Genomic DNA, 57,671 nt, shown 5'->3' on the forward strand with positions numbered 1-57,671 from the left:
TGTTTGGACTAGGGGCCCTCATCGGGTTACCGAATTCAGACAAACTCCGAATGCCAAAGACTTATCCATGGGAGTCAGACTGCGAGTGATAAGATCCGTAGTCGAAAGGGAAACAGCCCAGACCACCAGCTAAGGTCCCAAAGTATACGTTAAGTGGAAAAGGATGTGGAGTTGCTTAGACAACCAGGATGTTGGCTTAGAAGCAGCCACCATTTAAAGAGTGCGTAATAGCTCACTGGTCGAGTGACTCTGCGCCGAAAATGTACCGGGGCTAAACGTATCACCGAAGCTGTGGATTGACACCATTTGGTGTCAGTGGTAGGAGAGCGTTCTAAGGGCTGAGAAGCTGGACCGTAAGGACTGGTGGAGCGCTTAGAAGTGAGAATGCCGGTATGAGTAGCGAAAGACAGGTGAGAATCCTGTCCACCGAATGCCTAAGGTTTCCTGAGGAAGGCTCGTCCGCTCAGGGTTAGTCGGGACCTAAGCCGAGGCCGAAAGGCGTAGGCGATGGATAACAGGTTGATATTCCTGTACCACCTCTTTTCCGTTTGAGTGATGGGGGGACGCAGGAGGATAGGGTAAGCGCGCTGTTGGATATGCGCGTCTAAGCAGTTAGGCTGGTGATGAGGCAAATCCCGTCACCATAAAGGCTGAGCTGTGACAGCGAGGGAAATATAGTACCGAAGTTCCTGATTCCACACTGCCAAGAAAAGCCTCTAGCGAGGAAAAAGGTGCCCGTACCGCAAACCGACACAGGTAGGCGAGGAGAGAATCCTAAGGTGAGCGAGAGAACTCTCGTTAAGGAACTCGGCAAAATGACCCCGTAACTTCGGGAGAAGGGGTGCTCTGGTAGGGTGCAAGCCCGAGAGAGCCGCAGTGAATAGGCCCAGGCGACTGTTTAGCAAAAACACAGGTCTCTGCGAAGCCGTAAGGCGAAGTATAGGGGCTGACGCCTGCCCGGTGCTGGAAGGTTAAGGGGAGTGCTTAGCGCAAGCGAAGGTGCGAACCGAAGCCCCAGTAAACGGCGGCCGTAACTATAACGGTCCTAAGGTAGCGAAATTCCTTGTCGGGTAAGTTCCGACCCGCACGAAAGGCGCAACGATCTGGGCACTGTCTCAACGAGAGACTCGGTGAAATTATAGTACCTGTGAAGATGCAGGTTACCCGCGACAGGACGGAAAGACCCCGTGGAGCTTTACTGTAGCCTGATATTGAATTTTGGCACAGCTTGTACAGGATAGGTAGGAGCCTTGGAAACCGGAGCGCCAGCTTCGGTGGAGGCGCTGGTGGGATACTACCCTGGCTGTGTTGAACTTCTAACCCGCGCCCCTGATCGGGGTGGGAGACAGTGTCAGGTGGGCAGTTTGACTGGGGCGGTCGCCTCCTAAAGAGTAACGGAGGCGCCCAAAGGTTCCCTCAGAATGGTTGGAAATCATTCGCAGAGTGTAAAGGCACAAGGGAGCTTGACTGCGAGACCTACAAGTCGAGCAGGGACGAAAGTCGGGCTTAGTGATCCGGTGGTTCCGCATGGAAGGGCCATCGCTCAACGGATAAAAGCTACCCCGGGGATAACAGGCTTATCTCCCCCAAGAGTCCACATCGACGGGGAGGTTTGGCACCTCGATGTCGGCTCATCGCATCCTGGGGCTGTAGTCGGTCCCAAGGGTTGGGCTGTTCGCCCATTAAAGCGGTACGCGAGCTGGGTTCAGAACGTCGTGAGACAGTTCGGTCCCTATCCGTCGTGGGCGCAGGAAATTTGAGAGGAGCTGTCCTTAGTACGAGAGGACCGGGATGGACGCACCGCTGGTGTACCAGTTGTCTTGCCAAAGGCATCGCTGGGTAGCTATGTGCGGAAGGGATAAGTGCTGAAAGCATCTAAGCATGAAGCCCCCCTCGAGATGAGATTTCCCATCACTTTATGTGAGTAAGATCCCTGAAAGATGATCAGGTAGATAGGTCTGAGGTGGAAGCGTGGCGACACGTGCAGCTGACAGATACTAATCGATCGAGGACTTAACCACGTTAAAAAGCGCAGGCGGCTTGACCAGAAGCGACAGGCATTAGACAGCAAGCAGATGAGGGTGTTCTTCGCCCTCGGCTGATTGATGGCTAATGACCCCGAGCTTCTAGCCGCCGGAGCTCGATTGCAAAATAGCGAAACTCGGAACCCTTTCAGATTCTTCATGACCTTTATCTAGTTTTGAGAGAACGATGTTCTGTCAACTTCATACAGTCTGGTGACTAAGGCGAAGAGGTCACACCCGTTCCCATGCCGAACACGGAAGTTAAGCTCTTCAGCGCCGATGGTAGTTGGGGGATCTCCCCCTGTGAGAGTAGGACGTCGCCAGGCATTCAAAAGAGTACCCGAAGGGTGCTCTTTTCTTATGGAGAAAAAGGAGGATAAACCAGGCTCTATTATATTTGTTGGGGTAGGTTTTAAGGCAAAAAAATACACGCAAGCTCCTTAATCTTTTACACTTGAGTTGACTAGAAACAAGACAAAGATAGGAGTTGCGTGTACATGCATTTTAACATGGTTTTACCTGGATTAGAAGAGGTTAGGATTTTGAAAGCTGAGGAAATAGGGGAGGCATACCACCTGCATATTGAATTGCCCAAAAGGAAACATATGTGTCCTGCTTGTGGTGATCAAACGACCAAGGTACATGATTATCGTCTTCAAAAGATTCAACACCTTAAGCTCTTCGAAAGGACTACTTACTTGTTCTATCGAAGACGGAGGTACAGCTGCCACTGCGGCAAACGCTTTGCCGAAGATAATCGTTTTGTCCAACGGTATCAACGACATACCATTGAATGGAACCAAGCCTTAGGCCTCCGGGTGATTCAAGGGAAGAACTTCAAAGATACAGCCTGCCAGTTCCGCACATCTCAGGCCACAGTAATCAGGCGTTTTGATCATATTTCTGCCTCTCAGTTAAAAGAGGTTGAAAAGCTCCCACCTGTGATTGCGATCGATGAGTACAAAGGAGATACCAATGCAGGAAAGTACCAGTTAATTATAGCTAACGGGGAGACTAGAGAGCCATTGGATATACTTCCAAACCGCTCAGTAAGCACCATTAAGAAATACCTTCGGGAAAAGGGTTCAGAAGTTCAATTGGTCGTGATGGATATGAGCCATGCCTTTAAATCTGCGGTTCAAAAAGCATTGGGTTCGCCTATTATTGTGGCGGACAGATTTCACTTTTCCCGCTATATCCATTGGGCTTTAGAACGCGTGAGAAGGCGTGTCCAAAAAGATTTTCATCCATATGACCGCAAGAAATGTAAAAGAATGAAGCACATTTTTCATAAGCCATATAGCCAATTAAATGATCGGCAACACTGGTATTTAGAAAGGTATCTTGGTTTGTCTGAAGAGCTGCGCACAGCTTTTGCGTTAAAAGAAGCCTACAGGTTATGGTTTGAAGAGGCGAAGGAAATTGGTACGTCAGCTCCCAATAAGGTTAAAGAGGGATTGTACAACTTTTACCGACAGGTTGAAAATTCAAGCTTAAAGGAGTTTCACCAGGCTATTCAGACCTTAAAGAACTGGCAGACTGAAGTATTAAATAGCTTTGCCTTCAACTATAATAACGGTTTCGTCGAGGGATTAAACAATCAAACGAAGGTCATTAAAAGAAATGCCTTTGGGTTTAGACGATACGACCGTTTTAGACTTAGAGTACTATTGCATCACCAATTTAAATCAAAAGGAATTAATGTGGGATAAGGAGCGAGTGCTCCTACCCCAACATTTGACGTAGAACCATAAACCAAGAGTGTGTAGTTCCGGCCTTTAATCAAGAGCACTGCTCGGGCGGAGAGGAACAAGAAGGTCAAGGACGCGAGGGAGAGAACACCGGAGTGGGCTCTGCCCATGAGGATGTGAACGAGCGAAGCGGACGAAGAGATTCGCCGCTCATCGCCGTCCGAGCCTTCAGCGCCGATGGTAGTTGGGGATCCCCCTGTGAGAGTAGGACGTCGCCAGGCGACCAAAAGAGTACCCGAGGGGTGCTCTTTTTTTGTGTAAAAAAGAATCAGAAGAACGAACAGGTTGTGTAGTTCCGGCCTTTAATCAAGAGCACTGCTCGGGCGGAGAGGAGCAAGAAGGTCAAGGACGCGAGGGAGAGAACACCGGAGTGGGCTCTGCCCATGAGGATGTGAACGAGCGAAGCGGACGAAGAGATTCGCCGCTCATCGCCGTCCGAGCCTTCAGAGGCGATGGTAGTTGGGGATCCCCCTGTGAGAGTAGGACGTCGCCAGGCGACCAAAAGAGTACCCGAAGGGGTGCTCGTTTTTGTGAGGAGGATAGTAATGACTTGATTGTTTAGTTCTGATATTCATTCATAGGCACAGCCCGGATGGAGAGAAGCTAGAAGGTGGAGGATGTTGAATGAGAAAGCAAAAAGGCAAGCAGACCAATTTTAGGATTCTGATCCTTAAGGCGGCCATGACGCATAACTTCATTTTAGACGCAAATAGCACCCTGTTTGATCATAACTGTTATTTTAGATGCAAAACGATCAGAATACGGTGCATAAGCACTGAAGTTAAGAGCATATAACTTGAAATTAGTTAAAAAATGAAGCCTCCTGCCTGCTATCAGCCCCTCCTATACACTCAAACTATCACCTCACCAAAGAGAAATCCATAAAAGGTTCTAAAATTAAACTAAAGACTACGTTAAGATGAAAACTTCATGGACCTCCAACTTGTCAATTGAACTGAACCCGTTGCATAGTAAGCAGCCCCTATAAATGACCTCCCCACGCCTGTTCCTTTTTAAAGAATTTCCTCCTAGACATACACAGACATCATTTTCCATACATAGTATAGCAACATGAGACAATTCATTTAGTTCAAATTTTGTGAAAATGCGTATATTTGATCGGCTTCGGGGCAGAATAGGTGTATGGAGGTGGGGAGACTGGTGTTGAATACAGAGAAAAAGGTAAGGGAAACGTGTATCATTTGCAGCCAGCAGAAGGTGACAGGCATACATCTGTACACATCATTTGTCTGCATAGATTGTGAGAAAGATATGGTTGGCACGGAAACGAACAGCCCTCAGTATAAGTACTTTGTGGAGAGATTAAAAAAAGTCAATACACCGCAAATATATTCATAGACGAAGCCGGGAGAAAGCCCCCGGTTTTTTTGTTTTTTAAAAGGGTCTTGTCTTCCATTTTGGGGCTATTTATACGAATCCAACAAATAGGGCCATAATTCATTGAAAATCCTTGGTAAGCAAAAAAGAAATGAACTGCTCCTCTTATTACGAGAGAAAATCTCTGATTCTTAGATTCTCCTGAAAGTAGCAATTCATGGGAAAACAAAAACAGGACCAGGCAGTTGCACTCGAATCAAGCAGCATTGTGGTACGATAGAAGGGAAATTTTCATATACAGGAAGGGTTGCTTGCATGAACAATCAAAACCGGATGCCTTTAGTGGAGGCACTACAAAATCATATAAAAAAGGATACGGTTTCTTTTCATGTGCCAGGACATAAGAATGGGAAACTTACAGGGGGACAAGCCGCAAAGTTCCTTCAATATGACGTTACAGAACTGACAGGCTTGGATGACCTGCATGATCCTGAAAAGGCCATTTTAGAAGCACAGAAATTATTAGCTGATCATTACCAAACAAAGAAGAGTTATTTTCTTGTGAATGGCAGTACGGTTGGAAATTTAGCTATGATCATGGGAGTATGCGAGGAAGGGGACACTGTTTTTGTACAGCGAAATTGCCACAAATCGATTCTAAATGGATTGAAGCTGGCAAATGTCCATCCTGTATTTCTTCATCCTGATTACGATGAAAAGACTGGTACGTCGACGGGTATCTCAAAGGGAACGTTTGAAGAAGCTCTGGAACAGTATCCGGCAGTAAAGGCAGTCATCCTTACCTATCCAACCTACTATGGACTGGTTTATGACCTTCATTCGATCATTGAAAGAGCTAAGAAGCAACAGATAAAGGTTTTAATTGATGAAGCTCATGGCGCACATTTATCCTGCGGCGAACCGTTTCCTTCCTCATCATTGAAATGGGGTGCCGATATTGTTGTCCATTCGGCTCATAAATCACTGCCGGCAATGACGATGGGGTCATACTTGCATATTCAAAATGGCAAAATAGATAGTAATAGGGTTGAACAATACCTTGGGATGCTGCAATCGAGCAGCCCCTCCTATCCCATTATGGGGTCGCTCGATTATGCAAGGCATTACATAGCCTCTTATTCAAAGGATGATTATCATTATTTTTCAAAGGAAAGGGATGAATTTATCATTGGATTGAGGAAAACAGGATATGAAGTGATTGAAGGGCATGACCCTTTGAAACTAATGGTAAGATGTAAGGGGTTATCTGGCTTCCAGCTCCAGGGACAATTGGAGAAAATAGGGGTATATGTGGAATTGGCTGATCCTCATCAAGTCTTATTCATCCTTCCGCTGTTAAAGAAAGGGTCTCCTTTTCCTTTCAAAAAGACGTTAGAGAAGATGGAACACATAAGACCGGGTAAACATTCAGGTCATCCTGTTCATTTCAAAAAAGCAAAAAAAATCACAGCTCCCAAGTTTTCTTATAGAGAAATAGATAAAAAAAAGAGGAAGTGGATTACAATAGAGGAAGCAGCAGGCAAGACTGCAGGTGAGATGCTGATACCCTACCCGCCTGGCATTCCGCTATTCTATCCTGGTGAAGAAATCACAAAGGAAGCAATTTTGGAACTTAGATGGCTGATGGAGCATGGAGCAAAGTTCCAAGGTGTACACTTATTGGATGAAGGGAAAATCAGCATACTTGTGTAATTCTGCAGTGCTTCCTGAAATACGTTATAATGAAACATGCATCACTGAATCGCGGAGGTTAGAGGATGGAACAAGGATTATTCATAACAGTTGAAGGCCCTGAAGGAGCAGGAAAATCAACGATTATTAAAAAAATGGCCGATGAGCTGATAGGAAAGGGCCATGAAGTTGTGTTGACAAGGGAGCCTGGCGGCATTTCGATAGCTGAGGAAATACGTGAAGTCATTCTAAATCCCGACCATACGGAGATGGATGAAAGAACGGAAGCCTTATTATACGCTGCGGCAAGAAGACAGCATTTGGCTGAGAAAGTCATTCCTGCCTTGGAGAATGGCCGGATTGTCCTCTGTGACCGTTTCCTGGACAGTTCGCTGGCTTACCAGGGGTATGCCAGAGGAATTGGTATGGATGAAGTATATAGTATCAATAAGTTTGCCATAGAGGATACCATGCCTGATATCACACTTTATTTTGATGTCGAACCGGAAGTAGGATTACAGCGTATCAGTAAGCATAAGGGCAGGGAAGTGAACAGGCTTGACCTTGAAGCCCTGGACTTCCATGAACGTGTACGCGAGGGCTATTTGATGCTGCTCGAACAATTTCCTGATCGCATCAAGAAAATAGATGCAGGCTTGGCTTTCGATGAAGTTTATAAAACGGCTTTTAATTTAGTTGAGGAATATATAGAAGGGAGACCAGTCAAATAAAGGCTGGTCTTCTCGCGGCTTTTGAGGGAGTTGCCCGGCATTTGTTGCGATTTTCCAATATTTATTTAAAAGATTGGCCATGAACAGATATTATGTAAGGAATATTCTTGCTATAATAGTATATAAACAGATTTTCGGAAAAGAGTCATTCGAAAGGAAGTGGAAGAGATGAAAATGATAATGGCAGTTGTACAGGATCAGGATAGCAATCGTCTTTCCAATGCTTTGATGGAGTATAATTTCAGATCGACGAAATTGGCCAGCACCGGAGGGTTTCTTAAATCAGGAAATACCACTTTTTTAATCGGGGTGGATGATATCAGGGTGGAAAAGGCTCTGCAGGTCATCAGAGAGAATTGTAAGTCAAGGGATCAGATGGTCGCTCCTGTTTCTCCAATGGGTGGAAATGCCGATTCTTATGTTCCTTATCCGGTGGAAGTCGAAGTTGGCGGTGCGACCGTGTTTGTCCTGCCGGTTGAACAGTTTCATCATTTTTAGAAGTGAGGGAATCATGAAATGAAAATCAACCAAGATCTCCGCGTCGGTGTCGATAAGATCCGTACTGATCAAAAGCCGAACGCTGGAGGTTCTGTTAAATTTAGTTCGCTGGTCGGCAAGCAAGATCAGAAACTGCAGATGGAACAGCTCGGAAAACTGATGGGTGATATCACCAGTGCAGGAGAAAGGCTGGCCCGTTCCAGAACCTTCAAGGATCTCGCTAAATATAAGACATTGGTCAAAAGGTTTGTGAAAGAGGCAGTCGATTACGGCATGAATCTTAAGCAGTCACATACCTGGAATCAGCATGGGGAAGGCAGGAAACTGAATATTGTCGAGAATGTTGACCACAAACTGATGGAACTGACAGATGATATCTTAAATGAAGAAAGAGAATCAATTGATATTTTAGGAAAAATAGGCGAAGTACGAGGCTTATTAATTAATTTATATACGTAAGTGAGTGATCGCGTTGTCCATGACCTGGGAAGAACTCAATGAAATACAGCCTGTTGTCCTGCAGATGCTGGCCAACAGTATTACAAGAGATCGGGTCGCACATGCTTATCTCTTTGAGGGAGAAAGAGGAACTAGGAAGAAAGAACTGGCTGTCCTCTTTGCAAAATCCCTTCTATGTGAACAGCCAGTGAATGGGATAGCTTGCGGCCAGTGCAATAACTGCAAAAGAATCGATAGCCATAATCATCCCGATGTGCATGTGATTGAGCCGGATGGCCTTTCAATTAAGAAAGACCAGATCAAAACATTGCAGAGTGAGTTCAGCAAAACAGGAGTTGAATCCAAGCAGAAAATCTATATTGTTTCACATGCAGACAAAATGACGCCTAATGCTGCAAACAGCTTGTTGAAATTTTTGGAAGAACCATCTTCAGAAACTACAGCTATTCTAATGACGGAGCAGGTTCACCGTATCCTGCCAACCATCATTTCACGCTGCCAGGTTGTTTCCTTTCAGCCCCTGCCCAAGGAATTAATAAAAGATAGACTCATATCCGAGGGGGTTAATCCCAATATGGCCGCCCTGACGGCAAGTTTAACCAATAATTACCATGAGGCATTTGAATTAAGCAGCGAAGACTGGTTTGCACAAGCAAGAATAATAGTGTTAAAATTGTATGAAGTCCTCCGCAAAAGTCCATTTCAGGCAATGATCAGTCTGCAGGAGGATTTCAACGAGCATTTTAAAGAGAAGCATCAAATAGATCGAGCATTGGATCTTTTACTTCTTATATATAAAGATCTCCTGTATATACAGATAGATAAAGGAGATAAGCTGGTTTACCCGGATAAGAGGCAGGATTGGGAGTCAGACGCGCTTCAGGTTTCCACAAACAGTCTGTCTGATAAGATGACGGCCGTACTTGAAGCAAAACGGAAGCTTAACGCAAATATGAATACTCAGCTGTTATTGGAACAGCTTGTGCTAAAATTACAGGGGTGATTTCCTTTGTACGATGTTGTAGGAGTACGCTTTAAAAAAGCGGGAAAAATATATTATTTCGATCCAGGAGAACTGGTAATTGAAAAAAATGATTATGTCATTGTAGAAACAGTCAGGGGAGTGGAATATGGCAAGGTGGTCGTTGACCGTAAACAGGTTGGCGAAAACGACGTAGTCCTTCCACTGAAGAAAGTAATAAGGATGGCTGACCATAAAGATCAGATGGCCGTCCAGGAAAATAAAGAAGCAGCAGAAGAAGCTTATGACGTCTGCTGCAGTAAGATTACCGAACATCAGCTTGATATGAAGCTGGTTGATGTAGAATATACATTTGATAGAAATAAAGTGATCTTTTATTTCACGGCAGACGGCAGAGTGGACTTCCGTGAACTTGTGAAGGATCTGGCATCCATTTTCCGCACACGCATTGAACTTCGTCAGATCGGTGTCAGGGATGAAGCAAAAATGCTTGGCGGAATCGGCCCTTGCGGCAGGATGCTTTGCTGTTCAACTTATTTGGGAGATTTTGAACCAGTTTCCATCAAAATGGCGAAAGATCAAAACCTTTCCTTGAATCCGACAAAGATCTCCGGTTTATGCGGCCGTCTCATGTGCTGCCTGAAGTATGAAAATGACGAATATGAAACGGCCAAAGAAGAGCTTCCGGATGTGGGAGAAATCATCAGCACACCGCATGGTGAAGGTAGAGTAGTCGGTCTCAACCTTTTGGAACGCGTCATCAAAGTCGATGTTAAAGAGGCTGAACGTGTTCTTGAATTTACTTTGGACGAAATCTCAAACGAAAGTGCCGTCTCAATTCAAGCCACAGAGTAACGGGGTGGAGTTTAGTGGATAAAAAAGAGTTCTTTGATTCAGTCAGTAACATGGAGCAACAGATAGGACAGCTTTACCAGCAGCTGGGTGAATTAAAACAGGTTTTAGCAGAAATCTTAGAAGAGAATAATTCCCTTCAGCTGGAAAACGAACATTTGCGCAGAAGACTGGAGCAAACAGGGAACTCATCGAAAGGCGCTGCCCGTAAAGGTAAAAAGGGATCCAAGCAGTCTCAATCTGAAGATAAATCGTTGGATGTCGGTGAAGGCTATGACAATCTTGCCCGGCTGTATCAGGAAGGTTTTCATATCTGTAATATCCACTTTGGCAGTCCCCGTAAAGATGAAGATTGTTTGTTCTGCTTATCTTTTCTTAATAAGAAATAGCTATCACTTTAAGCCTTCCTGGACATCAGGAAGGCTTCGTTTTTACATAACGCTCTTTTCGCAAAGGTTGTTTACGCATTAATTGTTGCTTTCGTAAAAATCCCAAGAGCTGGATTTTCCCCTGTCTTCCTTGGGATTTCCGCTCCAGCAGTACGACTCTGCGGGGCAGGCGTTGAACTAAAAATCGCAAGAGCCGCTCAGCGAAATCCGCCAGGTGCTGGCCGCTGCAGCAGGATTGAGCATCCTCTGCTTCGCCTCCGTGTCTCACCTGTCCCGCTAGTCCTGCAGGAGACCGCAAGCCTTCCAATCCAATCGCTCTTGGGTATAAGAAAAGGAAGGTAAATTAGCATTCAAAAACGACAATCTTTAGGAAAGGCTGTTTTCACATATATTGTTGCTTTCGGAAAAATCCCAAAAGCCGGATTTTTCCCCTGCATACTACGTTTTTCGTTCTGAACGAAGAGAGAAGCTCTTTTCTCTCTTATTAAACAGGGTTTTTTCTGGTCATTACTCCATTATCTTTCGGAATGAATATCAGATAGCAACAAAGTTTACGATAAGAGCCTTAGGAAAAGAGCCTTGCATAAAATTGATTCTGCTGACACCTAAGCAAGTAAGAGGATCATTACTTTATGGTAAATGGGTAATAAATGAACCAACCCATGAGTAAATACAGCAAGAAACCAAACAATAGAACCAGGATATATTTACAGAAGTGTTTGGAGGAGAAGGTATGGTGGAGTTGAAGGAAGATGAAAGGCTGGATTATTTACTGGCGGAAGAGTTAAGGATCATTCAGAGTCCTTCGGTGTTTTCGTTTTCACTCGATGCAGTATTGCTGGCAAACTTTGCAAGCATTCCAAAGCGGAAAGGGAAGATTATCGACTTGTGCTCGGGGAATGGAGTGATTCCTTTGATGCTGAGTAATAGGACTGATGTGCCTATTACAGGAGTGGAGATCCAGGAGCGTTTATTTGAAATGGCTAATCGCAGCATTGAATATAATCAGCTGGGGAGCAGGATTTCCATGATCCATGGTGATATCAAAGACATGCCGGCACGCTTTGGTAATGATAAGTTTGAGGCAGTTATATGCAACCCCCCTTATTTTTCAAAAACTGAAAAACAGAAGATCAACAGCAATGAACACTATGCAATAGCCCGTCATGAAATCCTGTGTACGCTGGAGGATGTCGTGAAGACAGTGAGCTTCCTCCTTAAGCAGGGAGGGAAGGCTTCGTTTGTCCACCGTCCAGGGAGAGGGGTGGACCTGATTACCCTTATGAGGGAGTATCGGATAGAGCCTAAGCGGATCCGGTTTGTTTACCCCAATAAACATAAGGAAGCAAATACCGTCCTGATTGAAGGAATCAAAGATGGCAGTCCTGACTTGAAAGTCTTGCAGCCGCTGATTGTTTATAATGAAGATGGCAGTTACAGAAGTGAGGTCCATCAAATGCTGTATGGACAAGAGTAAGTTTCACTAATGAGAAGAAGGTGAAGAGGATGAAAACACAGAAAAGCTTTCAAGATACGGGAAAAGGGTCTTTGTATCTTGTCCCGACCCCCATCGGCAATCTGGAGGATATGTCCTTCAGGGCAGTCAGGATTTTAAAAGAGTGCAATGTCATCGCAGCAGAAGATACACGAAATACAAAGAAGCTATGCAATTATTTTGAGATTGATACCTTTGTCGTCAGTTATCATGAGCATAATAAAGAGACAAGCGGAGAGAAGCTGCTTGAACGCATCGAGAATGGTGAAACAGTTGCCTTGGTGAGTGATGCCGGTATGCCTTGTATTTCGGATCCAGGATATGAAATTGTGAGGGAAGCTATAGACAGGGAAATAGCGGTCATTCCTCTTCCAGGAGCCAATGCAGCCTTGACGGCTTTAATTGCCTCTGGGTTGGTGCCGCAGCCCTTTTACTTTTATGGTTTTCTTTCACGGAACAAGAAAGAAAAACGAAAAGAACTCGAAATACTTTCTAAACAGAACAGCACAATCGTTTTTTATGAGTCGCCTCACAGGCTGAAAGAGACACTTAAAGAGATGGCAGAAATCCTTGGCAGCCGTTCTATCGTTTTATCAAGGGAGCTTACCAAGAAATTTGAGGAATTTATTAGATGTTCTCTTGAAGAGGCAATAGAATGGAGCAATGAAGGAGAGATAAGAGGAGAGTTTTGTCTTATTGTTGAAGGAAATCCTGATAAGCAAACTTTTGAAGAAGAAAGCTTATGGTGGAATGAGATCACACTTTCCGAGCACGTACAGCATTATATTGATGAGAAAGAAATGTCTTCAAAAGAGGCAATTAAAATGGTATCTAGAGAAAGAGGGCTTCCGAAAAGGGATGTTTACCAGGCATTTCACGTTGAATGAATTTAAATGTTCTACAGGCAAGTTTGTTTAGTTTTCATTTAAAAAGCAGAATGCTAAACTGAAATGGAAATGACTTTCCAAAGGAGTTAGTTATGACACAATCAATGAATGAAAAATTATATAACGCACTGGTGGAGAACAAAACAGTTTTAGCTGAACAATGGTTACAGATGAGAGGAAAAAAAACAAATTCCATCTACTCCATTGATGCAGATGAAAAGTATGAAATGCTGTTAAGGGAACAAAATGCATTGACGACACAAACGATTGCCAGCGCCCTTTTGGACGATAAAGAGGAATATCATCAGAATCGGGAACAATGGGCATCCATGGTGGCAGGAAGCCGGGCGGATTTGGGGACTCCTATATATGAGGTACTTGAATCCGTGCACCAATTCAGATCTGTCATTATGGACTTTCTGAATATATATGTAGAAGACATGGAGAAGGAAATTACTAATAAACAGGTGTTGGGATGGAGCCAATCGATTCACACTGCGTTCGATCTTTTGATCCAGGAATTTTCAAAAATGTACTATGATATCACAAGGGATCGGATGAAGGCCCAACATGAATTAATAGCAGAATTAGGCTCCCCTGTTATTCCGGTTGGCGAAGCTATTGCCGTTCTGCCGTTAATAGGGGACATTGATACGGAGCGGGCAGCAAGGATAATGGAGTCCGTACCAGCCAGATGCATGGAGGAGCAGATTGGCACCCTCTGCATCGATTTATCGGGTGTCCCTGTCGTCGACACGATGGTTGCCCAACAGATTTATTCCATTATACAGGCTCTCTCTCTTTTGGGGATTAAAACGGCACTCTCTGGTATCAGGCCGGAAGTAGCCATGACATCTGTCCAGCTTGGCATCAATTTAAAGGATATCAACTCTTTTCATTCGCTAAAGCAAGCATTGCAAAAAATGGGCATGGCAATTTAAAGTATTGGCAAAGAGCAAAAAAAGTACCCTGAGAACCAGCCTTTTTAAAGGACTGTTCCTCAGGGTACTTTTTCACTCAATTATTTTTCAATTTGAAATGATTCTTGAATTTCTTTAATGATCTTTTCGGCACCTTCACGGCTTAAAATCAGCTTTCCATCCGCTAACTTAATGTTATCTTCAGATACTTCACCTGTCACATGGCAAGTCATGCTAGGCTTATATTTCTTAAGGATGATTCTCTCGTCATCCACATAGATTTCCAAAGAGTCTTTTTCAGCAATTCCCAAAGTACGACGCAGTTCAATCGGAATTACTACACGGCCAAGTTCGTCCACTTTACGTACAATACCAGTTGATTTCATTATAAATAACTCCCCTCAAAAAAATAATGTATTTTAATTCGTCATTTTTCGACATATTTTTAAGTATGAATCTATAATAACAGCGATTCCAAAATTCGTCAATAATAAAAATTGTAAATTTTTTTATTTTCTTTTTTGAAACAATCCCGTTTTTACAAGGTTTACTCAATGTTAGTTCAATTAAAATTTCCAATTTATTATTATTATCTGAAAACAAACTTGTGTTAACTATTGTCGAATAAACAGTTAACAAAATCTCCATTTTCGACAAAAAACGACAAATAGCCGAATTTCATGTCGAAAGGAAAGGAAGAGCGTCCCCACTTAGTTGCAGAAACAGCTTATTTTAGGTATATTTTGAGGATACAAGAGGTTATGATGTATTTATTGCACTAGTTAAAATACCGGGTTTTTCACCTGTCCAACCAATAAAATACACATGGAAAAACAATTAAGGGAGGAACAGCACTATGAAGGAGAAATTGAAGACCTTCTATCTAACAACGCCAATTTACTACCCTAGTGGAAACTTACATATCGGACATGCTTATACAACAGTAGCAGGAGATGCGATGGCCCGTTATAAAAGAATGCGCGGCTTCGATGTTATGTATCTAACAGGTACAGATGAACATGGACAGAAAATTCAGAGAAAGGCTGAAGAAGATGGAATTACTCCTCAGCAATATGTGGATGACATTGTCTCAGGGATCCAGGACTTATGGGAAAAGCTTGATATTTCTTATGATGATTTCATCCGTACTACGGAAAAGCGCCATAAAGATATTGTCGAGAAAATCTTCAGCCGCTTGCTTGAACAAGGAGATATCTATCTTGACCAATATGAAGGATGGTATTGCACACCTTGTGAATCCTTTTTCACAGAGCGCCAGCTTGAAAATGGAAATTGTCCTGACTGCGGCCGTCCCGTTGAAAAAGTAAAAGAAGAATCCTACTTTTTTAAGATGAGCAAATATGCAGACCGCCTGATTGAATACTATAATGAAAATCCTAAGTTCATCCAGCCGGAATCACGAAAAAATGAAATGATTAATAACTTCATCAAGCCGGGACTGGAAGATCTGGCTGTCTCCAGGACAACATTCGATTGGGGCGTAAAGGTGCCCGGAGATCCGAAGCATGTCATTTATGTATGGATTGACGCGCTTTCAAATTATATCACTGCCCTCGGATATGGAACAGAGAACGATACAAGGTATCTGAAGTACTGGCCGGCGGATGTCCATCTGGTTGGAAAAGAAATTGTCCGCTTTCATACGATCTACTGGCCTATCATGCTGATGGCACTGGACCTTCCGCTTCCAAAGAAAGTCTTTGCTCATGGCTGGCTGTTAATGAAAGATGGAAAAATGTCGAAGTCGAAAGGGAATGTTGTCGATCCAGTCACACTGATTGACCGTTACGGATTAGATTCCCTTCGTTATTATTTATTGCGTGAAGTTCCGTTCGGATCTGATGGAGTATTTACGCCGGAAGGTTTTGTCGAGAGAATCAATTTTGACCTGGCCAATGACTTGGGGAACCTGCTGAACCGTACTGTAGCCATGGTCAATAAGTACTTTGATGGGGAGATCCCTCAATATAAGGGTTCAGAAGGTCAGTTTGATAAAGAACTCCTCACAGTCAATAAAGAAACGGTTGCTCAATATGAAGAAGCGATGGAAAAGATGGAGTTCTCAGTTGCCTTATCGAGCTTGTGGCAGCTGATCAGCCGTACGAATAAGTACATCGATGAGACTCAGCCTTGGGTGCTGGCAAAACAGGAAGAACAAAAAGGTGAATTAGGAAATGTTATGGTCCATCTAGCGGAAACTTTACGCCGTGCAGCAGTAATGCTTCAGCCGTTCCTGACAAGAGCACCGAAGAAAATCTTTGAACAATTAAATGCAGATCAGGTGGAATTGACAACATGGGAAAGCTTGGAAGAGTTTGGTATGATTCCGGCTGGCACCAAGGTTGTGAAAAAAGGAGAGCCGATCTTCCCTAGATTGGATATCACAGAAGAGGTTGAATACATTAAAGAAAAAATGCGCGGAACTGCACCTCAGCCAATAGAAGAAGAGACAAAAGAAGAAGAGGTACCGGAAGCAGATGAAATCACCATTGATGATTTCATGAAAGTGGATTTCAGGGTGGCGACAGTCACACATGCTGAGCCCGTCAAAAAAGCCGATAAACTTCTGAAAATCCAGTTGGATCTTGGGTACGAAAAACGCCAGGTGGTTTCCGGGATTGCAAAATTCTATAAGCCTGAAGAGCTGGTTGGCAGAAAAGTCATTTGTGTCACCAACCTAAAACCGGTAAAATTGCGAGGAGAATTGTCTCAGGGAATGATTCTTGCAGGTGAAAAAGACGGAGTGCTTTCGTTAGCCAGTGTAGATGAATCTCTTGCCAATGGAGCAAAAGTTAAATAAACCCTTAATAAAGAGAGTGTTCCACGTGAAACACTCTCTTTATCTTTCCAAAAAAATGTTTACTGGTGATAGTAGAGGGTAACAATAATCTTGCATTATGGTTTAAATCCTCAAGGAACCCTTATAAAAATAGAGGATCACATTGAAAACTGCACCTCTCATGTGTAAGCGGAAGGAGGGAGCTTGGGGGAATTGAGCACAAGGGAGACCCCGAAAAGTGAATCGATCTCCAGCAAGCTGGAGCTTCCGTATTCCGCTATGCGATGAATCAACAACAGCATCTACTTTCATTGTGCTTCCTCCATCCCGGTCGTAAACCTTTGATCTGTATGCAGCTGAACGATCTCTTCTTTCTAATCCATCACCTGTTGCGCGGAATTCTTGAATTTGCAGCGGCAATGAAGTTGCCAGTGGAATTCCATTTGTTATGAAAACGTTACATAAGTGAGAAGCTTGTCATGGAAGAATATTATAAAATAATAGTATTAAAAGGAGTCTTATTATGTTGTTTGATACACATGTCCATTTGAACGCTGAGCAATTCAATGAAGATTTAGAGCAAGTCATTGAGCGGGCACAAAATGAGGGAGTCCAAAACATGGTTGTTGTCGGCTTCGATCGCCCAACCATCAAAAAGGCGATGCAGCTTGTTGAGGAATATGACTTTCTCTACGCAGCTATTGGATGGCACCCGGTCGATGCCGTTGATATGACGGATGAAGATTTAAAGTGGATTGAAGAATTGTCCGCTCATCATAAAGTTGTCGCTATAGGGGAAACAGGATTGGATTATCATTGGGATAAGTCCCCGAAAGACATACAGCAGGAAGTTTTCCGCAAACAGATCAGGCTGGCGAAGAAAGTCAAGCTCCCGATTGTTATACATAACCGAGAAGCTACACAGGACATAGTAGATATATTACAAGAAGAAGATGCGAAAGAAGTAGGCGGCATCATGCACTGTTTCAGCGGCAGTCCGGAAACGGCCCGTGTATGCCTTGATATGAATTTTCTCATTTCATTGGGAGGTCCGGTTACCTTCAAAAATGCCAAGAAGCCGAAAGAAGTGGCGGAGGAAGTACCCTTGGAAAAGCTTCTGATCGAGACCGACTGCCCGTATCTTGCACCCCATCCTTACAGGGGAAAGCGTAATGAACCTTCTTATGTGAAATTGGTTGCTGAACAAATCGCTGAATTAAAAGGCATCTCATTTGAAGAAGTGGCGGATATCACAACCCGGAATGCAAAGAAATTATTCGGCATAGATTGATAAGTGAATTTGTCGAGGTTTGGGAAAGCTTGTCCATCTTCCAATCAAAAATCTAAAGTTCTACATTTCTCATCTCTTTCATAGGATAACCATGTCGATAAGTTATCCTTCCCTTTTGGTTTGAGTTTTTGCATAATGGCGATATGTTCCCAAAATTACTAGACTCATAAACTAAGGGGGTTAGGCTTGACAAGTGTGTTGCTAGTCTAATATAATCACTCCGAGAAAAGGAGGCGTTTTTCATGAGTGAAGAAAACATGAAAAACCTGTTTTCCAAGTCGATGAAAAAAAGGAAATGGGCCATTCTGTCCGTAAGTATACTGGCGTTTGCGGCAGTTTTCGGTTACCTTCTGTTCGAGGGGACAAAGAAGTCGGTCGCACTGACACTGAATGGCGAAGAAAAGGAAATTAGAACACACGCAAATACGATACATGATATTTTGCAAGATATGAAAATTCCTTTGCAATCTGAAGACTATTTGTATCCTACAGGATCGACCGAGGTTACAAATAACATGAAAGTGGTTTGGGAACCGGCAAAACAGGTAGAAATAAAGGTTGGAAGTGAAAACAAGAAGGTCTGGACGACAGCGGAAACAGTCAAGGAACTGCTTGCTGATGAAAAGATCGAGATTGGTGAACATGACAAGGTCAATATAAACCTCGATGAAAGAGTAACAGAGAAAACAAAAGTTGAGATTGTACCTGCATTTCCTGTGAAGCTTGTAGATGGAGGGAATGAAAAGGCTGCATGGTCAACTTCGACTACGGTCGCTGACTTTTTAAAGCAACAAGGAATCACACTAGCGGAAGAAGACCGAGTGGAACCCAATTTAGACAGCACTGTTAAAGTGAATGGTGTTGTAAATGTCGTTCGAGTTAAAAAAGTCACCGATGTAGTGGAAGAACCAAAAGAATTTACTGTTGTAACCAGAAAGGATTCCGACCTCAGCAAAGGGAAGGAAGAAGTCATTCAGGATGGACAGCAGGGCTTGATCGAGAAAAAGTATGAGGTTGTTAAAGAAAATGGCAAAGAAGTATCACGAAAACTTGTCAGTGAAAAAACTGTAAAAGAGAGCCAGGATAAAATCGTCAGTGTCGGTACAAAGGTACTGGTTGCCCAGGTGTCACGCGGCAGTTCTTCCAGCTCTGCTTCAAGCAGTTCCTCATCCAGTTCAAGCAGCGGCAAGGAATTCTACGTGAGCTCTACAGCATACACGGGCAGCTGCAACGGATGTTCCGGTGTCACAGCTACGGGAATTAACCTAAAAGCCAATCCGGGAGTCAAAGTGATCGCTGTCGACCCTTCAGTTATTCCATTGGGAACAAAAGTGTATGTTGAAGGATATGGATATGCAGTGGCTGCCGACACAGGCGGAGCGATTAGAGGGAATAAGATTGACGTATTCTTCTCTTCTAAATCTGATGCATACCACTGGGGACGTAAACAAGTCAAAATCAAAATCTTAAACTAAGTTACAGGGCAGGGGGGATTTCCCCCTGCTTTTTTGAATTTCTTTTCTCTTTAACCTATAAAACGATATAATAATCCTTGCAAGCAAAATTACTTGTTACTTATTAGACGCATTAGATTACAAAAATGTTTCAATTTTTTCGGAGGAATTATGAAAATAAAAGAAATTATTGTGGTAGAGGGCAGAGACGACACAACCGCGTTACGCCGTGCGGTCGATGCGGATACTATTGAAACAAATGGTTCGGCTGTTTCAAAAGAAACTTTATTGAAAATAAAACACGCTCAGGAAAAAAGGGGGGTCATTATTTTTACTGATCCTGATTATCCTGGTGAACGAATAAGAAAAATAGTAAGTGACCATGTCCCGGGATGTAAGCACGCCTTCATCACTAAACGTGACGCTCTTCCCAGGAATGGAAGAGGGCTAGGGGTGGAGCATGCCTCACCTGCTGCGATACAAGAGGCTCTAAAGGAAGCTCATATCATGAATGAATCCCTCCAGGAAGAAATCAGTGTGGATGATTTGATTGATGCTGGCCTGATAGGCGGACCTAAAGCCAAGGCGAGAAGGGAGCGGCTTGGAGAGATGTTGAGAATTGGATACACGAATGGAAAACAGCTTCATAAAAGATTAAAGATGTTTGAGATCAAACAAGAGGAGTTTGCAGAAGCCATCAAAACGATATTACAGGAGGAAACAGATGCATAAAGATATTGCTACCCCTATACGAACGAAGGAGATATTGAAGAAGTATGGCTTTTCATTTAAAAAGAGCCTTGGGCAGAACTTCTTGATTGACCCTAATATATTAAGAAATATCACTGAATATGCCGGCCTCACGGAAAAAACAGCGGCCATTGAAATTGGTCCCGGAATTGGGGCACTGACCGAGCATCTGGCACGATCTGCAGGAAAGGTCCTTGCATTTGAAATTGACCAGCGGCTACTGCCAATCCTTGCAGATACACTTTCTCCTTATAAAAATGTAACGGTTGTGAATGAAGACATCCTGAAAGCAAATGTGGAGGAAATGATTGAAAAAGAATTGGCGGAGTACGAAGATATCATGGTCGTGGCAAACTTGCCATACTATGTGACAACGCCAATCATCTTAAAGCTTCTAACAGAAGGGCTGCCGGTCAAGGGGATCTGTGTGATGCTTCAGAAGGAAGTAGGGGACAGGATTGCGGCGAAGCCAGGGACCAAGGAGTATGGCTCCCTTTCAATTGCTATTCAGTACTATACGGAAGCAGAGACGGTCATGACGGTGCCGAAGACCGTCTTCATGCCTCAACCGAATGTGGAGTCGGCTGTCATCAGGCTGATGAAAAGAGAAAAGCCTGCAGCGGAAGTGGATGATGAAGAGTTTTTCTTCCAGGTGACGAGGGCGTCGTTTGCGCAAAGGCGTAAAACAATCCTAAATAATTTAACCAGCCAGCTGCCGGACGGAAAACAGAAAAAGGATGGAATTTTGGCCTCTTTGGAAAAAGCGGCTATCGACCCGGGGAGAAGGGGAGAAACCCTCAGTATTCAAGAGTTTGCCAGTTTGAGCAACTCTCTTCTTCCATTATTTAAATAGGCTGTTTTCGCATATATTGTTACTTCCGGAAAAATCCCAAAAGCCGAATTTTCCCCTGCATACTACGTTTTTCGCTCTGAAAGGAGAGAGAAGCTCTTTTCTCTCTTGCTAAACAGGGGTTTTTCCGTTTCATTACTCCACTTTCTTTCGGAATTATTATCAAATAGCAACAAAGCTTACGGAAAGAGCCCTCTAAATAGAGCAAATAACCCGTTCGGTTGAGAGGGAGAAAATGCCTATTTGCTGGTGGTTTTGCGGGTTAAAATACAAAGATTTTTGCAGGCTGTTTTGAAGTGTAATGTGTATGAAAAATTGCACAAAAAAGAGGAGCTGCCAACGACCTTGCAGCTCCTCACTTCTATTATGCGGTATTTAATTAAGCCCCAGATCGGTTGAACAGCGGGTTTCCCGTTAAACTTTGCATTCTTCAGCAATGAAACCAGGTTCTCTGCTAATTGAGGTGTATAGAGGGAAAAATTCCCCTTAATTAGCAAATCGTATTGAAAACAGCTTAAATAGAGGGAGAAATTCCTCTTATTTGACTCAAAAGACGGGAAAATAGGCAGCTTTGCTTTGTATAAAGGGAAAAACTCCCCTTATTTTCCGCAAAAACCACGTCTACTCTACATCTAACGGTAAAATCTCCCCTTATTTTTCTCCCACTGGGTTATTCCCCTTCATCTTCCCATCTATTGTATCTGGCACTAACGAATCCGCGGACAAATTTGTAACATAAAATGCAGACCAGTTTGCAACACCACATACATTTATGCGGTAGTGCAAATCGGCCTGCAAATCAGTATGCAGCAATAAGCGAAAAAACTTCAAAACCATTGGTATGCCGATACAAAATGCTATGCAAATTGTACCGCAAATTACCTTTCTATTTATTGGTTTCTCTGCACTGAACGGGTTAATAGAGCAAAGGACCAGGGATTTTTTCCCCGGTCCTTCTTTGTGATAGGCCACTGAAGGTAAACTAGGGGTCTTCAGCATGATATAGCGGCTGGCATACTTCCCCGTCTCCTTCTAGCGAAAAGTCAGCATTGACACACGCCGCACGTTGCGTGTCTTTATTCTATGCGGAGCCTCTTCCATCCGTACTCAGCTGAGTACGGAGCTTGGGCTTTTCATATGTTTTCATTGCCCATCATGCAGTACATTCGTGGCACTAAGTAGATTTCCATCTGGATCCCTGAAACCGAAACCGCCATATCCATGCTCAGGGTGGACATTCAGCGGGCCGACATCAATTTCCTTTGCTTTCAGCCATTCGTAGAATCCCTCTAAGTCAGCAGTATAAAAATCAATGATGCTGTGTTCCACATCGTTATTCGAATTCCTGAAAGATACCTGGTCTATTTCCTCGGTTTCAACCATAAATATAGTTGGTACTCCTTTTTTCTTGAATGTCAGCATGGCATTCTTTTCACCCTTGAATTCAACTTCAACACCTATTACCTCTTTATAAAAGGGAATGGCTTTCTCAAGACTGCTGACAGGTATTTCTAAAGTAGCTACATGGGAAATAAAATCAGACATTTAATGACCTCCTTTTATTTTACAAATACATAATTTCGATTCAGCAGCCTAAATTCCCTTTATTAGACACCGATTAATTGTTATTGAAGAAGAAGAGGTAGTCTCAATTCAACTTTAGGACTTCGTAAAGTGGTTGAAAGGAAAAGACCTACTGTCTGCTGCGGGGATACGTCAAGCTCCTGGCCGTGGCTGCCTAACCAAGTATTTGTGCGAAGTAACTTTTACTCATTAGTTTCAATGTGGTTTTTCTTAATCATGGGCGGGGTCTTCCAATTTGCAAGCTGCTGAACAGCAGTATCCATTTATAAGCTCATGCCCCGTCCTGGGGAGTTGTGCGCCAAACAGCAGAAACGGACTGCTTATCACTGGTGACACCGATTTTCGGGCTGGTGCATAGGTTACTAAAGGAATATTTATTTAAAGGATGTACTATCCAATGGAGTTGACGCCAGTGAAATTAGAGGTCAATGCAATCGTCGGCCGGAAGTCTCACCAGTGTGACATTTTATTTCGGATTATCGATATAATGGAATCGGGCGGCGTTCGAACAGCGATATTATATGGAGAAGACTATAGACTGGTTGCAGATGCCCCTATTGAGGACCTGGAACTTATTGATCCCCGTGAATACAGAAGGAGGACCAGGGAGTTCAGGTCCATGGAACAGCAGTCGCTGGAGTTGTTTCGACAGGATATCGACTTGCAAAAACAGAAACAGGAATATAACTCTACGAATGCGTATCGTGAAGAATACAATTATTTTCATGTGCCGGGAAAGGTGCTTCACCTGGATGGGGATCAGTCATATTTGCAAAAGTGCCTTGATTTATATGAAAAGATAGGGGTTCCTGTCACGGGCGTTCACTGCAACGAGAAAGAAATGCCGGAAAGAATCGGTCCGTTAATTGAGAAATATCGTCCGGATATACTTGTGATCACTGGCCATGATGCATATACAAAATCGAAGGGCAAGAAATCGGATATAAATGCATACCGACATTCACGTTTCTTTGTCAACACGGTCAGGGAAGCCCGGAGACGAGTGCCGCATCTCGATCAGCTTGTTATCTTTGCAGGAGCATGCCAATCACATTTTGAATCGTTAATCCACGCAGGAGCCAATTTTGCAAGTTCCCCGCAGCGTGTGAATATTCATGCCCTGGACCCTGTTTATATCGTCGCCAGAATCAGTTTTACCGCATTTACAGACCCGGTCAACTTGTGGGACATTTTAAGGAATACTCTTACGGGTGATAAAGGCTTGGGAGGAATTGAAACACGGGGCGTGCTTAGAACAGGAATGCCATACAAGCCAGTGGAGGATGAGTAATAGAGAAGCCGTATGAAGTGCATTCAATACGGCTCTTTTCATTAAACTGTCCTCAAGGAGAGGGGCAGTCCTAATCATGTGTTGGGAAACGGCTTTTAGGGTACTAAGTATAAAAAGCAAGAAAAGGATAAAGGAAAATCCTAAAGAAATTCGACAAGAACGTATAAAAACAGTCAAAACCATTGCTGAAAAAATCACTTACATATTATGAAAGTACTAGGGGAAATATAATATTGTTGAAAAAAAAAGCATTTTGTTGAATGAAAAGCATTGACAGAGTTTAAACGTTATTGATAAAATTATAAATTTATTTGACTTTCTTTACATAAAGTGTTATACTAATTACAGTGAGGTGGAAGCGTAATGCCAAAAACATTAGCCGACATAAAAAAATCCCTTGATTCTAATTTAGGAAAACGCTTGATGCTTAAAGCCAATGGCGGACGTCGCAAAACGATTGAACGTTCTGGTGTGTTAGCAGAGACCTACCCTTCAGTATTTGTTGTACAATTAGATCAAGAAGAAAATGCGTTTGAAAGAGTTTCTTACAGCTATGCAGATGTACTCACTGATACAGTTGAGTTAACTTTCTATGATGAAGCAGCAGGGGCCATGATCCTAGAGCAGTAAACGAATATGTTTGCTGCTTTTTTATTTGGTTTAAGCCAGGTACATTCAAGAAGACTTATTGATCATTTTCCATAGTTATTGTTTATATTGGTATTTCAGGTGACATCCTCCTCGTAATGTTTCCGGTTTTTTGCTCAAGCTAATGATGCGGCCCTTAAACAAGGAGGGATAGTGATGAGCAGGAGACGAAGGATAATGTCTGAACGCTTAAAGGAAGAAATTGCAAAAGAACTTGGCTTCTATGATACAGTCCAGCGCGAAGGCTGGGGAGGCATCCGGTCGAAGGACGCCGGTAATATGGTCAAAAGAGCGGTAGAGCTTGCGCAAAGAGGAATGATTAACAAACAATCCTAAGATTCCTGGAATAGTGAACTGCTGATTTGCCGCAAACATAGACCGGCTTAAAGGGAAAACTCCTTCAAGCCGGTCTATTTTCCGTTCCTAAAGAAAAAAACTGGTTTAAAACCCGCTGTTTATGAATTATATTTCCTGATAAAGGCTAGCATGAGAGTGAACTGTGTAAAAAAGTCGGGGTTTTGCAGCATGCCAAACAAGGAATATGCTAAAATAGTCTTCATAGATATTTCCACGAAAAGCATAATGCGAACGAATAGGACATTTCACCATTAATTATCCTGTTTTCATGGAGAATGTTCAGTTAATTGGTTTGTAAAAGTAGGTGATTTATATGAGAACGTTAGTAAAGGCGCCGGCCAAAATCAATCTCACGCTTGATGTCCATCATAAACGCCCGGATGGGTATCATGAAGTGGAAATGATTATGACGACCATTGATTTAGCCGACCGGATTGAATTACAGGAATTGAAAGAAGATACGATTGAAATCTTGTCGCATAATCGATTTGTTCCGGATGATCAGCGCAATCTTGCCTATCAGGCAGCTCATTTATTGAAAGACCGGCTGGGGATCAAAAAAGGCGTATCGATTTCCATTGATAAAATCATCCCGGTAGCAGCTGGCCTTGCTGGCGGAAGCAGTGATGCTGCGGCTACTCTTCGGGGATTGAACGATCTTTGGAAGCTCGGGCTGTCATTGGATGAACTTGCAGTGCTTGGCTCTGAGATTGGTTCCGACGTTTCCTTCTGTGTGTATGGAGGAACGGCACTGGCCAAAGGAAGAGGAGAAAAAATTCAGCACATCAAGGCACCGCCAAACTGCTGGGTTATCTTGGCCAAGCCTTCGATCGGAGTGTCCACGGCTGATGTATACAAGAACCTTAGGCTTGATCACGTAAGCCATCCTGATACAAAAGGAATGCTGTCTGCTTTGGCACAGGGTGATTATAATCGTATGTGTTCGAGTTTGGGGAACGTATTGGAGTCTGTAACATTGAAGATGCATCCAGAGGTCCAGCAGATTAAAGAGCAAATGGAGCGTTTTGGTGCTGATGCTGTATTGATGAGCGGAAGCGGGCCCACTGTGTTTGGCTTAGTTCAATATGAGTCAAGGCTGCCAAGGATTTACAATGGCCTTCGCGGATTTTGTGACCAGGTCTTTGCTGTCAGGATGCAGGGAGACCGAAATACGCTTGCTTAAATCCGTATATTAATGATATATTTAGCTTATAATATTCGGATTTTAGGGAGGTAGACGATGAAGTGAAATTCAAAAGAAGTGAACGGCTGATTGACATGACGCACTATTTACTTGAACGTCCGCATCAACTAGTGCCTCTTACATTTTTTTCTGAGCGATACAGTTCTGCCAAGTCATCGATCAGTGAAGACCTTGGCATCATCAAAGAAACCTTTGAGACAAGAGGGGTAGGAACTGTCCAAACAGTGCCTGGCGCTGCTGGCGGTGTAAGGTATATCCCTAAAGTCAATGTTTCCGATGCCAAAGAAGCTATAGAAGAGTTATGTGGTCACCTGGCTAATCCGGACCGGCTGCTTCCAGGGGGCTATTTATATATGACCGATCTGCTGGGCAATCCCCGTGCTATGGATAAAGTTGGGAAACTCTTTGCTTCTGCATTTTCTAACAGTGATATCGATGTGATTATGACTGTGGCTACGAAAGGGATACCAATTGCCCATGCTATAGCCAGTCATATGAACGTTCCAGTGGTGATTGTCCGCAGAGACAGCAAAGTGACAGAAGGTTCAACGGTCAGTATTAACTATGTGTCCGGTTCCACAAAACGGATTCAGACCATGGTCCTTTCTAAAAGAAGCTTAAGGGAAGGTTCAAAAGTCCTGATCGTGGATGACTTCATGAAAGCTGGAGGAACAGTTAACGGCATGAAGAACCTGCTGGATGAGTTCTCTGCAGAACTGTCTGGGATTGCTGTCCTGGTAGAAGCGGAAAAGGCAGATGAACGCCTGGTAGATGAGTATATATCTCTGGTGAAATTGTCGGATGTAGATGTGAAGGAAAAGCAAATCAACGTATCTGAAGGCAATTACTTTCAATCAAACATCTCATTTCTTGAAACGGGAGGAAGTTAACATGAGAAGCATTTCCACGCCCAATGCCCCAGCGGCCATCGGTCCGTACTCTCAAGGGGTCATCGTCAACAATTTATTCTACAGTTCAGGCCAGATTCCTTTGACAGCAGAGGGATCAATGGTGGAGGGACCGGTTGAAGACCAGACCCATCAGGTATTTAAGAACCTCCAGGCAGTTTTGGAGGAGGCAGGAGCATCACTTGGTACAGTGGTGAAAGCAACAGTCTTCATTAAAGACATGGACGACTTTGGGGCTATCAATGAAGTCTATGGTCAATATTTTGATACTCATAAACCCGCAAGGTCCTGCGTAGAGGTAGCAAGGCTGCCAAAAGACGCGCTTGTTGAAATTGAAGTCATTGCGCTGGTTAAATAATAATGGATAAAAACAGGTAACGCGAAAAGCGTTACCTGTTTTTTTAGGGAGAGAAATCCTCTTACCAGTCTTGCGGGGGGGTTTGTTTAATGCTCAGTGAAAATATAATTAAAACAGGTCATTTTCCCTATCTAATCAAAGTTTAAACCGCCTTTTCAATGAAAATCTTAAAAAAAATATAATTTTTTCAAAATATTTTACAAATTAAGAAGGAATTGAGAAAATTTCGTTGAATAGATTAAGTAGATTTCATCTAGGGAAAAAGGTGGTGAACACAGTGGAAGTAACAGATGTCAGATTACGCCGTGTGAATACCGATGGTCGAATGAGAGCCATTGCTTCCATTACACTGGACAATGAATTTGTCGTTCATGATATTCGTGTAATTGATGGCAACAACGGATTGTTTGTGGCAATGCCAAGCAAACGCACTCCTGATGGGGAATTCCGTGATATCGCTCATCCTATCAATTCAGGTACCCGTGGTAAGATCCAAGAAGCCGTTCTTACAGAATACCATCGTTTAGGTGAGTTGGAAGAAGTGGAACTCGAAGAAGCTGGAAGTGCTTCTTAATAGAATATTGACAGCAGGAGCCTACTTCAATAGTAAGGCTCTCTTTTTTTGCCTTCTTATAATGCCTTCCATTAGTAATCCCCCGAATAGTCTCTCTATGCCAGTTTCCATTCACACAGTTGTCCTTCATTTTTTACAGTCCGTTATTTTGTGTCAGGAATAATCATGCCGAGCGTTGTCAAATATGTGTATTTTAAAGAGATTCCTTGAAATATACAGGTTTTTAGGATATATTCGTAATGGAAAAAAGGATAATGGAGGGCCCTAAATATATGACCAATCGATATGCCGTGATTTTAGCAGCAGGACAGGGAACCAGAATGAAATCCAAGTTATATAAAGTGTTGCACCCGGTTTGTGACAAGCCGATGGTAGAACATGTGGTAGATCAAATTACCGCTCTCGATATAAATAAGACCGTTACAATTGTAGGCCATGGCGCCGAGCTTGTTCAGACTCATCTGGAGGGCAGAAGTGAATTTGCTCTGCAGGCGGAACAGCTGGGCACTGCACATGCAGTTATGCAGGCGGAAGATGCCCTTGGCAGTTTGGAAGGAACCACTATTGTTGTCTGTGGAGATACTCCGCTTATTAAGGCTGACACGATGGAAGCGCTATTAAAGCATCATGATGAGCTGAAAGCAAAAGCGACCATCCTGACAGGAAAGCCTGAAGATGCAGCCGGCTACGGAAGAATCATCCGTAATGAAGAAGGGCTAGTGGAAAAAATTGTTGAACATAAGGATGCTTCCGAAGAGGAGCGGCTTGTTGACGAAATCAATACAGGAACTTACTGCTTCGATAATAAAGCACTTTTTGAAGCGTTGAAGAAAGTGTCTAATGACAACAGCCAGGGCGAATATTACTTACCAGATGTGATTGAAATCCTGAAAGAAGAAGGAGAAGTCGTCAGTGCTTACCAAACGGATGACTTTGAAGAAACCCTGGGTGTCAATGATCGTGTGGCGTTGTCGCAGGCTGAACAAATCATGAAGAAGCGAATCAATGAAAAGCATATGAGAAATGGTGTTACCTTCATTGATGCAAACACTACTTATATCGGGGCAGACGTTGAGATTGGGCGTGACACCGTGATTCACCCAGGCTCAGTAATCAAAGGTTCCACTGTCATCGGAGAAGATTCGGTCATCGGTCCTCATACGGAAATAAAAGACTGCACGATCGGAGACAATACGGTGATCAAGCAATCGGTTGCCCATGATAGTGAAATTGGCTCTGATGTCAATATTGGTCCGTTTGCTCATATCCGCCCTCAGTCACAGGTGATGGATGAGGTCAAGGTCGGCAACTTTGTTGAATTGAAAAAAGTGAAATTCGGGAAGGGCAGCAAAGCTTCTCACCTAAGCTATATCGGGGATGCCGAAGTGGGCGAAGACGTAAACATCGGCTGTGGATCCATTACGGTCAATTACGATGGAAAGAATAAGCACCTGACAAAAATTGAAGATGGCGTTTTTGTCGGCTGCAATTCAAACCTTGTAGCTCCTGTCACTATTGGAAAAGGAGCGTATGTCGCTGCCGGTTCCACCATTACACAGGATGTTCCGGGGGAAGCCTTGTCCGTTGCCAGAGCACGTCAAGTGAATAAAGAGAACTATGTAAATAAATTAAATCTTAACAACAACTAATTTGGAGGTTGCCATGCCTAACAGTTACTCTAATTCTAAACTGAAAATCTTTTCTTTGAATTCGAATCCTGCTCTTGCAGAAGAAATTGCAAAAGAAGTGGGAGTGCCACTTGGTCAGTGTACAGTAAAACAATTCAGTGACGGAGAAATTCAAATCAATATTGAAGAAAGCATCCGCGGCTGTGATGTATTTGTAATCCAATCAACAAGTGCTCCTGTAAATGAAAACCTGATGGAACTGCTGATCATGGTTGATGCCCTTAAGAGAGCATCTGCAAAGACTATTAATATTGTGATGCCATACTATGGGTACGCAAGACAAGATCGTAAAGCGCGTGCCCGTGAGCCGATCACAGCTAAGCTTGTAGCGAATCTTCTTGAGACTGCCGGTGCTTTTCGTGTTATCACTCTTGATCTGCATGCACCTCAGATCCAAGGCTTCTTTGATATCCTGATCGACCATTTGATGGGTGTACCGATTTTGGGCGATTACTTCCTTGAAAAAGGCTTCAACTCTGAAGATGTCGTTGTTGTCTCTCCTGACCATGGCGGGGTGACGAGAGCCCGTAAATTAGCTGAAAGGTTGAAAGCGCCGATTGCCATCATCGATAAGCGCCGTCCTAAACCAAATGTATCCGAGGTTATGAACATCGTTGGTAACATCGATGGAAAAATTGCGATCCTGATCGATGATATCATTGATACAGCCGGGACAATTACGCTGGGAGCCAATGCCTTGGTTGAAAATGGAGCAAAGGAAGTTTACGCTTGCTGTACACATCCAGTTCTCTCAGGTCCTGCAATTGAAAGAATCCAGAATTCAAAAATCAAAGAATTGGTAGTAACAAACTCCATTCCTCTAACTGAAGATAAAATGATTGATAAAATCGAGCAGCTTTCTGTTGCTCCTCTAATCAGTGAAGCCATCATCCGCGTTTACGAGGAACAATCAGTAAGTACATTGTTTGATTGATCATTACTAAAAACCAGACGAGACTCTTCGTCTGGTTTTTGCTTTGAATTCTAAGTGAAGCCGGGTGATGTGGTGACCTTGAAACAGTTGAACATTGCAATGAAGCCAGTAGATAAGAATCTTAAATAGTAGAACACCTAGAAAAGGTCATCTCTGGATAGCCACCTGATCTTCACATGTAATAAGTTTATTATAAAAGATTTTGATAATGATCTTTAGAGAGTCATTCGTAAATGAAACTATTACGGATCATCTTATCCGTGTAGAGAAAGTGACAACCTCCATGAGAAGTATTTTTAACCAACCTGTTTAATATTACCTTTTTTAGGGTATTTTCTATAGAGAGACTAATATAGAAAACTGAGGAAGGGGTTTTAATCATGGCTGTAGAACTTAAAGCTAATAGCCGTACAAGCGGCAGACGATCAGATCTAACCAAACTTCGACATCAAGGGAGTATTCCTGCAGTAGTATACGGATATAAAACAGACACTACACCTATTGCGATTGATTCAATTGAGTTCATTAAAACGATGAGAGAGGCAGGACGCAATGGGATCATCTCTTTAAATATTGATGGTAACACACAGAATGTTGTATTAAGTGAATATCAACAGGATCATATCAAGGATGCTGTCACCCATGCTGATTTTCTGGCAGTGAATATGTCCAGTGAGATGGATGCGGATGTCCGTATCGAGCTTGTGGGTGAATCAGCAGGTGTTAAAGACGGAGGCGTCTTACAGCAGCCGCTGCACGATGTATCCGTAACAGCTAAACCTTCTGATATACCTGACAGCATTCAAGTTGATATTTCCCGACTTCAAGTTGGAGAAACCATTACGGTCGGTGATATCAAAGGAAAACACTCCTTTACCATTAACGCAGAGGATGAACGTACAATTGCCTCTGTCCTGGCACCTCGCCAAGAGGAAGAAATCAGCTCCGGCGAAGAACAGGAAGCAGGTCAGCCTGAAAATGAGGAAGGCCGTGAGACAGACGCAAGCGGCGAAAGTGAAGGAGCTTAAGAATACGATAAATATATCTCCGGACGCAGCCTTTGCGGGTTGCGTCTTTTATCATTTATGCTTATGGTATTGATAGTGCATGAAAAATGAGGTGTAAAATCATGAAATTAATAGTCGGGCTGGGGAATCCAGGGTCACAATATGATCATACAAGACATAATATTGGCTTTGAGATTATAGATGAATTGGCCAAAAGGTTTGACAGTCCCCTGAATCAGTCTAAATTTAAAGGGGTATATACAAGCGTCCACTATAAAGGAGAAAAGGTCATATTACTTAAGCCTCTTACATATATGAACTTATCGGGAGAAAGTATTGTTCCTCTGATGGACTACTTTGATATCGATGAGGAGGATTTGGTAGTAATATATGACGATCTTGATTTGCCGGTCGGAAAATTACGGCTTCGCCAAAAAGGGAGTCCGGGCGGCCATAATGGCATGAAGTCCATCATTGCCCATTTGGGTACCCAGCAGTTCAACAGGATACGAGTGGGCATTGACCGCCCGCCAAGTGGAATGAAGGTCCCCGATTATGTGCTTGGGAAATTTACACTGGAAGAGTGGGAAACGATGCAGGATGTAATCAAATCCAGTGCCGATGCTTGTGAGGCATGGTTGGAAAAGCCTTTCCTTGAAGTAATGAATACATTTAACTGAATGAGAAGCTGTATAACTCTTTCAGAACCCGTTCATACTAATGACAGGTGTTTTTTGAAGGAGGAATAATATGGCGATTCATTATTACTGCCGCCATTGCGGTTATAAAGTTGGAAGCTTGGAACAAGTTTCGGTACATTCCGAACAAGTGGGCCTGCATAAACTTTCTGATGAAGACCGCATGAATATGGTATCATATGAACAAAATGGAGATATTCATATTAAAACGATTTGCGAGGACTGCCAGGAGTCACTGAATCGCAATCCGGATTATCATCAATCAGATTATCTGATCCATTAAGGGGCTTTGGTATAAACCAAAGCATTTTTCTGTTGATATAAGTCCTATGTTTCTGATGGCCGGGTGTTTGTTGATAGACTGTGAGCCAGAGGAATCGAGAATTTATTTATAGAGACCAGCCTTTAGTTTCGTCAATGTGGCCTGCTTAACGTTGATTGCCGCTGCAGCCGGATTCGCCTCCTCGGCTGCGCCTGTGGAGTCTCACTAACCCGCAAGCCTACAGAAGCCTTCAAGCTTCGGCTTCAATTAACAATAGGTACCATGGATGGCTGGAGTTAATTAACCCATTTTTTAGAAAAAGAAATATATATAAAATAGAGAGGAGGAAGACTCCCTTGAAAAGCATTCTACACTTCATTGGTCAGAATGAAGAATTGGAGGCCTTGGCTGCCGGGGTAGAGGAAGGCCTTGGGGAACAACTTGTTGCAGGGTTGTCAGGCTCTTCACGAAGCATGTTCATCGCTTCTATGTTCCGAACAACAGGGAAATCAGCCATTGTCCTTACCCACAATTTGCTGCAGGCACAAAAAATCTATGATGACCTTCTTCAATTTTTGTCTGATGAAGAAGTTTACCTTTACCCAGCCAATGAATTGATTGCTGCAGAATTAAGTGTCGCAAGCCCCGAGTTGAAGTCACAGAGGATTGAGGTTTTAAACAGGCTTGCCTTGGACCAGAAAGGGATATTTGTCGTTCCGGCTGCCGGTTTAAGAAAGATCCTGCCGCCAAAATCACTATGGAAATCAATGCAGCTGTCATTCACTCTGGGAGAAGATATCGACTTGGACAACCTTTTAAATCAGCTGTTGGTCATGGGTTATCAGCGCAGTGAAATGGTCGGGACACCGGGAGAATTCAGTTTACGGGGAGGTATTCTTGACATTTTCCCCCATACAATGGAAACGCCAGTCCGTATCGAGTTGTTTGATACAGAGGTCGATTCCATTCGTTCCTTTTCATTAGAAGATCAAAGGTCGATCGAGAAGATGAAAGAGGTTCATATTGGCCCCGCTTCAGAAACGATCATGAAGGGCGGGCATCTTGAGACTATTATCGAGAGGCTGGAATCAGGACTTTCCAAAAGCCTGAAAAAACTAAAAAGTGACCCGGTGAAGGAAAAGCTGACTCAGAATATCAGCTATGAGTTGGAACAGCTGAAGAATGGCCAAAAGCCGGAACAGGTATATAAATATCTATCGTTTGCTTACGAGGAACCTGCTAGCTTGCTAGATTATCTTCCGGAAGAAGGCATTTTCTTTCTTGATGAGCTGGGCAGAATACAGGAAATGGGCGAGTCCTTGGATAAAGAAGAAGCAGACTGGTATACATCTCTTTTACAAGAAGGGGAAATTGTCCATGATGTCCCAGTCTCACACAACCTTTCAAAGCTGTTGATTCAGACCAGTCTGCCGAAGGTTTATTTCTCTTTATTCCTGCGTCACATCCCGAATTCCAGCCCGCAGAATATTTTCAATATTTCCAGCAAGCCTATGCAGAGCTTTCATGGGCAGATGCATGTCCTAAAAGCAGAACTTGACCGCTGGAAAAAAAGTAATTTCACTATCATCCTGCTAGGACCTGATGAAGACCGCATAAAGAAGCTCCAACGGGTTCTGGATGACTATGATATTGAGGTAGCGGTGGCACCGGATGGCGGTAAATTGTTAAACGGCCAGGCACAAATCATGAGTGGGCATCTAACAAGCGGGTTTGAGCTCCCAATGATGAAGATTGCTGTATTGACAGAAGAAGAGCTCTTCAATAAAAAAACGAGAAAAGCACCGCGAAAGCAAAAACTTTCAAATGCGGAAAGGATTAAAAGCTATTCCGAGTTGAAAGTCGGCGACCATGTTGTCCATGTCAACCATGGAATTGGAAAATACTTAGGGATTGAAACCCTTGAGATCAATGGTGTTCATAAGGATTATCTTCATATTAAATATCAGGGAAATGACAAGTTGTATGTTCCTGTCGAACAGTTTGATCTTGTTCAAAAGTATGTGGCTTCTGAGAGCAAGGAGCCTAAACTGTATAAACTGGGCGGATCCGAATGGAAAAAGGTCAAAAGTAAAGTTGAATCATCCGTAAAGGATATCGCAGACGATCTTATCAAGCTTTATGCAGAACGCGAAGCTTCCAAAGGATATGCCTTTTCTCCTGACGGTGATATGCAAAGAGAATTTGAAACTGCCTTTCCATATCAGGAAACGGAAGATCAGCTGCGTTCCATCGATGAAATCAAAAAAGATATGGAACGAGAACGTCCAATGGACCGCCTGCTTTGCGGGGATGTAGGCTATGGTAAAACAGAAGTAGCCATCAGGGCCGCTTTTAAAGCGGTAGTGGATGGAAAACAGGTAGCCTTGCTAGTACCGACCACAATCCTTGCACAGCAGCACTATGAAACAATGAAAGAAAGGTTTCAGGATTTCGGCCTTGAAGTCGGCCTGCTTAGCAGGTTCCGGACGAAAAAGCAGCAGACAGAAACCATTAAGGGAATCAAAGCGGGTACTGTCGATGTCGTCATCGGCACACATAGGATTTTATCAAAAGATATACAATACCGTGAATTAGGTCTGCTGATTATTGACGAAGAACAAAGGTTCGGGGTTACACATAAAGAGAAAATCAAGCAACTGAAGACCAATGTCGATGTACTGACTTTGACGGCGACACCAATCCCACGGACACTGCACATGTCGATGCTTGGGGTCAGGGATCTCTCGGTTATTGAAACGCCGCCGGAAAACCGCTTCCCAGTGCAGACATATGTCATGGAATACAACGGTGTCCTGATCAAGGAAGCAATTGAACGAGAACTTGCCAGAAATGGACAGGTGTACTTTCTGTATAACCGGGTGGAAGATATCGAGCGGAAAGCAGAGGAAATTTCCATGCTTGTTCCAGATGCAAGAGTGGCATTTGCTCATGGGAAGATGAATGAGAATGAACTGGAATCGATCATCCTCAGCTTTCTGGATGGTGAATATGATGTTCTTGTCACAACGACCATCATTGAAACGGGTGTCGACATCCCGAATGTCAACACGCTGATTGTGTATGACGCTGACCGGATGGGTCTTTCCCAGCTTTATCAGTTAAGAGGACGGGTCGGACGTTCCAACAGGGTGGCCTATTCCTATTTCACCTATCGAAAAGATAAAGTACTTACTGAAGTTGCTGAAAAAAGACTGCAGGCTATTAAAGAGTTTACCGAGCTTGGTTCCGGTTTTAAAATTGCCATGCGAGATTTGACGATCAGGGGAGCTGGTAATATTCTTGGGGCCCAACAGCATGGATTCATTGATTCTGTCGGTTTCGATCTTTATTCACAAATGCTGAAAGAGGCTATTGAAGAAAGAAAAGGCGACCTGCCAAAAGAGAAGGGGTATTCTTTTGAAGTCGACATGGAAATTGATGCTTACATCCCTGATGACTATATCAAGGACGGCCATCAAAAGATTGAAATGTACAAGCGCTTCCGTTCTGTTTCTACACTGAAGGAAGTAGAAGAGCTGCAGGATGAAATGCTTGATCGTTTCGGGGAATATCCTGAAGAAACTGCGTACCTCTTCCAGATTGCAGAAATGAAGGTATATGCAAGACAGGCGAAGCTGGAAAGCATCAAGCAGAACAAAAAAGAAATGTCGATTTTTATGTCGCCCGAGGGCACTCAGGAAATCGACGGCAGCAAGGTGTTCGATATCTGCAACAAGCATGGGCGTGCAGTCGGCCTGGGCATGGAAGAACAGAAATTAAAAATCACGATCAATACAAACAGAATGAAAACATCACAATGGTTCAATATTGCTTATGATATCGTGAAAAACATCCAATTTGCGAGGAAGGATGCAGAAGTCCATTCCTGATTAAAACACCCGGTCGCGAGGGAACTGAAAAAGTCCAAGAAAAATTTAAAAGGCAGAATCGTTCAATTCAATGAGCGATTCTGCCTTTTTTACTTGAGATTTTATGAGAAAATGTTGATTTCCGTTCCAGGTGTACGACTCCGCGGGGCGGGCGGTGAGCCTCCTCAGCTGCGCCTGCGGGGTCTCACCTGTCCCGCTAATCCCGCAGGAGGTCGCCCATCTTCCACTCCAATCAACAAGCTGGTAATAGGATACTATCCACTATCAAATCCTTATTTTATAATAGAAGTATCAAACACTGCCCCAGCGGCTAGCAGATTTCAGTCTCTCTCCTTGCGAATCCAGCTCCAATGCCCAGCTGCTAGCGGACTTCCGGGCTCCTCCTTGCGATAAGTCAACATCAACTCACTATGTTCGTTGTGTTTCCTTTATCTCATGCGAGAGCCCTCCAATCTGTACGCCGCTAAACTGGGCCGCTTCCGCTTTATATGTAATCCAGCTCCAGCGCCTAGCCCCTCGGGGTCATAAGCCAATCTGTCAGGAAGGTTAAAGAGCAACCTTCCCGCCGGCTCGTCTTATGCCTGTCGGGGCTGATCGAGGCGCTTTCGCTTTTTAGTCAATCCAGCTCCAGCGGCCAGCGCCTAGCGGATTTCAGTCTTCTTCCTTGCGATAAGTCATCATCGAATCGCTCCGCTCTTCGTGATTCCTTTATCTCATTCAGAAGCCTTCCAATCCGTACGTCGCTGAACGGCCGCTTCCGCTTTATATGTAACCTAAATGTAATAAGCGATTTTTGTTTATTTTGGACGAGCTCGGGTATCTAATTAATGAAGCCGCTGTTGGTAAAATAAACCTCAACTAGAACAAAAACGTAATTTCAGAAAAAAATTTGTATAGTGCATAGAAGTTTCCTGTTGAAGGATACTAAAGTCAAGTTTGGTAATGAATACAAAAGTAATTACCGAAAAAAATCATCTGATGAAAGTGAGGCAACTATAGATGAAAGCAACTGGTATTGTTCGTCGTATTGATGATTTGGGTCGTGTCGTTATTCCAAAGGAAATTCGCAGGACTCTAAGGATTCGCGAAGGTGACCCGTTGGAAATTTTCGTTGATAGAGACGGAGAGGTCATCTTGAAAAAATACTCACCAATCAGTGAGTTAAGTGATTTTGCAAAAGAATATGCTGAAGCTTTGTATGACAGTCTTGGAAGCTCCGTCATTATCTCCGACAGGGACGTTATAATTACAATTGCAGGTGGCTCTAAAAAAGAATACTTAAACAAGAATATTAGTGATCTCATTGAAAAGCAAATGGGAGAACGCAATTCCGTACTTCACACTCAGCAAGGAAAAATTGAGTTGGTGGATGGTTTTGAAGAGGAAGTCTCTTCTTATACAATCGCTCCGATCATTGCAAATGGTGATCCAATTGGATCCGTAACCATTTTCTCGAAGGATAAGACAATCGGTGAAGTTGAGCAAAAGGCAGTCGAAACGGCAGCGGGCTTTTTAGCAAGACAAATGGAATCCTAATGCAGGAGCGGTGGTTCACCGCTTCTTTTTTTGTGCTCTTAAGGGGATCCGCCGAAGGTTGAAGATGAAGGTCATGGGAGAAATTGTGTTATAATACAGTACATTAATTTGCATAGGAAGGCAGGAACCAACGATTGCCTTACGATATTACTTCAAAAAAACTGGTAATGGGAACGTTTATCCTAACAGCGGCAGCTCTGATTACAAAAATACTTAGCGCCGTTTACCGGATTCCTTTCCAAAATATTGTCGGGGATATAGGATTTTATATTTATCAGCAGGTCTATCCTTTCTATGGTATAGCCCTTGCTCTTTCTACATATGGATTTCCGGTGATTATTTCAAAAATGATTGCCGAGCGGCAGGAGGGAAAGAATGAAAAAGAAATTCACGCCGTCATCCAATCTTCTTTTCTTTTTCTAACCATCACAGGAGTCCTTTGGTTTCTGGTTATTTACTTTGGGGCAGGTTCCATTGCTTCCTTAATGGGTGATTCTCAACTGAAAGCGCTGATTGAATTGATCAGTGTCACTTTTTTGCTGCTTCCGTTTATATCGGGCCTTAGAGGTTTTTACCAGGGAACAGGCAATATGGTGCCAACTGCAATTTCCCAGGTGGGGGAGCAGCTTGCAAGAGTTGCTACCATCATTTCCTTCTCTGCCATCCTTACAGCTAAGGGGTATTCCTTATATATGGCTGGTGCCGGGGCTTTGTTCGGCTCGCTTACCGGAGGGCTGATATGTATCTTCATACTTTTTACATTTGTATGGAAGGACAATATCCGGGTGTTCTTTCCCATCAGGTTGAGGGCTGACTATAAAGAGATCTGGTCAAGACTACTGAAGCATGGGACAGCCATATGTGTAAGCGGAATGCTGCTTGTATTGCTTCAACTGATCGACGCGTTAAATGTTTATTCACTGTTGCTGCAATCAGGGTTGTCGGAAGAAGATGCAAAACAATTAAAAGGAATCTATGACAGGGGCCAGCCGTTCATTCAGCTGGGTACCGTTGTCAGTACATCTCTTTCCTTAACACTGGTACCGATGATTACAGCAGCTTTCCGAAAAGGCGAAAAGGATGATATGACCCGGAAAATCAGGCTGGCATTAAAAATCGGCAGTCTAGCAGGATTTGCAGCTGCCCTTGGACTGATTAATATCATAGAACCAACAAACATCATGCTCTTTCAAAACAGCTCCGGTTCGGATGTCATCGCTGTTTTCTGTATATCCGTTCTATTCAGCTCGATTATTTTAACTGTTTCGGGCATCCTTCAGGGAGTAGAACTGATCTATTTTCCTGCATGGACAATAATAGGAGGACTCACCGTTAAATATATGTTAAATAACCTGCTTGTAAGCCGGTATGGAACAATGGGGGCATCGATATCGACCATCATCGCTTTAGCGGTGATTACCATTATTCTTGTAATACGGCTTAAGAAGCAATTTGCGTTTCTATTTCTGTCCCCGCGTTTTTATCTTGTTACCGGAACAGCCGGAGCAGGAATGACAGCTGGTTTGCAGCTTTACTTCTTTCTTTTTGGCATGCTGGCAGGAGAAGAGTCAAGGCTGCTGGCTGCTATACAATCATTGACAGGGACTGCGATCGGAGGAATCATTTTTATCTTGATTATTATAAAAGGGAACGTCTTTACACCAAAGGAACTGAATGAGCTGCCGCTTGGCGATAAGCTCAGATCCGTATCTGAACGGATGAAATAAACCACTGGAGGTAGGGTATGCATAAAATTACAGTTGCCGGGCTGGGCGCGGGTGAAATGGACCAATTGCCACTCGGTGTATATAAGCAGCTTAAAGGGAAGAGGAACATATATCTTCGCACGGAACATCATCCTGTCGTGGCACAGTTAAAAGAAGAAGGCTTTGCCTTTGAATCCTTTGATTCTGTCTATGAACAACATGATAGTTTTGAAAAGGTTTATACCGAAATCGTGAAGCAGCTAAAAGAAAAGGCAAAGGATAACGAGATTCTTTACGCAGTTCCAGGTCATCCCCTGGTAGCCGAAAAAACGGTTCAGCTTCTAATTGAAGATTCGGAACAGGAAGGGTTCGAGCTTGATATCATAGGCGGGCAAAGTTTCCTTGATCCATTGTTTGCAGCTGTCAAAGCAGATCCGATTGAGGGCTTCCAGCTGCTGGATGGCACTGATTTGAATTTGGAAGATATCAAGATGGATCAGCATCTGATCATTGGTCAGGTCTATGATGCTTTTGTCGCATCAGATACCAAACTGACTTTGATGGAATTATATCCGTATGATTACAAGGTAAAAATCGTCACAGCGGCAGGAACGAAAAATGAGCTGGTCAAAACGATACCTCTGGTCGAACTGGACCGCGAAGTCCAATTGAATAATCTCACAAGCCTATATGTCCCTCCTGTAGCTGAGATGGCCATGAAATACAAGCAGTTTTCCACCTTCAGGCATATCATTGCACGTTTGCGGGGGCCAGGAGGCTGCCCTTGGGATATCGAGCAGACCCATCATTCTCTGAAGAAGTATTTAATAGAAGAAACATATGAATTATTGGAAGCGATCGAGGAAGAAGATACAGATCATATCATTGAAGAGTTGGGGGATGTCCTGCTTCAGATCATGCTCCATGCTCAAATCGGTGAAGATGAAGGGATGTTCACGATCAATGAAGTAATTGAGGCGGTTGCTGAGAAAATGGTCCGGCGCCATCCTCATGTATTCGGAGATGTGACAGTGGAAACCTCAGACGATGTAAAGGCTAATTGGGAAACGATCAAAAAGGCAGAAAAAGGGGAACAGGAAAAGCCTCTACTTAAAGGGATTGCCAAAGGTTACCCATCCTTGATGAAAGCCTATGAGTTTCAGAAAAAAGCCGCTAAAGTCGGATTTGACTGGGAGTTGGCGGATGATGCTTGGGAAAAAGTGAACGAAGAAATAGAGGAATTCCGTGTTGAAGCAGCGAAAGGAGATAAACACACCCAAGCAAGTGAATTTGGCGATTTGCTGTTTTCTCTGGTCAATATCGCCCGTTTTTATAAAATCCATCCCGAAGAAGCACTGGCGATGGCAAATAATAAGTTCTTCAACAGATTCTCCTATGTGGAACAGAGGGTGAAGGGGAGCAGGAAGAGCTTCGAGGAATTTTCTTTGGATGAATTGGACCAGTTCTGGAATGAAGCAAAAGCAAAAGGAATTCACTGACCAGACACATAGTCAATCATTCCTTTGGGTGATTGGGACTCGATCCGGGTGTCCCCCTGCGGCCAACACCTGACAGATTTCGGTCTCTCTCATTGCGATTCACGCTTCAAAGGCAAGCGGCTGGTGAACATCAACCTTCTTCCATTTTAGTTCCCCGCCCGACCCGGGGATTCACATATCTGAAGAAGAAAGCAGCAGGCACAACCTTCTATAAAAAAAGCACAAAATCAGCTTTAAAATCAAAGGAGAGATTGATAATGGCAACAATGCGTCTAGATAAGTTTTTAAAAGTATCGCGTTTGATTAAACGGCGGACACTTGCAAAGGAGGTCGCCGACAAAGGCAGAATCACGATAAATGGTCTGCAGGCGAAGGCAAGCTCCAACGTGAAAGTGGGAGACGAACTACAGATCCGCTTCGGTCAAAAAGTGGTAACTGCTAAGGTGGACCGTCTGCAAGAATCCACGCGAAAAGAAGACGCAGGTACGATGTATACCATCACCGGAGAAGAAAGAGTGACAGAAGAAGGGTAATGTGAAGGCTTGTTCTATTTTCCTTCCTGCCGCATACATATAATTACAAAGCCTGTACTTTGTGAATGTGGGGGATGAAAATGAATCAGTATCAGGATAATGGAAGTAATAAAGGAACGACGCAGGAACATGATGTCATGATGAGAGGCAGACGCCTGTTGGATATCTCAGGAGTGAAGCAGGTAGAAAGCTTTGATAATGAAGAATTCCTGCTGGAAACAGTGATGGGGTTCCTGTCCATCAGGGGCCAGAATCTGCAAATGAAGAACCTGGATGTAGATAAAGGTGTCGTTTCCATTAAGGGGAAGGTGTTTGATATCGTCTATTTAGACGAACAAAGTGGAGAAAAAGCTAAAGGGTTCTTTAGCAAACTATTCCGATGACACTCTCTGTTCAATTTTATACCATGCTGGCCATGGTCGGCATGGGCAGTGTTTTTGGAGCGACTCTGGATACGTATAACCGTTTTCTCAATAGAAAGATAAGAAGACGCTGGCTTGTTTTCCTGAACGATGTATTGTTTTGGATCCTGCAAGCCCTTTTTATTTTCTACATCCTGTTTTCCGTCAATTTCGGAGAGGTGCGTTTTTACATTTTTGTCGCTTTACTGTGCGGTTTCGCCGGCTATCAGGCCCTCCTTAAGGCACTTTATAAGGCACTCCTGGAAAGGACCATTCAAGGCTGTATCTCCTTCTACAATTTCTTAGTGAAAATGGTGAAGAACCTTATATATTCGCCGATAAAATGGTTGGTACTGCTCCTTGTGACCATCCTCATTGGTTTTGGGAAAGGAATATGGGCCGTTATCTCCGCGCTAACAAAAGCAATTATTGCCATATTGAAAATCGTGTTTACTCCACTCTTATGGGTGGTAAAATTAATTTCGAGCCTTATCCCGAAAAATCTTAAAAAATTCGTCGAGAAGTTATATAATAAATTGGCAGGATATTTATTTCCATTTGTAAAAGTAATTAAGACAATGGTGAAAAAATGGTTTAAGAGATAAAGGAGGTGCAAGAGATGAGCAGGGAACGAAATATAACGTCCATGGAAAATGCTTATGTACGACAGCAGGAATTAAAGAAGAAAATCAGCCATCACAGAAAAAAGAAGCTTTTCCGCCGGTTGGCATTACTATTTATTTTTGCCATTGCGATAAGCGGATTTCTTGTCTCGACCCTCATCTCACGCGCTTCGGTCTTGGAAGAGAAAGAAGCAGAAAAAGCAAAGATGGAAGCCAAATTGGAGAAGCTTGAAAGGCAGCAGGCAATCCTCGAAGATGAAATTGTTAAACTGAATGATGATGAATATATCGCCAAATTGGCCCGCAGAGATTATTTTCTTTCAGATGAAGGAGAAATTATTTTTAATATTCCAGAGCCGGAAAAGAAAAAAGAAGAAGAAGAGTAGTCTTATTGACACTCTTTTTTTTATTTGGCTATAATATGAAGTAAGGTTTATTTTTTATCATTCTAAGGAGGAGCATTCTTTTTATGTCGATTGAAGTAGGCAGCAAGGTACAGGGTAAGGTAACAGGGATTACAAATTTTGGAGCGTTCGTAGAATTGCCGGAAGGTGCAACAGGTCTTGTCCACATTAGTGAAGTTGCCGACAATTATGTCAAGGATATCAACGAGCATCTGAAAGTCGGTGACGAAGTAACGGTGAAGGTCATTAATGTTGAGAAAGATGGAAAGATCGGTTTATCCATCCGGAAGGCTAAAGACCAGCCGGAACGCCCGCAACGCCCGCAGCGTCCTCAGCGTCCACGCAATAACAAAATGAATGACACTCGCACAAAAGAGAACTTTGAACAGAAGATGGCGCGTTTCCTGAAAGATAGTGAAGACCGTTTATCTTCATTAAAACGCCATACAGAATCCAAACGTGGCGGCCGAGGAGCAAAGAGAGGCTGACTTGCTGTCTTTTTTTATATAGCAGGTTTATAGATTAGGTTCACAGAATCCTGTTGAGAACAACTATCTGCATTTCACCTTGGAAAGCAGCTGGTTGTTTTTTGTTTGTCCGTTTATACATGATTGTCCAATGGATATACGTGATCGGAGCAATAAATTATATAGCGGATGAATTTTTCGTAGCTGCAATACAAAAAACACGACAGGATTCCTGCCGTGTTTTTCAACTATGACCCGTACGGGATTCGAACCCGTGTTACCGCCGTGAAAGGGCGGTGTCTTAACCGCTTGACCAACGGGCCAATATAATATGGTAGCGGCGGAGGGGATCGAACCCCCGACCTCACGGGTATGAACCGTACGCTCTAGCCAGCTGAGCTACACCGCCATATTCTCAAAATGTCTCTGAGACACAAGTAATATAATACATAGGAATAAAAAAATTGTCAACAGATTTTTTAAGAAATATGTCAGGTGGTTTGGCCTTGGTTTTTCCCGGCAGGTATTGCTGTGTCAATCAGAGTACTTCAAATGAGTCTCTACAGCTTATTAGCCATTTCGCAGAAAGAAGTCGAACTATTCTTTTAATCAAAGCCCTTGTTTTGACAAACTTTTAAAGTTGTCCGCATTATAATGTTCACAACGATTAAGAACAGGGGGAGAGGATAAGGATGGAAAAAGTTGAGCAAAGTGTGATGGAATCAGTGGGGAAAGTAGACATAGAACATACGAAATCGGAGTTCTCTATGGGGGTGAAAACCCTTATGCAGAAAATCGAGTGGTTTTTCGTACAGAAAGGGTTTGTTCTCTTCGGTTTGGGCTTTCTTCTTGGACGTGCACTGATTCTGTCGCATCTTACTCCATTTGCCATGCCGTTTTTCGCCGCTGTTTACATGGTTAGAAGAGACCGTGCTCCCGTCGCTTTAATGGGACTGCTGGCCGGATCGCTCACATTATCGATTACTAATATTACGTATACGTTTGCCAGTACAATTTTATTCCTCCTTTTTTTCAGGATTACAAGGAAGTTTCAAAAAAATGAGCTGAAAGCTGTACCATATTTTGTGTTTTTTACAACAATAGCGGCAAATCTTGCGTTTGACTACATAATAAATGGACAAGTCATGACTGTATATGGTGGAGCGATGGCAGGAGTGGAAGCGGTCCTTTCCTTTATTTTGACGCTTATTTTCATCCAAAGTGTGCCGCTTTTCTCCATCAGCAAACGGAAGAAATCATTGAAGACAGAAGAGGTTGTAAGTCTCATTATCCTGCTGGCCTCCGTCATGACAGGGACCATCGGCTGGTCAGTTTACAATCTTTCCATCGAACATATATTATCCAGATATCTCGTTTTGCTGTTTTCATTTGTAGCCGGTGCTACTGTCGGTTCGACCGTGGGGGTGGTAACGGGGTTGATTTTCAGTCTCGCCAACGTGGCCAGTTTTTATCAAATGAGTCTGCTTGCCTTCTCAGGCCTATTAGGCGGCTTGTTAAAAGAGGGAAAAAAGGCGGGAGCGGCGATTGGTCTTCTGATCGCTACGCTTTTGATCGGAATGTACGGGGAAAGTGATACTTCATTGACCAAAACGCTATATGAATCAGGGGTTGCCATTCTGCTATTATTGCTGACACCTGCTGCCCTTACGACAAAATTGGCCAAGCATATCCCGGGAACAGCTGAATACAACCAGGAACAGCAGCAATATATCCGGAAAGTACGTGATGTCACAGCAAGCAGGGTGGAACAATTTTCATCTGTCTTCCAGGCGTTATCAAACAGTTTTATCAACCTGGAGGAACAGGTGGAGAATGATGATGTGGATGAGAGGGAATTTGATCAATTTTTGAGTAACGTAACAGAAAAAACGTGCCAGACATGCTTCAAGAAAGAGCAGTGCTGGGCAAGGAATTTTAACCAAACCTATGATTTGATGAAAGATGTGATGTATGAAGTCGATCAGGGGCATGTCCCGATGAATGGAAAGGTGGGGAGAGAATTAGAAAAGCATTGTGTCCGTTCTAAAAAGGTACAGGAAGTCATATCCCAGGAATTGACGTATTACCAAGCCAATCTGAAGTTGAAGAAACAGGTTCAGGAGAGCCGTAAGCTTGTTGCTGATCAATTATTGGGAGTATCTGAAGTGATGGGAGACTTTGCAAGGGAGATTCAAAGAGAGAGAGAGAATCACCAACAGCAGGAGGAACAAATCCTGGAGTCCCTGCAGGAGTTTGGTATAGATATAGAAAATGTCGAAATCTATTCGTTAGATAAAGGAAATGTAGATATTGAAATGGCTTTGCCTAATGGAAATGGGCATGGAGAGGGTGAAAAACTGATCGCCCCAATGTTATCCGATATTCTTGGTGAAAATATTATTGTGCAGAGAGAAGATCCCGCAGCGTTTCCTAGCGGGCATTGTCAACTGACATTCGGCTCAGCAAAGGCATATGTAGTGGATACAGGAGTGGCTCATGCTGCCAAAGGAGGAGGGCTGATATCCGGTGACAGCTACTCAATGATTGAATTGAGTGCCAGTAAGTATGCTGTTGCCATCAGCGACGGAATGGGGAATGGAGAACGTGCCCATTATGAAAGCAATGAAACCCTGAGTCTGCTGCAGAAAATTTTACAATCGGGTATAGAGGAAAAAGTAGCGATAAAAGCGGTCAACTCGATTTTGTCCCTAAGGACCAATGATGAAATCTTTTCGACACTTGATCTAGCAATGATTGATTTACAGGATGCTTCTTCAAAGTTTTTGAAAATCGGTTCTACCCCGAGCTTTATAAAAAGAGGGGACAAGGTGGTGAAGGTGGAGGCTGGGAACCTCCCGATGGGTATTTTTTATGAATTCGATGTCGATGTAGTCAGTGAGCAGTTAAAGGCAGGCGACCTGTTGATTATGATGAGTGATGGAGTATTTGAAGGACCAAGACACGTGGAAAACTATGACGTATGGATGAAACGGAAAATAAAAGAAGTAGATACAGAGGATCCGCAAACCATGGCAGATATCATTATGGAGGAAGTGATCAGGACAAGGTCAGGTGAAATAGAAGATGATATGACAATTGTCGTTTCAAAAATCAAACATAATATCCCGAAGTGGAGTTCCATCCCCGTTCAAAAATTCAGGCGGAAGGAGCAGGTATCGTGAATGAAAGTCTGGCACATTGAGAGGTAGGAATGGGGTTTCTTAGTAAATAGACAGTAAGGGCTTAGTTTTTTATAGTGGCTGTTTTCGCAATTATTGCTGCTTTTTATAGTTTAGTTGATTTCCGCTCCAGGCACACGAATCCGCGGGGGTGCGTTCCAGTGGGAATCTTGGTCTCACCTGCCAGCGGGGCTTTTCCGCTTTTTAGTCAATCCAGCTTCAGCGCCTAGCTCCTCGGGGTCATAAGCCAATCCGTCAAGAAGGTTAAAGAGCAACCTTCCCGCCGGCTCGTCTTATGCCTGTCGGTGCTGGTCGAGGCGCTTCCGCTTTTTAGTCAATCCAGCTCCAGCGGCCAGCGCCTAGCAGATTTCAGCCTCTCTCCTTGCGATAAGTCAACATCGACTCACTTTTGTTCGTCGTGTTTCCTTTATCTCATGCGAGTGGCCTCCAATCTGTACGGCGCTGAACGGCCGCTTTCGCTTTTTATCAATCCAGCTCCAGCGCCTAGCTCCTCGGGGTCATAAGCCAATCCGTCAAGAAGGTTAAAGAGCAACCTTCCTGCCGGCTCGTCTTATGCCTGTCGGTGCTGAACAAGGCGCTTCCGCTTTTTAGTCAATCCAGCTCCAGCGCCTAGCCCCTCGGGGTCATAAGCCAATCCGTCAAGAAGGTTAAAGAGCAACCTTCCTGCCGGCTCGTCTTATGCCTGTCGGTGCTGAACAAGGCGCTTCCGCTTTTTAGTCAATCCAGCTCCAGCGGCCAGCGCCTAGCAGATTTCGGTCTCCTTTCTTGCGATAAGTCATCATCAACTCGCTTTGCTCGTTGTGATTCCTTTATCTCATGCAGGAGCCCTCCAATCTGTACGGCGCTGAACGGCCGCTTTCGCTTTTTATAGTATATTTCCCTTCTAATCCGGCGATGATGGTAACAAACTAAGTTAGAGGAGGGGAATCTGTTGAAGACAGGTACACTTCGACAAGTTCTATTAATAACGGATGGGTGTTCCAATCAAGGAGAGGATCCGGTGGCGATGGCGGCACTGGCAAAAGAACAAGGGATCACGATCAATGTTATCGGGGTTATGGAGAATGATGCAATTGACGAAAGAGGCATGGAAGAGATTGAGGGAATTGCCATGTCTGGCGGAGGCGTCAGCCAAGTAGTATATGCCCAGCAGCTTTCACAGACTGTCCAAATGGTTACACGAAAAGCGATGACTCAAACCCTGCAGGGGGTTGTCAACAAAGAATTGAAGCAGATATTAGGGAAACACACATCCATGGAAGAACTCCCGCCGGAACAGCGCGGCGAGGTGATGGAAGTGGTCGATGAACTGGGAGAGTCAGCCGACCTTGAAGTGTTGATTCTTGTCGATACATCAGCGAGTATGAAACATAAGCTCCCAACCGTGAAAGAAGCCTTGCTGGACCTGTCTCTAAGCATGAATGCAAGAATGGGGGATAACATGTTTTCGGTCTTCGTATTTCCCGGGAAAAGAAAAGATGTCGAAAAATTGCTGGACTGGACGCCAAAGCTTGAGTCGCTGACGAGCGTTTTTTCCAAACTGTCTTCAGGAGGCATTACACCAACAGGCCCTGCAATCAGCGAAGCCATTTCCTCTTTCAAGAAAAAACGTTCATTAAGGGGTTTGCTCTCACGTGATGATGAACAATACTTTGAAGAAACAATATAAATTTTCTTCGGGAACGAGAATTACCGGCAAGTGGCATAACCAACAATATACGATTGTAAAAGAACTTGGATACGGAGCCAACGGAATCGTCTACCTTGCTCAGACTGGTACAGACTATGTAGCGCTGAAGATGAGTGACAGTTCGATGTCGGTAACTTCTGAAGTGAATGTGTTGAAGGCTTTTGCCAAGGTCCAAGGAGCCCCCCTTGGGCCTTCTTTGCTTGATGTGGATGATTGGGAAATCAGCGGAAAGAAAATCCCCTTTTATGTGATGGAGTATATTCAGGGACCGGATCTTCTCACTTTCGTGCAGAACAAAGGAGTTTCGTGGACAGGTGTCCTGGTTGTGCAGCTCCTGAACGATTTGGATCGAATTCATCACGAAGGCTGGGTTTTCGGGGACTTGAAGCCGGATAACCTGATTGTGACAGGGCCGCCATATAAAATCCGCTGTATCGATGTCGGCGGGACCACAATGCAGGGGAGAGCCATCAAGGAGTTCACAGAGTTCTTTGACAGAGGGTACTGGCTTGGGCATTCCAGGAAAGCTGAACCTACATATGATTTATTCTCAGCTGCCATGATTCTTATTAACCTCTCCTATCCCAAAAGGTTTAACAAGAGCGGCACCGGGGGAATAGAGCAATTACAGAATGCGGTGATGGCAAAGCCTGAACTGAAGAAGTTCAGGGGACCTATCATGGGTGCTCTTGAAGGCCGGTTCACTTCTGCTCATGAAATGCGCCAGGCCATGCTGAATACCTTATCAGTAAGAACGGGATCAGGACAGAATAAGCAGGCAGCTGCACCCCCCTCTCGGAGTACCCTGAATGCCACACGACAGCAGATCAAGAAACAGAAGTCGGGAGGCGGGTTCCTTGAAACCGTCCTGGTGGTTCTGATTGTGTCACTTCTGTATGTGCTTTATATCTATGGAGAGCTATTATAGGTGTATTGTCATTAGGAAGGAAAGTGAAATGAGATCGTAATACTGGTAAAATAAGAGGAAAAAGTTCAGGATGAGGCATTATGCAGACTTATGAAGGAAAAGTTACAGGCTTTATTAAGAAACACAATTTAATCCAGGATGGAGACTCCATACTGGCTGCCGTTTCAGGAGGTCCGGATTCGCTTTCTCTTCTTTATTTCTTGAACAAGTATAAGAAGCTTTGGGATGCAAAGGTAGCTGCTGTGTGTGTTGACCATATGTTCAGGGGAGAGCAATCCCATGAAGAACTTCTCTTTGTGAAAAAGACATGTGAAAAGATGGGCATACCCTTCTATGGAGAAAGTGTGAATGTACAAGGGCTATTGGATGAACGGAAGACAGGCTTGCAGGAAGGTGCCCGGAACGTCAGGTATAGCCTGTTTGAAAGGCTGATTAAAGAGGAAGGATATACAAAGCTTGCTTTTGGCCATCACGGTGATGATCAGGTCGAGACGATCTTAATGAGGTTGACGAGGGGAAGCAGTGGTTTGTTAAAGAGTGGAATCCCGGTTAAGAGAGACTTCCACGGCGCAGAGATTATCCGCCCGCTTCTTTGTCTTTCAAAGGAAGAGATCACTTCATATTGTTCTGAGAAGGGGCTGGAGCCGAGGTTTGATCCAAGCAATGAAAAGCTTGACTATACCAGAAATCGGTTCCGTCATGCAGTGCTGCCGTTCCTCAAGGAGGAGAATCCACAGGTTCATCATAAATTTCAACAATTTAGTGAAGAAACGGCTGAAGATGAGGCATTCTTGCTTGCAATGGCAGAAGAAAAACTGGATAGTGTCCTTACGAAAACAGAGGATGAGGCCGTTATTGATATACATGCATTTCGGTTGATGCCTCTTCCTTTACAAAGAAGAGTGATTCATCTAATATTAAATTATCTTTACGAGGCAAGGCCTTCATCATTATCATCTATACATATTCAAGATGTGTTAGCAATAATATGGAAAGACAGCCCCTCACTGAGTCTCGACCTTCCGGGAAGCCTTAAAGCAATCCGTTCCTATGATCAATGCAGACTCACATTTGAGGGAAAAGCAGAGGGCATTGCTGATTTTTGTTATACATTGAACATAGGTGAGAGAATTGAATTGCCTGACCAGCGAGCTTTCACTTTGCTGGAAGCTGACCAGCATTCCCTGAATACAGATTCCGTCTTTTTCCAAAAGTCGAGTGTCGCTTTACCATTCAGGATACGGAACCGAAATCCGGGTGACCGTATGAAAGTAAAAGGGTTGAATGGTACCAAAAAGGTAAAAGATATATTTATCGATGAAAAGATACCAGCCAGACTCAGGGATACATGGCCCATTGTCGAGGATAATAATGGAGAGATCCTCTGGCTTCCCAATCTGAAAGTCTCATCACTGGCAAGTAATGAATCAGGTGATAAGAGTGACTTTCTAAGGTTAATCTTTTCAGAGCAAACATCTTCCTAGGAGGCAGACCAAGTGTTGAACAAAGATATTGAGAAAGTGCTTATTTCAGAAGAAGAACTTCAAGAGAAAATCAAGGAACTGGGCGCAGGGCTTACTGAGGAATACAAGGATGGTTTTCCTTTGGCAATCGGTGTTTTAAAAGGTGCAATGCCTTTTATGGGCGACTTGCTTAAACGTATGGATACATACTTGGAAATGGACTTTATGGATGTTTCCAGTTATGGGAACTCAACCGTTTCGTCTGGAGAAGTCAAGATTGTCAAAGACCTTGACACTAAGGTAGAAGGAAGGGACATCCTCATCATCGAAGATATCATCGACAGCGGCTTGACTTTAAGTTATCTCGTTGAACTGTTCCGTTACCGTAAAGCAAAGTCCATCAAAATCGTGACGCTATTGGATAAGCCGTCCGGAAGAAAAGCGGATATCAAGGCAGACTATGTCGGGTTCCTGGTGCCGGATGAATTTGTCGTCGGATATGGCCTTGATTACGCAGAAAAATACCGTAATCTGCCCTATATCGGTGTTCTAAAACCTGAGGTGTATACTACCAGCGAATAAGTATATTCTAATGAAGAATATGCTTCGGTAAGCATATATCGTTCAAGACAGCTAATTTGTTGTAATACCATGATTTTCTATGATACTATTTTATATAGCTTTTTTACCGTGGGAGGAGGTAAGGGATGAACCGGATCTTTCGTAACACCATATTCTACTTACTAGTTTTTCTCGTCATAATAGGTGTGGTGAGTTACTTTAACAACAGCAACGAGCCAACAGAAAACATTAAATATAACGAATTCATCACTCACTTGGAAGATGGTGAGGTAGAGTCATTCTCGATTCAGCCTGAACGAGGCGTTTATCAGGTGAGAGGGAAACTGACTGGATATAGTGAGGAACAATACTTCCTTACAAATGTATTGGGTAATGATGCAGGGGTATTGGAACGTGTCAATGCAGCTGCAGCAAAAAATGGCATCGAAGTCGATGTCTTGATGGCTAAGGAAACAAGCGGATGGGTATCTTTCTTTACCACAATCATACCGTTTGTCATCATCTTCATTCTTTTCTTCTTCCTTCTTAACCAAGCGCAGGGCGGCGGAAGCCGTGTCATGAACTTCGGTAAGAGTAAAGCCAAGCTTTACAGCGAAGAGAAGAAAAAAGTCCGCTTCAAAGATGTTGCCGGAGCCGATGAAGAGAAAAACGAACTTGTCGAAGTCGTGGAATTCCTTAAAGACCCGAGGAAATTCTCGGAAGTCGGCGCTCGTATTCCTAAAGGCGTTCTTCTTGTAGGACCTCCGGGTACAGGTAAGACCTTGCTTGCCCGTGCGGTTGCCGGAGAAGCCGGAGTACCGTTTTTCTCTATCAGTGGTTCCGACTTCGTAGAGATGTTTGTCGGTGTCGGTGCATCGCGTGTTCGTGACTTGTTTGAAAACGCAAAGAAAAACGCCCCTTGTATCATCTTCATTGATGAGATTGATGCCGTGGGTCGCCAGCGTGGAGCTGGTCTTGGCGGAGGCCACGATGAACGTGAGCAGACGTTGAACCAGTTGCTGGTTGAAATGGATGGATTCGGAGCAAACGAAGGAATCATCATCGTAGCTGCGACAAACCGTCCGGACATCCTGGATCCAGCCTTATTGCGCCCTGGCCGATTTGACCGTCAAATCACGGTTGACCGTCCTGATGTCAAGGGCCGTGAAGCCGTACTTGGTGTACATGCAAGAAACAAGCCGCTTGATGAGTCCGTAGACTTGAAAGCCATTGCAATGAGAACGCCTGGATTCTCCGGAGCCGATTTGGAAAACCTTTTGAACGAAGCAGCGCTGGTAGCTGCCCGTTCTGATAAAAAGAAAATCGATATGGGCGATATTGATGAAGCAACTGACCGCGTCATTGCAGGTCCAGCCAAGAAGAGCAAGGTTGTTTCACAAAAAGAACGTAAAATTGTTGCATTCCATGAAGCCGGTCACACAGTAATCGGTCTTATCCTGGATGAGGCAGATATGGTTCACAAAGTAACAATCGTGCCGCGCGGGCAGGCTGGCGGTTATGCGGTGATGCTTCCAAAAGAAGACCGTTACTTCATGACAAAGCCTGAACTGCTCGATAAAATCACTGGATTGCTTGGCGGACGTGTTGCCGAAGAAATTATCTTTGGTGAAGTGTCCACAGGAGCCCATAATGACTTCCAGCGTGCTACAGGAATTGCCCGCAGAATGGTTACCGAGTTCGGTATGAGTGAGAAGCTTGGACCGCTGCAATTCGGTTCTGCACAAGGCGGACAGGTATTCCTTGGAAGAGACATTAACAATGAACAAAACTACTCAGATGCCATTGCATATGAGATCGATCTTGAAATTCAGCGTTTCATCAAAGAATCTTATGAAAGAGCGAGAAAGATTCTTACAGAGAACCGCGAAAAACTGGAGCTTATTGCTAAAACATTATTAGATGTAGAAACATTGGATGCAGGCCAGATCAAGCATCTAATGGATCATGGCAAACTTCCGGAACGCGCTTACGGTGAACCTGATAAGGCTTCTGCCAAAAATGATGATGTGAAAGTAAACATCCAGAAGAAGGATGAAACGGAAACAACATCAAATGAGCCGGCTGAAGATGATAAGAAAGAATAATCGTTAAATAAAGACACCAGCCTTGCTGGTGTCTTTTTTATGTATGCCCACAATGTGTAGAGGTTCTTCAGGGTTTAAATTGATAAGACACTCCTATTATTAAAAGTGATAAGACTCTAAAACGCAGAGTTGACTGGAGGGATTCACTGCCTTCTGCGGGAATGATAAGTCATCATCGAATTGCTCCGCTCCTTCATGATTCCTATATCTCATGCAAGAGCCCTCCAATCTGTACGTCGCTGAACGGCCGCTTCCGCTTTTTAGTCAGGCACAGCCGGAGGCTCACCGCCAACCCCGCGGAGTCGTGAAATCCGGGACTGAAAGCAACGGACCTCTTTGAAAATTAAAAAAATACAACAATGAATTGCGTTTTTTTATAAGACAACAGTTTTCACCAAATCGATGCAATTGTGGTATGATGTTGGCAGAATGAAATCAATGTATTAGTAGGTGAAAATAGTGATTTTTGTCTTGGATGTAGGGAATACCAATATAGTACTGGGAGTTTATGAAGGAGAAGAGCTGAAATATCATTGGCGTATGGAAACCAACCGCCATAAAACAGAAGATGAGTATGGAATGATCGTGAAAAATCTTTTTGAACATGTTCAATTATCCCTTTACGATATTGAAGGGATCATCATCTCATCTGTAGTTCCTCCTATCATGTTTTCCTTGGAACGAATGTGTGAAAAGTATTTTAACATTACACCATTAGTTGTAGGTCCTGGAATTAGAACAGGATTAGATATAAAATATGAAAATCCACGTGAAGTAGGGGCAGACCGTATTGTCAATGCGGTGGCAGGAATAAAGGAATATGGCGGTCCGCTGATCATAGTTGATTTCGGTACAGCGACAACCTACTGCTATATCAATGAAGATAAGCAGTATATGGGCGGGGCGATCGCTCCGGGAATCGGCATTTCGACTGAAGCTCTATACTCCAAGGCGGCCAAGCTTCCAAGGATTGAAATCGGGCGTCCGGAACACATCATCGGGAAGAATACTGTGTCTGCGATGCAGTCTGGAATCCTGTATGGATACGTCGGACAGGTAGAAGGCATCGTAAAGAGAATGAAAGCGACAGCGAAGAGTAATCCATTGGTCATCGCCACAGGCGGGCTGGCCCAATTAATCTCAAAAGAATCCGATGTCATTGATATCGTTGATCCATTTTTGACCTTAAAAGGTTTAAAGCTCATTTATGAGAGAAACAGCATAGTATAGGAGGAATAATATGAGCGATTACTTAGTGAAAGCTTTAGCGTTTGATGGACAAGTCAGGGCTTACGCAGTCAGGAGCACAGACACAATAAATGAAGCACAGAGAAGGCATGGTACTTGGCCGACAGCATCTGCAGCTATCGGAAGATCGATGAGTGCGGGTGTCATGATGGGTGCGATGCTGAAAGGGGAAGAAAAGTTAACAATCAAAGTAGAAGGGGACGGCCCTCTTGGTGCCATCATTGTAGACAGTGATGCCAAAGGGAATGTCAGGGGCTATGTTACCAATCCTCAAGTTCACTTTGATCTGAATGAACAAGGGAAGCTCGATGTCAGAAGAGCGGTAGGAGCTTCAGGGACATTATCAGTCGTAAAAGATATTGGCATGCGGGATCATTTTACAGGACAAGTTCCAATTGTTTCGGGGGAATTAGGAGAAGACTTTACTTATTATTTTGTTACCTCTGAACAGGTGCCGTCTTCCGTTGGCGTGGGAGTGCTGGTGAACCCGGATAATACGATTCTTGCAGCGGGCGGTTTTATCATTCAATTGATGCCGGGCACCCCGGATGAAACCATTACAGAAATTGAGAATCGGCTTCAGGCAATTCCGCCGGTATCCAAGTTGATTGAAAAAGGGCTGACTCCGGAAGAGCTTCTTTTTGAACTTCTTGGTGAAGAGAATGTGAAAATCCTTGATAAAATGCCAGTCCAGTTTGAATGCCGCTGTTCAAAAGAGCGTTTTGGTGCAGCGATTGCCAGTTTGGGTGCAGAAGAAATCCAGGAAATGATTGATGAAGAGGGCGGAGCTGAGACACAATGCCACTTCTGTAATGAAACGTATCATTATTCTGCGGAGGAACTAACCGAGTTGAAAAATGAGGGAGAAGATCTGCAGTAACATCTAAGGGGATGGATGCAAAGGTGAGACTGAAGAGGTCGGTTTTAGTTGGAATAATATTGATTCTGCTGACTGCTAATGCGGTGACACTGCTGCTTTATTTCACAAAAGCTGAGGCGGATGCAGGACCTTCAAAGCTGGCTGGGACTGAAACGGCAGCTAAAATAGGAGAAGAAACGATAAGCCGCGAATCTTGGATGTATGAAATGGAGCAGCGTTATGGAAAAGAAGTTCTGAGGGAGCTGATCAACCATAATGTAATGGAACAGCTTGCAGAAAAGTATGATATTAAGGTGACGGATAAAGAACTTGATAAGGAAATCACCTTAATTAAAAGTATCTATAACAGTTACGATAAAGACTTAATGGGCAGTGAAGAGATTTTGAGGGAAAGAGTCAGGACTGAGCTGCTTTTAGAGAAAGTGGTCACAAAAGACGTAGACATCCCTGATAAGGAAATTGAGAAATATTATAAAGAGAATCAAGAGCAATATTCGATACCGGAGATGTACAATCTTTCGCAAATCGTTGCGGCCACACGGGAAGAAGCTGAACAAATGGCAAATGAAGTTGAAGACGGGTCAAACTTTCAGGCTCTTGCAATGGAACGTTCGATTGACGATGTTTCTGCTGTCCAGGGTGGAAATATAGGATATATTCCTGTCGGGTCGCATATAGTAGCAGGGGATGCCGCTGATTCAATTCAATCGCTGGATAAGGGAGAACTCTCTGAAGTAGTGGAATTTGAAGGGAAGTATTACATCTTCCTCCTTAACGATAAGCTGGAACCTCATGATTATTCATTGAATGACGTAAAAGACCAGATCCGGCGGAGGCTCGCAATGGAACAGGTGGAAAAATCCATGAAGCCTGAAAACTTCTGGAAAGAGTTTAATGTTGATTGGTTCTATAAAGAAAGCCTTTAATCTATTACCCAAAAAGAAGTCAGGTTATTGCCGGCTTCTTTTTTAAAAGGTTGTTTGTATAGATGGCGGTTTTCAGAGAAACCATGAATCTTTCTCCTAGGCGCAATAGTCTTAAAAGGGAGAGCAGCTCTTTTCTTTCTTACTAGAATTATGGGATTGTTTTCAACATTCATTTTTACGACAGAGCCCTTTAAAAAAATCACTGCGGGAATGCAGAAATTGCGCAGCTTTTTAGGATCAGCATTAGCTGCTCGATCCTATTAATTGACACATTGACAGAAAATTGATAATTTTAACTAAAACCCAATCAAATTACTTGGGATTAGGAGGGGTACCATGGCAAGAATAGCAAACTCCATCACAGATTTAGTTGGTCAAACACCGATTGTTAAATTGAACCGCATAGTGGACGAGAATAGTGCAGATGTTTACTTGAAATTAGAATATATGAACCCCGGAAGCAGTGTTAAAGACAGAATCGCCCTTGCGATGATTGAAGCTGCAGAGGAATCAGGAAACTTAAAATCCGGTGATACGATAGTTGAACCGACGAGCGGCAATACGGGTATTGGACTCGCTATGGTTGCTGCTGCCAAAGGATACCAGGCAGTTCTGGTGATGCCGGACACCATGAGTATGGAAAGAAGAAATCTCCTTCGTGCTTATGGGGCTGAATTAGTCCTTACCCCTGGCTCCGAAGGGATGGGCGGTGCTATCCGCAAGGCGGAAGAGCTTGCACAGCAAAAGGGCTATTTCATGCCTCAGCAATTCAAGAACGAAGCGAATCCTGAAGTGCACCGCAGAACGACAGGAAAAGAAATCGTGGAGCAAATGGACAGTCTGGATGCATTCATTTCAGGTATCGGCACTGGAGGTACCATTACAGGTGCAGGACAGGTATTGAAAGAAAACTTCCCGAACGTGAAGATCTACGC

The 57,671-nt window shown here is 43.6% G+C and carries 51 protein-coding genes, 2 tRNA genes and 2 rRNA genes (2 of these 55 only partly in view); 50 read left to right on the plus strand and 5 right to left on the minus strand.

Annotated features, from left to right (window positions below):
- The 11 genes from AC4E8A_RS00180 to yabA all read left to right on the plus strand — a co-directional run.
- Positions 1 to 2,021 (plus strand): 23S ribosomal RNA (locus tag AC4E8A_RS00180); it begins 915 nt to the left of the window's first position.
- A 212-nt stretch (positions 2,022 to 2,233) separates the two neighbouring features.
- Positions 2,234 to 2,350: ribosomal RNA gene (gene rrf, locus AC4E8A_RS00185) — 5S ribosomal RNA — on the plus strand.
- A 165-nt stretch (positions 2,351 to 2,515) separates the two neighbouring features.
- Positions 2,516 to 3,736: an ISL3 family transposase gene (locus AC4E8A_RS00190; protein WP_490193842.1), complete on the plus strand. Its 1,221-nt coding sequence runs from the start codon at positions 2,516 to 2,518 to the stop codon at positions 3,734 to 3,736.
- A 1,182-nt stretch (positions 3,737 to 4,918) separates the two neighbouring features.
- On the plus strand, positions 4,919 to 5,134 hold the full coding sequence (locus AC4E8A_RS00195; RefSeq protein WP_490196214.1) for a sigma factor G inhibitor Gin: 216 nt from the start codon (positions 4,919 to 4,921) through the stop codon (positions 5,132 to 5,134).
- 294 nt (positions 5,135 to 5,428) lie between these two features.
- Positions 5,429 to 6,826: an aminotransferase class I/II-fold pyridoxal phosphate-dependent enzyme gene (locus tag AC4E8A_RS00200; RefSeq protein WP_490196215.1), complete on the plus strand. Its 1,398-nt coding sequence runs from the start codon at positions 5,429 to 5,431 to the stop codon at positions 6,824 to 6,826.
- A 65-nt stretch (positions 6,827 to 6,891) separates the two neighbouring features.
- Entirely contained in the window at positions 6,892 to 7,536 is a 645-nt protein-coding gene (gene tmk, locus AC4E8A_RS00205; RefSeq protein WP_490196217.1) for a dTMP kinase, read from the plus strand.
- 168 nt (positions 7,537 to 7,704) lie between these two features.
- Positions 7,705 to 8,034, plus strand: a complete 330-nt coding sequence (gene darA, locus AC4E8A_RS00210) for a cyclic di-AMP receptor DarA (protein ID WP_490196218.1) — start codon at positions 7,705 to 7,707, stop codon at positions 8,032 to 8,034.
- 18 nt (positions 8,035 to 8,052) lie between these two features.
- Positions 8,053 to 8,493: a YaaR family protein gene (locus AC4E8A_RS00215; protein ID WP_490196219.1), complete on the plus strand. Its 441-nt coding sequence runs from the start codon at positions 8,053 to 8,055 to the stop codon at positions 8,491 to 8,493.
- A 19-nt stretch (positions 8,494 to 8,512) separates the two neighbouring features.
- On the plus strand, positions 8,513 to 9,496 hold the full coding sequence (gene holB, locus AC4E8A_RS00220; RefSeq protein WP_490198727.1) for a DNA polymerase III subunit delta': 984 nt from the start codon (positions 8,513 to 8,515) through the stop codon (positions 9,494 to 9,496).
- 6 nt (positions 9,497 to 9,502) lie between these two features.
- On the plus strand, positions 9,503 to 10,330 hold the full coding sequence (locus AC4E8A_RS00225; protein WP_490196220.1) for a PSP1 domain-containing protein: 828 nt from the start codon (positions 9,503 to 9,505) through the stop codon (positions 10,328 to 10,330).
- A gap of 14 nt (positions 10,331 to 10,344) precedes the next feature.
- Positions 10,345 to 10,716: a DNA replication initiation control protein YabA gene (gene yabA, locus AC4E8A_RS00230; RefSeq protein WP_490196221.1), complete on the plus strand. Its 372-nt coding sequence runs from the start codon at positions 10,345 to 10,347 to the stop codon at positions 10,714 to 10,716.
- A gap of 25 nt (positions 10,717 to 10,741) precedes the next feature.
- On the opposite strand, the gene AC4E8A_RS00235 is transcribed toward yabA, so the two are convergent.
- Positions 10,742 to 11,023, minus strand: a complete 282-nt coding sequence (locus tag AC4E8A_RS00235) for a hypothetical protein (protein WP_490196222.1) — start codon at positions 11,021 to 11,023, stop codon at positions 10,742 to 10,744.
- Positions 11,024 to 11,449: 426 nt separating this feature from the next.
- On the opposite strand from AC4E8A_RS00235, the gene AC4E8A_RS00240 reads away from it, so the two are divergent.
- The 3 genes from AC4E8A_RS00240 to AC4E8A_RS00250 all read left to right on the plus strand — a co-directional run bounded on the left by AC4E8A_RS00240 (position 11,450) and on the right by AC4E8A_RS00250 (position 14,039).
- Positions 11,450 to 12,193: a tRNA1(Val) (adenine(37)-N6)-methyltransferase gene (locus tag AC4E8A_RS00240; protein ID WP_490196223.1), complete on the plus strand. Its 744-nt coding sequence runs from the start codon at positions 11,450 to 11,452 to the stop codon at positions 12,191 to 12,193.
- 29 nt (positions 12,194 to 12,222) lie between these two features.
- Positions 12,223 to 13,098: a 16S rRNA (cytidine(1402)-2'-O)-methyltransferase gene (gene rsmI, locus AC4E8A_RS00245; protein WP_490196224.1), complete on the plus strand. Its 876-nt coding sequence runs from the start codon at positions 12,223 to 12,225 to the stop codon at positions 13,096 to 13,098.
- A gap of 92 nt (positions 13,099 to 13,190) precedes the next feature.
- Positions 13,191 to 14,039, plus strand: a complete 849-nt coding sequence (locus tag AC4E8A_RS00250; RefSeq protein WP_490196225.1) for an STAS domain-containing protein — start codon at positions 13,191 to 13,193, stop codon at positions 14,037 to 14,039.
- 80 nt (positions 14,040 to 14,119) lie between these two features.
- Here the strand turns inward: AC4E8A_RS00250 and abrB are convergent, their stop codons facing one another.
- Entirely contained in the window at positions 14,120 to 14,404 is a 285-nt protein-coding gene (abrB, locus tag AC4E8A_RS00255) for a transition state genes transcriptional regulator AbrB (protein ID WP_490196226.1), read from the minus strand.
- A gap of 470 nt (positions 14,405 to 14,874) precedes the next feature.
- On the opposite strand from abrB, the gene metG reads away from it, so the two are divergent.
- The 5 genes from metG to rsmA all read left to right on the plus strand — a co-directional run bounded on the left by metG (position 14,875) and on the right by rsmA (position 21,166).
- Positions 14,875 to 16,839 (plus strand): methionine--tRNA ligase, encoded by a 1,965-nt coding sequence (metG, locus tag AC4E8A_RS00260; RefSeq protein WP_490196227.1) that lies wholly within the window; start codon positions 14,875 to 14,877, stop codon positions 16,837 to 16,839.
- A 502-nt stretch (positions 16,840 to 17,341) separates the two neighbouring features.
- Positions 17,342 to 18,109, plus strand: coding sequence for a TatD family hydrolase (locus tag AC4E8A_RS00265; RefSeq protein WP_490196228.1), 768 nt, complete (start codon positions 17,342 to 17,344; stop codon positions 18,107 to 18,109).
- Between the two features lie 242 nt (positions 18,110 to 18,351).
- On the plus strand, positions 18,352 to 19,584 hold the full coding sequence (locus tag AC4E8A_RS00270) for a resuscitation-promoting factor (protein WP_490196229.1): 1,233 nt from the start codon (positions 18,352 to 18,354) through the stop codon (positions 19,582 to 19,584).
- 150 nt (positions 19,585 to 19,734) lie between these two features.
- Positions 19,735 to 20,295 (plus strand): ribonuclease M5, encoded by a 561-nt coding sequence (gene rnmV / locus AC4E8A_RS00275; protein ID WP_490196230.1) that lies wholly within the window; start codon positions 19,735 to 19,737, stop codon positions 20,293 to 20,295.
- Positions 20,288 to 21,166 (plus strand): 16S rRNA (adenine(1518)-N(6)/adenine(1519)-N(6))-dimethyltransferase RsmA, encoded by an 879-nt coding sequence (gene rsmA / locus AC4E8A_RS00280; protein ID WP_490196231.1) that lies wholly within the window; start codon positions 20,288 to 20,290, stop codon positions 21,164 to 21,166. The genes rnmV and rsmA overlap by 8 nt, the downstream gene beginning before the upstream one ends.
- 1,140 nt (positions 21,167 to 22,306) lie before the next feature.
- On the opposite strand, the gene AC4E8A_RS00285 is transcribed toward rsmA, so the two are convergent.
- Positions 22,307 to 22,708: a VOC family protein gene (locus AC4E8A_RS00285; protein ID WP_490196232.1), complete on the minus strand. Its 402-nt coding sequence runs from the start codon at positions 22,706 to 22,708 to the stop codon at positions 22,307 to 22,309.
- A 436-nt stretch (positions 22,709 to 23,144) separates the two neighbouring features.
- Here AC4E8A_RS00285 and yabG point away from each other — a divergent pair, with 436 nt between their 5' ends.
- From yabG to AC4E8A_RS00390, 21 genes are all read left to right on the plus strand, one after another.
- On the plus strand, positions 23,145 to 24,038 hold the full coding sequence (yabG, locus tag AC4E8A_RS00290; protein ID WP_490196233.1) for a sporulation peptidase YabG: 894 nt from the start codon (positions 23,145 to 23,147) through the stop codon (positions 24,036 to 24,038).
- A gap of 363 nt (positions 24,039 to 24,401) precedes the next feature.
- Positions 24,402 to 24,668 (plus strand): biofilm formation stimulator Veg, encoded by a 267-nt coding sequence (veg, locus tag AC4E8A_RS00295; RefSeq protein ID WP_409252466.1) that lies wholly within the window; start codon positions 24,402 to 24,404, stop codon positions 24,666 to 24,668.
- Positions 24,669 to 24,842: 174 nt separating this feature from the next.
- Positions 24,843 to 25,022 (plus strand): small, acid-soluble spore protein, alpha/beta type, encoded by a 180-nt coding sequence (locus tag AC4E8A_RS00300; protein WP_490196234.1) that lies wholly within the window; start codon positions 24,843 to 24,845, stop codon positions 25,020 to 25,022.
- A gap of 334 nt (positions 25,023 to 25,356) precedes the next feature.
- Positions 25,357 to 26,226, plus strand: a complete 870-nt coding sequence (ispE, locus tag AC4E8A_RS00305; protein WP_490196235.1) for a 4-(cytidine 5'-diphospho)-2-C-methyl-D-erythritol kinase — start codon at positions 25,357 to 25,359, stop codon at positions 26,224 to 26,226.
- Positions 26,227 to 26,288: 62 nt separating this feature from the next.
- Complete coding sequence (purR, locus tag AC4E8A_RS00310) at positions 26,289 to 27,137, plus strand: pur operon repressor (protein ID WP_490196236.1); 849 nt, start codon at positions 26,289 to 26,291, stop codon at positions 27,135 to 27,137.
- Between the two features lies 1 nt (position 27,138).
- Positions 27,139 to 27,513 (plus strand): RidA family protein, encoded by a 375-nt coding sequence (locus AC4E8A_RS00315; protein WP_490196237.1) that lies wholly within the window; start codon positions 27,139 to 27,141, stop codon positions 27,511 to 27,513.
- 277 nt (positions 27,514 to 27,790) lie between these two features.
- A complete protein-coding gene (gene spoVG / locus AC4E8A_RS00320; RefSeq protein ID WP_113928178.1) occupies positions 27,791 to 28,087 on the plus strand; it encodes a septation regulator SpoVG in 297 nt (98 codons plus the stop codon).
- Between the two features lie 272 nt (positions 28,088 to 28,359).
- Positions 28,360 to 29,736, plus strand: coding sequence for a bifunctional UDP-N-acetylglucosamine diphosphorylase/glucosamine-1-phosphate N-acetyltransferase GlmU (glmU, locus tag AC4E8A_RS00325; RefSeq protein WP_490198729.1), 1,377 nt, complete (start codon positions 28,360 to 28,362; stop codon positions 29,734 to 29,736).
- A 13-nt stretch (positions 29,737 to 29,749) separates the two neighbouring features.
- The gene (locus AC4E8A_RS00330; protein WP_119548677.1) at positions 29,750 to 30,709 is read left to right on the plus strand and encodes a ribose-phosphate diphosphokinase; all 960 of its coding nucleotides are present in this window, start codon (positions 29,750 to 29,752) and stop codon (positions 30,707 to 30,709) included.
- A 380-nt stretch (positions 30,710 to 31,089) separates the two neighbouring features.
- Entirely contained in the window at positions 31,090 to 31,737 is a 648-nt protein-coding gene (locus AC4E8A_RS00335; RefSeq protein ID WP_490196238.1) for a 50S ribosomal protein L25/general stress protein Ctc, read from the plus strand.
- A 101-nt stretch (positions 31,738 to 31,838) separates the two neighbouring features.
- The gene (gene pth, locus AC4E8A_RS00340; RefSeq protein WP_490196239.1) at positions 31,839 to 32,396 is read left to right on the plus strand and encodes an aminoacyl-tRNA hydrolase; all 558 of its coding nucleotides are present in this window, start codon (positions 31,839 to 31,841) and stop codon (positions 32,394 to 32,396) included.
- A 70-nt stretch (positions 32,397 to 32,466) separates the two neighbouring features.
- Entirely contained in the window at positions 32,467 to 32,697 is a 231-nt protein-coding gene (fin, locus tag AC4E8A_RS00345) for an anti-sigma-F factor Fin (protein WP_490196240.1), read from the plus strand.
- A gap of 335 nt (positions 32,698 to 33,032) precedes the next feature.
- Positions 33,033 to 36,566 (plus strand): transcription-repair coupling factor, encoded by a 3,534-nt coding sequence (gene mfd, locus AC4E8A_RS00350; protein ID WP_490196241.1) that lies wholly within the window; start codon positions 33,033 to 33,035, stop codon positions 36,564 to 36,566.
- A gap of 999 nt (positions 36,567 to 37,565) precedes the next feature.
- Positions 37,566 to 38,102 (plus strand): stage V sporulation protein T, encoded by a 537-nt coding sequence (spoVT, locus tag AC4E8A_RS00355; RefSeq protein WP_490196242.1) that lies wholly within the window; start codon positions 37,566 to 37,568, stop codon positions 38,100 to 38,102.
- 134 nt (positions 38,103 to 38,236) lie between these two features.
- The gene (locus AC4E8A_RS00360) at positions 38,237 to 39,829 is read left to right on the plus strand and encodes a putative polysaccharide biosynthesis protein (RefSeq protein WP_490196243.1); all 1,593 of its coding nucleotides are present in this window, start codon (positions 38,237 to 38,239) and stop codon (positions 39,827 to 39,829) included.
- Between the two features lie 17 nt (positions 39,830 to 39,846).
- Positions 39,847 to 41,307 (plus strand): bifunctional methyltransferase/pyrophosphohydrolase YabN, encoded by a 1,461-nt coding sequence (gene yabN / locus AC4E8A_RS00365; RefSeq protein WP_490196244.1) that lies wholly within the window; start codon positions 39,847 to 39,849, stop codon positions 41,305 to 41,307.
- Positions 41,308 to 41,573: 266 nt separating this feature from the next.
- On the plus strand, positions 41,574 to 41,840 hold the full coding sequence (locus AC4E8A_RS00370; protein ID WP_490198731.1) for an RNA-binding S4 domain-containing protein: 267 nt from the start codon (positions 41,574 to 41,576) through the stop codon (positions 41,838 to 41,840).
- Positions 41,841 to 41,920: 80 nt separating this feature from the next.
- Positions 41,921 to 42,223, plus strand: coding sequence for a sporulation protein YabP (yabP, locus tag AC4E8A_RS00375; protein ID WP_490196245.1), 303 nt, complete (start codon positions 41,921 to 41,923; stop codon positions 42,221 to 42,223).
- Positions 42,220 to 42,846 carry a spore cortex biosynthesis protein YabQ gene (gene yabQ, locus AC4E8A_RS00380; RefSeq protein WP_490196246.1) on the plus strand — a complete coding sequence of 209 codons (627 nt, stop codon included), beginning with the start codon at positions 42,220 to 42,222 and terminating at the stop codon, positions 42,844 to 42,846. Before yabP ends, yabQ begins: the two co-directional genes overlap by 4 nt.
- A 14-nt stretch (positions 42,847 to 42,860) precedes the next feature.
- Positions 42,861 to 43,250: an FtsB family cell division protein gene (locus AC4E8A_RS00385; protein ID WP_490196247.1), complete on the plus strand. Its 390-nt coding sequence runs from the start codon at positions 42,861 to 42,863 to the stop codon at positions 43,248 to 43,250.
- A gap of 83 nt (positions 43,251 to 43,333) precedes the next feature.
- Positions 43,334 to 43,756 (plus strand): S1 domain-containing RNA-binding protein, encoded by a 423-nt coding sequence (locus tag AC4E8A_RS00390; RefSeq protein ID WP_490196248.1) that lies wholly within the window; start codon positions 43,334 to 43,336, stop codon positions 43,754 to 43,756.
- Between the two features lie 230 nt (positions 43,757 to 43,986).
- On the opposite strand, the gene AC4E8A_RS00395 is transcribed toward AC4E8A_RS00390, so the two are convergent.
- Both AC4E8A_RS00395 and AC4E8A_RS00400 read right to left on the minus strand, forming a co-directional pair.
- Positions 43,987 to 44,058 (minus strand) — tRNA-Glu (locus tag AC4E8A_RS00395).
- Between the two features lie 9 nt (positions 44,059 to 44,067).
- Positions 44,068 to 44,144 (minus strand) — tRNA-Met (locus tag AC4E8A_RS00400).
- Positions 44,145 to 44,427: 283 nt separating this feature from the next.
- On the opposite strand from AC4E8A_RS00400, the gene spoIIE reads away from it, so the two are divergent.
- The 10 genes from spoIIE to cysK all read left to right on the plus strand — a co-directional run.
- Positions 44,428 to 46,917 (plus strand): stage II sporulation protein E, encoded by a 2,490-nt coding sequence (gene spoIIE, locus AC4E8A_RS00405; protein ID WP_490196249.1) that lies wholly within the window; start codon positions 44,428 to 44,430, stop codon positions 46,915 to 46,917.
- Positions 46,918 to 47,866: 949 nt separating this feature from the next.
- Positions 47,867 to 48,604: a vWA domain-containing protein gene (locus AC4E8A_RS00410; RefSeq protein WP_490196250.1), complete on the plus strand. Its 738-nt coding sequence runs from the start codon at positions 47,867 to 47,869 to the stop codon at positions 48,602 to 48,604.
- Entirely contained in the window at positions 48,573 to 49,553 is a 981-nt protein-coding gene (locus AC4E8A_RS00415; protein WP_490196251.1) for a protein kinase domain-containing protein, read from the plus strand. The genes AC4E8A_RS00410 and AC4E8A_RS00415 overlap by 32 nt, the downstream gene beginning before the upstream one ends.
- 80 nt (positions 49,554 to 49,633) lie before the next feature.
- Complete coding sequence (gene tilS / locus AC4E8A_RS00420) at positions 49,634 to 51,037, plus strand: tRNA lysidine(34) synthetase TilS (protein WP_490196252.1); 1,404 nt, start codon at positions 49,634 to 49,636, stop codon at positions 51,035 to 51,037.
- A 12-nt stretch (positions 51,038 to 51,049) separates the two neighbouring features.
- Positions 51,050 to 51,598 carry a hypoxanthine phosphoribosyltransferase gene (gene hpt / locus AC4E8A_RS00425; RefSeq protein WP_490196253.1) on the plus strand — a complete coding sequence of 183 codons (549 nt, stop codon included), beginning with the start codon at positions 51,050 to 51,052 and terminating at the stop codon, positions 51,596 to 51,598.
- Positions 51,599 to 51,723: 125 nt separating this feature from the next.
- A complete protein-coding gene (gene ftsH, locus AC4E8A_RS00430) occupies positions 51,724 to 53,682 on the plus strand; it encodes an ATP-dependent zinc metalloprotease FtsH (RefSeq protein WP_490196254.1) in 1,959 nt (652 codons plus the stop codon).
- Between the two features lie 459 nt (positions 53,683 to 54,141).
- Positions 54,142 to 54,912, plus strand: a complete 771-nt coding sequence (locus AC4E8A_RS00435) for a type III pantothenate kinase (protein WP_490196255.1) — start codon at positions 54,142 to 54,144, stop codon at positions 54,910 to 54,912.
- Positions 54,913 to 54,922: 10 nt separating this feature from the next.
- Positions 54,923 to 55,810, plus strand: a complete 888-nt coding sequence (hslO, locus tag AC4E8A_RS00440) for an Hsp33 family molecular chaperone HslO (protein ID WP_490196256.1) — start codon at positions 54,923 to 54,925, stop codon at positions 55,808 to 55,810.
- 23 nt (positions 55,811 to 55,833) lie between these two features.
- A complete protein-coding gene (locus AC4E8A_RS00445; RefSeq protein ID WP_490196257.1) occupies positions 55,834 to 56,736 on the plus strand; it encodes a peptidyl-prolyl cis-trans isomerase in 903 nt (300 codons plus the stop codon).
- Positions 56,737 to 57,072: 336 nt separating this feature from the next.
- Positions 57,073 to 57,671: the 5' portion of a cysteine synthase A gene (gene cysK, locus AC4E8A_RS00450; RefSeq protein ID WP_490196258.1), read on the plus strand. Its footprint extends 325 nt past the window's final position; the window shows 599 of its 924 coding nt (coding positions 1-599); its start codon is at positions 57,073 to 57,075; the stop codon falls past the right edge of the window.

It is taken from the genome of Bacillus sp. SRL337 (assembly GCF_984799155.1).

Coding starts and splice junctions, on each gene's coding strand:
- AC4E8A_RS00265 (WP_490196228.1), top strand. CDS start 17,342: ATGTTGTTTGATACACATGTCCATTTGAACGCTGAGCAATTCAATGAA.
- yabG (WP_490196233.1), top strand. CDS start 23,145: ATGGAGTTGACGCCAGTGAAATTAGAGGTCAATGCAATCGTCGGCCGG.
- yabN (WP_490196244.1), top strand. CDS start 39,847: ATGCATAAAATTACAGTTGCCGGGCTGGGCGCGGGTGAAATGGACCAA.
- metG (WP_490196227.1), top strand. CDS start 14,875: ATGAAGGAGAAATTGAAGACCTTCTATCTAACAACGCCAATTTACTAC.
- AC4E8A_RS00315 (WP_490196237.1), top strand. CDS start 27,139: ATGAGAAGCATTTCCACGCCCAATGCCCCAGCGGCCATCGGTCCGTAC.
- tilS (WP_490196252.1), top strand. CDS start 49,634: ATGCAGACTTATGAAGGAAAAGTTACAGGCTTTATTAAGAAACACAAT.
- tmk (WP_490196217.1), top strand. CDS start 6,892: ATGGAACAAGGATTATTCATAACAGTTGAAGGCCCTGAAGGAGCAGGA.
- spoVT (WP_490196242.1), top strand. CDS start 37,566: ATGAAAGCAACTGGTATTGTTCGTCGTATTGATGATTTGGGTCGTGTC.
- hslO (WP_490196256.1), top strand. CDS start 54,923: ATGAGCGATTACTTAGTGAAAGCTTTAGCGTTTGATGGACAAGTCAGG.
- AC4E8A_RS00335 (WP_490196238.1), top strand. CDS start 31,090: ATGGCTGTAGAACTTAAAGCTAATAGCCGTACAAGCGGCAGACGATCA.
- AC4E8A_RS00385 (WP_490196247.1), top strand. CDS start 42,861: ATGAGCAGGGAACGAAATATAACGTCCATGGAAAATGCTTATGTACGA.
- AC4E8A_RS00240 (WP_490196223.1), top strand. CDS start 11,450: ATGGTGGAGTTGAAGGAAGATGAAAGGCTGGATTATTTACTGGCGGAA.
- AC4E8A_RS00195 (WP_490196214.1), top strand. CDS start 4,919: ATGGAGGTGGGGAGACTGGTGTTGAATACAGAGAAAAAGGTAAGGGAA.
- AC4E8A_RS00415 (WP_490196251.1), top strand. CDS start 48,573: ATGATGAACAATACTTTGAAGAAACAATATAAATTTTCTTCGGGAACG.
- veg (WP_409252466.1), top strand. CDS start 24,402: ATGCCAAAAACATTAGCCGACATAAAAAAATCCCTTGATTCTAATTTA.
- yabQ (WP_490196246.1), top strand. CDS start 42,220: ATGACACTCTCTGTTCAATTTTATACCATGCTGGCCATGGTCGGCATG.
- AC4E8A_RS00200 (WP_490196215.1), top strand. CDS start 5,429: ATGAACAATCAAAACCGGATGCCTTTAGTGGAGGCACTACAAAATCAT.
- yabP (WP_490196245.1), top strand. CDS start 41,921: ATGAATCAGTATCAGGATAATGGAAGTAATAAAGGAACGACGCAGGAA.
- pth (WP_490196239.1), top strand. CDS start 31,839: ATGAAATTAATAGTCGGGCTGGGGAATCCAGGGTCACAATATGATCAT.
- ftsH (WP_490196254.1), top strand. CDS start 51,724: ATGAACCGGATCTTTCGTAACACCATATTCTACTTACTAGTTTTTCTC.
- holB (WP_490198727.1), top strand. CDS start 8,513: ATGACCTGGGAAGAACTCAATGAAATACAGCCTGTTGTCCTGCAGATG.
- AC4E8A_RS00370 (WP_490198731.1), top strand. CDS start 41,574: ATGCGTCTAGATAAGTTTTTAAAAGTATCGCGTTTGATTAAACGGCGG.
- rsmA (WP_490196231.1), top strand. CDS start 20,288: ATGCATAAAGATATTGCTACCCCTATACGAACGAAGGAGATATTGAAG.
- glmU (WP_490198729.1), top strand. CDS start 28,360: ATGACCAATCGATATGCCGTGATTTTAGCAGCAGGACAGGGAACCAGA.
- AC4E8A_RS00250 (WP_490196225.1), top strand. CDS start 13,191: ATGACACAATCAATGAATGAAAAATTATATAACGCACTGGTGGAGAAC.
- AC4E8A_RS00300 (WP_490196234.1), top strand. CDS start 24,843: ATGAGCAGGAGACGAAGGATAATGTCTGAACGCTTAAAGGAAGAAATT.
- darA (WP_490196218.1), top strand. CDS start 7,705: ATGAAAATGATAATGGCAGTTGTACAGGATCAGGATAGCAATCGTCTT.
- AC4E8A_RS00270 (WP_490196229.1), top strand. CDS start 18,352: ATGAGTGAAGAAAACATGAAAAACCTGTTTTCCAAGTCGATGAAAAAA.
- abrB (WP_490196226.1), bottom strand. CDS start 14,404: ATGAAATCAACTGGTATTGTACGTAAAGTGGACGAACTTGGCCGTGTA.
- AC4E8A_RS00285 (WP_490196232.1), bottom strand. CDS start 22,708: ATGTCTGATTTTATTTCCCATGTAGCTACTTTAGAAATACCTGTCAGC.
- AC4E8A_RS00330 (WP_119548677.1), top strand. CDS start 29,750: ATGCCTAACAGTTACTCTAATTCTAAACTGAAAATCTTTTCTTTGAAT.
- fin (WP_490196240.1), top strand. CDS start 32,467: ATGGCGATTCATTATTACTGCCGCCATTGCGGTTATAAAGTTGGAAGC.
- rsmI (WP_490196224.1), top strand. CDS start 12,223: ATGAAAACACAGAAAAGCTTTCAAGATACGGGAAAAGGGTCTTTGTAT.
- ispE (WP_490196235.1), top strand. CDS start 25,357: ATGAGAACGTTAGTAAAGGCGCCGGCCAAAATCAATCTCACGCTTGAT.
- AC4E8A_RS00215 (WP_490196219.1), top strand. CDS start 8,053: ATGAAAATCAACCAAGATCTCCGCGTCGGTGTCGATAAGATCCGTACT.
- spoIIE (WP_490196249.1), top strand. CDS start 44,428: ATGGAAAAAGTTGAGCAAAGTGTGATGGAATCAGTGGGGAAAGTAGAC.
- rnmV (WP_490196230.1), top strand. CDS start 19,735: ATGAAAATAAAAGAAATTATTGTGGTAGAGGGCAGAGACGACACAACC.
- AC4E8A_RS00390 (WP_490196248.1), top strand. CDS start 43,334: ATGTCGATTGAAGTAGGCAGCAAGGTACAGGGTAAGGTAACAGGGATT.